The following is a 56,290-nucleotide window of genomic DNA, read 5'->3' as shown; positions in this document are numbered from 1 at the left end:
ACCCAACTCGCGCACTTCGTCTTTGAACAAGTCGCGCAACGGCTCAAGCAGCTTGAGCTTCATGTTTTCGGGCAGGCCGCCGACGTTGTGATGCGATTTGATGGCGTGGGCTTTTTTAGTTTTCGCGCCTGCGGATTCGATTACGTCAGGGTAAATCGTACCTTGCGCCAACCATTTGGCGTTGGTGAGTTTTTTCTCTTCAGCGTCAAATACTTCGATAAATTCTGCACCGATAATTTTGCGTTTTTTCTCCGGATCGGTCACGCCGGCAAGTTTCGCCAAAAACTGCTCTTCGGTATCAACGTGAATCACGCGTACGCCCAAGTTGCGGGCAAACATATCCATCACCATTTTGCCTTCATTCAAACGCAACAGACCGTGGTCAACAAACACGCAGGTCAGTTGGTCGCCGATGGCGCGGTGAATCAGCGCGGCCGCTACGGAAGAGTCCACGCCGCCGGACAAACCTAAAATCACTTCGTCGCTGCCGACTTGTTCGCGGATTTTGGCAACGGCTTCTTCGATGTAGTTCGGCATGGTCCAGCTTGGTTGTGCACCGCAAATATCCAAGACAAAGCGGTTCAATAACGCGCGGCCTTGTTTGGTATGGGTCACTTCAGGGTGGAATTGGATGCCGTAGAATTGTTTCTCAGCATTTTCCATCATGGCAATCGGGCAAGACGGCGTGTCGCCGATGACAGAGAAGCCGGTAGGCAGTTTGGAAACTTTATCGCCATGGCTCATCCAAACGTCGAGTGTATTAGGTGCATCGTCTTGAATACCGCGTGTCAGCTCGCTGTCGATGGTTTTAACTTGCGCATAACCGAATTCTCGTTGGTTGCCCGGGCTAACTTCGCCGCCCAAGTGGTGCGCCATAAATTGCATGCCGTAGCAGATGCCCAAAACCGGAATGCCCAAATCAAAAATACCGGTATCGGCTTGATAGTCGGATTCGTAAACGGAATTAGGACCGCCGGAGAGGATGATGCCTTTCGGGTTGAAGGCTTTGATTTCTTCCAAAGGCATGTCGAAAGAATGCAGTTCGCAGTAAACATGGGCTTCGCGCACGCGGCGGGCGATCAGCTGGGTAACTTGCGAGCCGAAGTCGAGAATAAGGATTTTGTCTTGGGTCATGGCGGAAACTTTACAAAATGTAAGAAAACGGTGCGGCCGGTAGGGCAAATTTCAAATTTAAACCACAATAAAAAAGGCCATCTGAAACGGCGGATTATACCATTGTTCAGACGGCCTTTATAGGGCAAAACCCAAATCTCTCATCTTTCTATTTTGTGTGTTTCTCAGGAATCATATCGCTGCGCGAGAGCAACAGCAGGCAACCCAACACGACCATGCCGATGGCCAGCAACGGCGAGAGGTAAATCCAGTAGCTCATGTGCAGATAAATGGCTGTACCGATATAAACCAACATCGGGCCGGAAACAATGGACTGTTTGTTGATGCCGTCCATAATCAACACGGCAATGCCCAAAATAATTAATGCGCCGGCAATCATTGTCGATGTCGCAGGCAAAATATCCGTAGCGCGTAAAAACCAAATCGCACCAAAGATAATCAAAAATAAAGGCAGAAAAAGTGAGGGGCGGGACATAACAACGCTCCGTAAAGGTTTCAGACGGCCTGTATTATTGGGTGTGCCGGCCATGCAGGCAAGATATAAAAATGCAATCTTGTGTGTAATTATGCAAAGGTTGGTGCAACAAAAAAGGCCGTCTGAACCGCGGCAAACCGAAATCAAATATTTCAATTTATCCTCTTACAGACAGCCTTTCAAATCATCAGGCTTTTCCGGTGCTGCCGAATCCGCCTTCACCGCGCTCGCTGGCGGCAAACTCGTCCACAACCTTAAACGCAGCTTGGACAACCGGCACAATCACCATTTGCGCGATACGCTCCATCGGCTCGATGGTAAACGCTTCTTTACCACGGTTCCACAGAGAAACCTTCAATTCGCCTTGATAATCCGAGTCAATCAAACCGACCAAGTTACCCAAAACAATACCGTGTTTATGACCCAAGCCGGAACGCGGCAACAAAACGGCTGCATACGCAGGGTTGGCCAAATGCACTGCCAAACCAGTCGGAACGAGATACACATCGCCCGGCTGCAACACAACAGCCTCATCTAAGCAGGCGCGCAAGTCCAAACCGGCAGAACCGGGCGTTGCATAAGCAGGCAGGGAATCGGCCATTTTCGGATTTAAGATTTTCAGTTCGACTTCGGTTTGCATGACAGGACTCCGTATTGTTCTATATTGGAAAGGGCTACGATTATACACAAATGCCCTTGAGGCCGTCTGAAAAAACGGAGTATGATTCAGTCAGACCTAAGGAGGAAAATCATGGATCTGCACAATATCCGCGAAGATTACAGCAAACGCGAGCTGTCGGAAGCCGAATGCCACGCCGACCCGATTGTCCAATTTGAGCAATGGCTGAACGAAGCGATTCACGCCGAAGTCAACGAACCGACCGCGGTCAACGTTGCCGCCGTGGGCGAAGACGGCAGGCCCAACAGCCGCATGGTATTGCTGAAAGAAGTCAACCCCAAAGGCTTTGTTTTCTTTACCAATTACCACAGCCGAAAAGGCCGTTCCTATACGGCTCACCCTTTTGCCGCCATGACTTTTTTCTGGCCGGAACTCGAACGCCAAGTGCGCGTTGAAGGGCGCATTGAAAAACTCGATGCCGCCGCTTCGGACGAATATTTTGAAAGCCGCCCGTATACCAGCCGTATCGGTGCATGGGCAAGTGCGCAAAGCGAAGTGATTTCCAGCAAAGCCGTATTGGTGGCCAAAGCCGCGGCCGTCGGTGTCAAACACCCCCTGCATGTTCCCCGCCCGCCGCATTGGGGCGGATACCTCGTTATTCCCGACCGCATCGAATTCTGGCAAGGCCGCCCCAGCCGCCTGCACGACCGCATCCAATACCGCTTAGTTGATGGCAACTGGATACGCGAACGCCTTTCGCCATAATTTTCGGATTTTCAAACAAAAATTTACTGGTTGAGTTACAATACAACCTTTCATCGGCAGGCCGTCTGAATTTGATTTTCAGACGGCCTTTTCCCCCAATCCAACCCCTGCCGCAACCGCCGCAGAAGAACCGCTTTTTCAAGCGAGTTAGGAAAAATCATGTCCAAACAGCCTTCCAGCAAACGCCAATGGCGCGACGGCGTATCCTCTACCGCCAAAAAACCTTCCAAACCGGCCAAATCCTTTGCCAATAAGAAACGTCCAGACGACGAACGAAAAACATCAGGCAAACCTTACGGCCAAAAAGTTTCAGACGGCCCTAAAGCTCAAAATACCGCGCCTAAACAACGTGCGGCCAAAGCCAAAAAACTGGTGGTCCGCAATCCCAACCAAAAAATCATGGAGCACGCCCGCGATTTGAAAGAACGCCGCAGCGACCTTTCACGCTTTGAACCCGAGCGCCTGCAAAAAGTCCTGGCCGCTTCCGGTGTCGGCTCACGTCGCGAAATGGAAGAATGGATCAGCAACGGCTGGGTAACAGTCAACGGCCGCGTAGCGCAACTGGGCGAAAAAGTTACGCCTGACGACCACGTTACCGTCAAAGGCAGCATCATCAAACTCAAATGGGCCGACCGCCTTCCACGCATCATCCTCTACTACAAACAAGAAGGCGAAATCGTTTCCCGCGACGACCCGCAAGGCCGCGTCAGCATTTTCGACCGCCTACCGCAAGCAGCCAGCAGCCGCTGGGTAGCCATCGGCCGTTTGGACATCAATACCAGCGGCCTTTTGATCCTAACCACTTCAGGCGAACTTGTTCAACGCTTTGCCCATCCCAGCTTTGAAGTAGAACGCGAATACGCCGTGCGCGTATTGGGCGAGTTGACCACCGAACAAATGCGCGTCCTGACCGAAGAAGGCGTCATGCTCGAAGACGGTTTGGCTAAAGTAGAACGCATCTACGAACAAGGCGGCGAAGGCGCAAACAAATGGTATAACGTCGTCATCAAAGAAGGCCGCAACCGAGAAGTACGCCGCATTTTTGAAAGCCAAGGCCTGACCGTCAGCCGCCTCGTCCGCGTAGGCTTCGGCCCTATCGGCCTGCCAAACCGCCTCAAACGCGGCCAGTTCTACGAACTCAATCCGGCAGAAGTCGCCAACATCATCAAATGGGCAGATATGCTGCTGCCTGGCGAACGTCGCCGGAAGAAAAGTTAATGTAAGATAAATCGGGGCTGAGACTTTTGCAAAATCGTCTCAGCCCGACAAAATCTTGCCTAAGTCATAAAAATAGTGGGTATTGAAAGGATTTTCCTTATCCAACACATTCATCGGACTGCCATGTCTGACAAATAATACAGGCATTTTTTCATCGTTGCCTCCTTAATATCTGATGAGGCGGATTGTACGGATAAATGATTAAGCAATAAATCTCAATTTATGAACAACATATTTTCCAAATAGGAAATTATGAAATATTCTTTGGCTTTGCTGTAAAGTTAAAAAGAGGTCGTCCGAAAATGGTTTCAGACGACCTTTGCTTATTTAATTGGTATTTTTTAGCAACTATATTATTTAGTAAAACAAAGTTGACTTACATTTATGCAATACCTAATTTCTGATTAATAACTTTTCGTACATCATCATCTTTACTCAAGACAATAGGAAACCCTGTTACATCTAACACCTTGCTAGCTATAGATACTTCTAGTTTCTCTTCCTCATTAATTTGATGATGAAATATTGATGATGGCCTACCTAATGCATTCAAATTTTTTGCCCCTTCAGCATAATGGGCATGAATTGGAGAAATAAAGGATAAAAATTCATCTCGAATCGCTCTTGATTCATCAATGGGTTCACTATTTGAAGCAAATTTCAAGCACTTTATAATGTCTTGGTATCTACTTTCAAGATTATCTTCTGATAAAGATAAAATTTTTTCACTTTCAATAACAGAAGCATTAACTTTATCTTCAATTACATTATCATCATAATAGGATTCAATAGCTCCTTTTCTTAAAATAAACAACCCTACTTCTTCAAAAATATCAAATAATACAGTAATTCTATTTTTCAATTTCTCCCATTCACCACTTAAATTATCATGGTTAAGCAAAGTAAATAAGACCGAGCGTTTTTTATTTAATACCTCATCTTGTAGCAAAGTGAAATAAGGATAATTTTTAGCAATTTCTGCAATCTCATCCCAATTTTTATCAACTAATGTACAAAATTTGTTATAAATATCATTAGTCACCTTCAAAATACCATCCATTCCTTGTTTACTTGCTAAAGTATCAGCTATATTTCTTATTTCCTCATCACTAAAATAAGAGTTAATTAAATTTAGACCATCAGCAAAACAGTCTGCATCAACTAAAACTGTTGGTATTTTACCCATCAGTCTAAATAATTTAACTGTTTCAGGCATGGCTCCTTTTCCATTAATCGGCAATATCTGTGAACCTGCTGCTTCAAGATTTAAATATAATTTATCTGAAAGTGTATTGCAGATAATGACGTCAGATGGGCCTTCAACTAAAAGTGGTGTTTTAGAAAATAAGGCTAATTTGTGTTCTTGCCCCAATCGAGCAACAAGACCTTTTACTTGTTTATTTTGTAACTCTCCTGCATCTTTAGGAATCTGAATAGGTTCTTCTTTTAAATCATTACAAAAAATAAAAGATAACAAATCATCTGTTTTAGAAATCTTGATCATTTCTGTTGAGTGTGTTGCCATCACAATTATTTTTTTATAGTCATCTTCACCAGGAATTCCTGCAACTCGTGTAATTTCTTTGAGTAGAAAGGCTTGTAATTGTGGGTGTAATGAAACTTCAGGTTCATCAATAAGTAAAACGCCAACCTCATCATCGTATAGTGCAGATAAAATTCCAACGAGATGTAATAACCCAGATGCTTCACGAGCAGATGAGTAATAAGTATTGCTAGCTCCTATTCTTGAAAAGGAGACTTTTAGATAACCAGAATCCCAGTCTATTTCAATATCTCTTTTGAATAATTTTCGCAACCTCTCTTGAACTTTAATAAGTATATCTGGGCATTTATAGAGAGTATGAAGATCTCCTGAAATTGATTCTATTTGATGGCGTTGCTCGGTTTCATACTTATCTCCAAATTTTGCTTGATCAATATCATATGAATATTGATCTGTTTTTGAACGATATTGTTCTAATGGGGCTAACCGTCCAGCAGAAATAAAACGAACTTTTTTATTCGTGAGAGCATTAAAACTTCCTTTTAACCCTTTTAATAAATGAGTTTTGCCCGAACCATTCGGACCAACAATAAATGTTAATGGTGATCTTAGCTCAATTCCTCTAGAAAAATCACCTTCATGGCTATTGATATGAGCAGTAATAGATAATGGAAATTCCATAATTTAGTTCCTTAGCAATTAACATATTAAGTAGCATAAACTTTCAAGCTCTTCGCCTTCAAATTCTCTTCCGCTTTGACTTCAATAAGCACAACATTTTGCCCATATTGCAGCACAAAATCCAATTCTACCGTGTCTTTTCCGATTTCTCAGTATAGGACTGTATTGTCTTTAGTATCGTATCAATCAGTTTTTGCAAGACACATTGTTCAGTCGGTGCACCTTGGAATTCGGTGAGAATGCGATTTCTTTTGAATAGGATCTCTGCATCCCAAAAGCTTGGTGTAGCAAGTAGCCCAATATCTAAACTGAAGAATTTGAAGGTATTATCTTAATAGTTGAATAGGTGTAAGATTTGGCTTTTGCTGCATAGCTCGATGTGCACCAAACCGCTGTCTTCTGGATGAGGTCGGTTTGCACGGTTTGGCAAGTGTCGTTTTGCACGCCGTTTTCCGCCTATTTTTTGAGCATTTCAAGACCTCGGTCGTCTGAAATTTGACGCCACTCTGTCCAAGTGTTATTAATAATTCCTATTCACAAACAAACAGGAATAAATATGAAAAAAGTTGGTAACAAAGTGGTCGTTGTGGGCTTGGGCGCGGTCGGTGTCAGCTACGCCTATTCCATGCTCAACCAAGCCTTGTGCGACGACATGGTTTTAATCGACATCAACCGCACGCGCGCGGAAGGCGAAGCGCGCGACTTCCGCCACGGAATGCCTTATGCCGCCTCGCCTGCGCGCATTTACGTCGGCGATTACGATGATTGCTCGGATGCAGACATCGTGTGTATTTGTGCGGGCGCGGCGCAGGCTCCCGGCGAAACCCGTTTGGACTTAATCGACAAAAACCTGCGCATCTTCCACGACATCGTTTCGAAAGTCATGGCTTCGGGCTTTGACGGCATCTTCTTGGTTGCCTCCAATCCTGTGGACGTACTGTCTTATGCCGTTCTGCGCTTTTCAGGGCTGCCCAAAGAGCGCGTTATCGGCTCAGGCACCATCCTTGACTCCGCCCGTTTCCGCGTTTGTCTGGGCAACGAATTCGACGTCGCGCCTTGGAGCGTCGATGCCATGATGATCGGCGAACACGGCGACAGCATCATTGCGCTTTGGAGTACCGCCAACATCGCTGGTATGTCGGTTCAGAAGATGTTGGAACAATCAGAAGACGGGCAGGCGCGTATGGACAAAATCTATAACACCGTGCGCAATGCCGCCTACGAAGTCATCGCCGCCAAAGGTTCGACCAGCCACGGCATCGGTATGGGCTTGAGCCGTATCTCCAACGCCATCCTGCACAATCAAGGCGTCGTGTTGCCCGTTTCCACCCTGCTTGAAGGCGAGTTCGGACAAAACGGTGTGTATATCGGCGTACCGACCGTCGTCAACCGCCAAGGCGCGGTCCGCATCATCGACCTGCAACTTTCCGACGATGAAACCGAACGCTTTGCCCGCTCGGCGGAGCTGTTGAAAAGCTATCAACGCAAAGTCGATGAAATGGTCGGATAAACAGAATCGCCTCTAAGTAAAACGTCGTCTGAAAACTGGAAATCTGGTTTTCAGACGACGTTTGCTATGTATGGGGAAGTTAATTCGTCAATATTCTAAATTCAAATAAAAAATACCTATATCTAAGTTACTTTATTTTCGATACACAATTTACCGGTTGTCGTCATTCCCGCCCCCGCCTACGCGAGGACAGGCTACGGTGGGAATCCATTTTTGAAATTCGGAAACTGTTTTTCAAATAAAGGTTTCTCAAGTTTTACGATGGATTCCTGCCTGCGCAGGAATGACGGTACTAATCCGCCTATAACAAACGTCTCTGAAAACCAAACTTCCAGTTTTCAGACGACGTTTTCTGCTCATAAACCTAAGCGTTATTTCTCTGCTTTCAACACCCGCTGACGGCGCGTTTCGCTCAATACCATGCCTGCGCTGACGGAAACGTTCATGCTTTCTACCGTGCCAAACATCGGAATCGATACCAGCATATCGCAATGTTCGCGCGTCAGGCGGCGCATGCCTTCGCCTTCGTTGCCCATTACCCAGGCCACGCTGCCGGGCAAGTCGCAGTGGTAAAGGTCGGAGTCGCCGCCCATGTCCGTGCCGACAATCCAAATGCCGTATTCTTTCAGCTCACGCAAAGTACGGGCAAGATTGGTTACGGTAATATACGGCACAGTTTCCGCTGCGCCACAGGCAACTTTGCTGACAGTCGCATTCAGACCGGCACTTTTGTCTTTGGGCGCAATCACGGCATGCACCCCCATCGCATCGGCAGTACGCAGGCACGCGCCGAGGTTGTGCGGATCGGTAATGCCGTCCAATACCAGCAAAAACGGAGGTTCGCTCAGGTTTTCCAACACATCTTCCAAGTGAACATGGTTTTTGGAAGCATCGATAAACCCTACTACGCCCTGATGGCGCGCCCCTTTGCTGATGGCATTCAGGCGGTCGGCATCGGCAAAATGTACGCGCACGTTTTCAGAGGCCGCTTTATCCAATACATCGCGGGTGCGCGCATCAGATTTGCCCTCTTGGATATAGAGTTCGGTAATCGATTTCGGGTTTTGCCACAAACGGGCATTGACGGCGTGAAAGCCATAGATGAGTCGTTGGTTTGCCATGTTTTTGCTTTATCAAAAAATTCAGACGGCCATTATAACAAGTAAGGCCGTCTGAAAATTTTTTATTTCATCAAATAACCGAGTATGCCCGAAGTACCGACCCCGATTAATACCGTCACCAACATCGAAAACCGGCTGGCCGCCAATACCGTCAAAGCAATGGCAATCAACTCATGCAGTTTATCCGATACAAAATAAGGCGCAATCACAGAAATCAACACACAGCCCGGCGCGGCCTCCATAACCACTTGCGCGCGACGGCTCAACGTACGGTTGCGCAATGCAAAAAAGCCAATTAATCGGGTTGAATAGGTAACGGCCAACATGCTTAAAAACAGCAGAAACGATTGCAGCGACAACAAATCCTTCATTTCTGCTCTCCCCACAAATACGCCGCCAACAATCCCGACAACGTTCCGGCCGGAACATACCATGCACCATCTACGGTCAAATAGGTTACGCACGCCACAATCAGGCTGACAAACCAAGGGCGTGAAGCCGCAAAGCTCTTCCACATCCCGCGCAGCAACACCAAAAACACCGCAGGGAAAGCCATACCAAAGCCCCATGCCGCCACATCGCCAAACATCGGACCGACTGCCGCGCCAAATGCCGCAAAACCAATCCAAGTTACATACAAAATAAAACACACGCCGGCATAAAACGGCATATTGAACGCTGGCAAACCTGCCGCCTTACGCTTTTGAATTTCAGCAAACGCCATTGCCCAGCTTTCGTCGCACATAAAAAACAGCGCGGGCATCGCCTTTTTCAGCGGCATATCCCTCATATACGGCGCAATTGCTGCACCCATCAGGATATGGCGCGAATTGATCATAAACGTAACCGTTGCAATCAGCAGAATCGGCAAGGGATTTGCCCACAAATTGACTGCGGCAAATTCAGAGCCTCCGGCAAAGTTCATACCCGTCATCAACAACATTTCCAGCCAACTCATGCCTTTCTGCCCGCCCTGCATACCCAAAATCAGCGCCCACGGCAACAAGCCGATCAGCATGGGGGAGCATTCTTTGATACCGCGCAGAAATTCCGAGCGAGGAGAAGCAGTGTGATTCATTTTGATTGAAACGGTTTATTAAAAAGAAGCGACGTATTATAAAGCAGGCCGTCTGAACAAGGGTATAATACGGAAAAATTAGATTTATTTACGGAAACCGATATGACCCACACCGTCCATCTGCAGTTTGAAGAAATTGACAATACCGTGTTGCAACGCCTGTGCGGCGCGCTCGACAGCAATCTCGAAGCCTTAGGCAAAGCCCTTGATATCCAAATCAGCCGCCGCTTCGAACATTTCACCTTCATGGGCGAACTGGCACACGCCGGCCGCCGTGCCTTGCTGTCGCTTGCCGAAGCCGCAGAAAAAGGCGACTTGGACGACAACGCCATCAGCCTTGCGGCCGTTGAAGCAAAAACCGCAGATGAAAAACACGAAGAAAAACACCACGACCAACAATACTATTTCCGCGCCAAACGCGGCAGCATCGGCGGCCGTACCCCGCGCCAAAACGGCTATATCCGCGCCTTGCTCAACCACGATGTCGTGTTCGGCTTAGGCCCTGCCGGTACGGGTAAGACCTACCTTGCCGTTGCCGCCGCAGTCGATGCAATGGAAAAGCACCAAATCGAACGCATCGTTTTGGTGCGTCCTGCAGTCGAAGCAGGCGAAAAATTAGGCTTCCTGCCGGGCGATTTGGCACAAAAAGTCGATCCCTACCTGCGACCGCTTTACGATGCACTTTATGATTTGATGGGTTTCGACCGCGTAACCAAACTGATGGAAAAAGGTTTGATTGAAATTGCGCCGCTGGCCTATATGCGCGGCCGCACCTTAAATGGCGCGTATGTCATTTTGGACGAAGCGCAAAACACCACGCCCGAACAAATGAAAATGTTCCTGACCCGTATCGGCTTTGGTGCCAAAGCAGTCATTACCGGCGACATCAGCCAAATCGACCTGCCGCTCAACATCAAATCCGGCTTGAAAGATGCACGCGAAAAACTGCGCGATGTAGAAGGCCTGTATTTCCACACCTTCACCAGCGAAGACGTCGTCCGCCATCCTTTGGTGCAGAAAATCGTCGAAGCCTATGAAGCAGCAGAAGAACAAGCTGAAAAGAAAAACGGCGAATAATCTTTTCAAACACTCAAGGCCGTCTGAAAATCAAATTTCAGACGGCCTTTCTACATCATTCTCCCCATAATACTGCTATAATCCGAAAATCAAGTAAAACAACGACTTCAAAAGGAAAAATATGACCCTCAAGCCACCCGTCCGAATCGCCGTTACCGGCGCGGCAGGCCAAATCGCCTACGCCGCCCTCTTCCGTATCGCCGGCGGCATCATGCTCGGACGCGACCAACCCGTTATCCTGCAGCTGCTCGACCTGCCGCAGGCACAACAGGCATTACGCGGCGTGATTATGGAAATGCAGGATTGCGCCTTCCCACTCCTTGCCGACATCTTCGCCACAGACGACCCCGAAGTCGCCTTCAAAGATGCCGACATCGTCCTCTTGATTGGTGCGCGCCCGCGTACCCAAGGTATGGAACGCGCCGATTTGCTGCACGCCAATGGTGAAATTTTCAAAGTACAAGGCGCGGCGTTGAACAAAGTTGCCAATCGCAACGTTAAAGTCCTCGTCGTCGGCAATCCGGCCAATACCAACGCCTACATCGCCATGAAATCCGCACCCGACATCCCGCCGGAAAATTTCACCGCCCTGATGCGTCTTGACCACCACCGTGCCGTCAGTCAAATTGCCGAAAAAATCGACCGCCCGATTACTTCCATCGAGCAAATGTGCGTCTGGGGCAACCACAGCCCGACCATGTACGCCGACTACCGCTACGCCACCAGCAACGGCGAGTCCGTCCAAGACATGATTACCGAACCCGACTGGAACACCGAGGTCTTCATGCCGAAAATCGCCGGACGCGGTGCTGCAATTATCGCTGCTCGCGGTTCATCATCTGCGGCCTCCGCCGCCAATGCCGCCATCTATCACCTGCGCGACTGGTTGCTCGGCAGCAGCGGCAAATGGATAACCATGGGCGTTCCATCCGACGGCTCTTACGGCATTCCCGAAGGTTTGATTTTCGGCTTCCCCGTCATTTGTGACGAAGGCAGCTACCGCATCGTCCAAGGCTTAGATTTGTCGGACGAATTCAGCCAAAAACGTATTGCCGCTACGCTGACCGAATTGGAAGAAGAGCGTTCAGTCATCCAGGATCTACTCTAAAACAAAGGCCGTCTGAAACCAAATTTCAGACGGCCTTTACCGTGCAGCCTTATTCCGCTACATCAATGCACAAATATTTCAGTTCCAAATACTCATCCGCACCATATTTGCTGCCTTCACGTCCCAAACCGCTGCGTTTCACGCCGCCAAACGGTGCTACTTCATTACTGATTAAGCCCGTATTGATGCCGACCATGCCGTATTCCAAGGCTTCGCCGACGCGCCATTGGCGGGCAGTGTCGGAGGTGAAAAGGTAAGCTGCCAAACCGTATTCCGTATTGTTCGCAGCCTCGATGACTTCGGCTTCGGTTTCAAAACGGAACACCGGACACAAAGGCCCGAAGGTTTCCTCGCGAGCTACCGCCATTTGCGCCGTAACGCCGCTTAAAACAGTCGGCTCAAAAAACGTTCCGCCCAACGCACTGCGTTTGCCGCCGGTCAGACAACTTGCGCCTTTAGCCAATGCGTCGGCGATGTGCTGCTCAACTTTCTCCACTGCTTTTTCCTCAATCAACGGTCCTTGGTTTACTCCATCCTCCAAGCCGTTGCCCAATTTGAGCGACGCCACTTTTTCACTTAATTTGCGGCAAAATTCGTCGTAAATGCCGGATTGGGCGTAAACGCGGTTGGTGCAGACGCAGGTCTGACCGCTGTTGCGGAACTTACTGGCGAGCGCGCCTTCAACGGCTTTGTCCAAATCGGCATCATCAAACACAATAAACGGCGCGTTGCCGCCCAGCTCCAAACTGAGTTTTTTAATGTCCGCCGCGCTGTCGGCAAAAATTTTTGCACCGACTTCGGTCGAACCGGTAAAACTGATTTTGCGCACGGTCGGGTTCGTGGCAAATTCATGGCTGATTTCCGAAGCGCGACCGCTAACGACGGGAAGCAAATCCTGCGGCACGCCAGCTTCGTAAGCCAGTAGCGCCAGCGCATACGCGCTCAGAGGAGTGAGCGATGCGGGTTTGACAATCATCGCGCAGCCCACCGCCAAAGCAGGCGCAGCCTTGCGCGCAATCATCGCAGATGGGAAGTTCCACGGCGTAATCGCGGCGGTAACGCCGACAGGCTGTTTCAACACGACCAGTTTTTGCGACGCCTTCACGCTTGTCAGCACATCGCCGTCAATCCGCCGCGCCTCTTCGGCAAACCAGCGCACAAACGAAGCCGCATAATCCATCTCGCCGCGAGCTTCGGTCAGGCTTTTGCCCTGTTCCATCGTCATGATGTGCGCCAGCTCTTCTTTGTTTTCTTTAATCAAAAAATACCAACGCCACAAAACATCGGCACGCTCCAACGCAGTTTTTGCCGCCCATAGTTTTTGTGCGGCCTCCGCCTTTTGAATCAGCAACTTGAGGTCGTCTGAATGGGTCGTGCGGACAAACGCCAAAGTCTCGCCCGTCGCCGGATTGCCAACTTTGAGGCCGTCTGAAATCGGGGAAAAGGAAATATCGGGGTGGTTGAGCAGTTGGGAAAAGGTTTTCATGGGAAACGACCTTTCTAAAACCGAGGATATATGTTCATTATCATATTCACACCATGAAAGCGCAACTGAATTGCAAAATAAGCCGACAGCAAATGCCGTCTGAATATCTTACAGCCGGTCTTTGGTTTAGCGACATCATATTCATCTTAATAACGAATGAAATACGATTATTAATACTCTACCTCAAAAGGATAAGACACATGTATTACAACAATTTGCTATAATACAAAACTCATTTCAACCCTTATCCAATATTCCATTTTCAGACGGCCTTTGTCTGTTTATAAGGCCGTCTGAAATGTTTTCCGTCCATCCTCTTCTGCCGAGCCATGATTCCATCTGATTTCATTGACGAGCTTTTGTCCAAAGTCGATATTGTCGATATTATCGACGAGCAGGTTCCGCTGAAGAAAGGCGGGGCGAACTATATGGCCTGTTGTCCGTTTCACAAGGAAAAGACACCGTCGTTTTCGGTCAGCCCGACCAAGCAATTTTACCATTGCTTCAGTTGCGGGGCGCATGGTTCGGCAATTGGTTTTGTGATGGAACATCAGGGACTGTCGTTTCCAGAGGCGGTACAGTTTTTGGCTGATCGCGTCGGCATGACGGTGCCTAAAGTTCGCGGGCAGGAAGACAACCCCGAAATCCGTGCCGAACGTAAGAAAAAACAGCAAACTTTGGAAGAAACAACGGCAGCGGCAGCGGATTTTTATGCGCAACAGTTGAAATTCAATCCGGCAGCGAAGGCTTATTTAGACAAACGCGGCTTGAGTGCGGAAGTCATCGCACATTATGGTTTGGGCTATGCGTCTGACGGTTGGCAACCTTTGGCACAAGTGTTCCAACCCTATCCGAATACTGCGTTGGTGGATACGGGCATGGTCATTGATAACGAAGGCAAACATTACGACCGCTTTCGCCATCGGATTATGTTCCCTATCCGTAATCCTCGCGGTCAGGTTATCGGCTTTGGCGGCCGCGTATTGGACGACTCCAAACCCAAATACCTGAACTCGCCGGATACTCCTTTGTTTGACAAAGGGAAAAACCTTTACGGACTATATGAAGGGCGTGCTGCCGTAAAAGAGGCCGGACGGATTTTGGTGGTCGAAGGCTACATGGACGTGGTCGCATTGGCTCAGTTCGGCGTCGGCTACGGCGTAGCGGCTTTAGGTACGGCAACCACGGCGGAACACGTCAAAATCCTGATGCGTCAGGCAGACAGTATTTATTTTTGTTTTGATGGCGACAGTGCGGGACGTAAAGCGGCTTGGCGCGCGCTGGAAAATGCATTGCCGCAATTAAAAGATGATAAATCGCTGCATTTTTTATTCTTACCCGAAGAACACGACCCAGACAGCTACATCCGCGCCTATGGCAAAACGCAATTTGAGGATGCCTTGTTAAACCAAAGCAAGCCCCTATCGGAATACTTTTGGGAACATCTTTCAGACGGCCTCAACCTCAATACGCAAGAAGGCAAAGCAGAATTGGTCAAAACCAGTTCTCCGCTTTTGACTCAGATTACCGCGCCGGCATTGGGCTATCTTCTGAAACAAAAACTCAGCGAGCTGGTGGGCATTGACCCAGACAACCTTGCCCAGTTACTCGGACAAGAAGCGCCAAAGCGGCACGTCAAACAAAAAAGTTACAAACTGCCGCCTATTTCTGTCAAACAACCAACCATGCTGACACTGGTTCAAAGACAGATACGCAGCCTCTTGATAAATCCGGCTTGGGCTTCATATATAGACCTGCCCGATTATCTGGCTTTAAGCGGCGACTTTGCCTGCCTTGCCAATTTGGCCGAAACCATCAAGCATCATGATACGACTCCTGCAACTGCACAAGTGCTTGAATATATGCGCGGTTCGCCCTATGAGGAAACCGTCAATCAAATCTTTTTATCGACCCTTCACTCTGAAGAAATGGAAGGGGATAACGAAGAAGATTGCGAAAGTTTCCAAATCGGCATGAAAAAGTTGTTAAATGAATTAAAATACAGTCAAATCGAAACTTTAAAGCAAAAAAGTATTCAAACCGGTTTGACCGAAAATGAAAAAAGACTATTGCTGTCGCTTTTGACGGCAAAGCAAAACTAACCCCTCAGGCCGTCTGAACAATCTAAATACACGCTGCGAAACATGACACGCAGAACACTCCATCTGTAATATTTTCAGACGGCCTCAGAGTATTAAAGTGAAATCTGATTTCACAACAAAAAGCTCTGCTCCGCCTTCAGGTACGGCCACATCACCGTAAACCGTCGGCATCCTATCAACCTAGAGAGCAATCCATGTCTAAAAATCAAAACTACGAAGAATACCAAGACCAAGACGACAACCGTCCCTTGAGTATCGAAGAGCAGCGCGCGCGTCTGCGCCAACTCATTATCATGGGTAAAGAACGCGGCTACATCACTTATTCCGAAATTAACGACGCCCTGCCCGACGATATGTCCGATGCCGAGCAAATCGACAACATCGTCAGCATGATTTCCGGCTTGGGTATCCAAGTAACCGAGCAAGCCCCCGATGCTGAAGACATCCTCTTGAGCGACAACGCCGCCGCCATGACCGACGACGATGCCGTTGAAGAAGCCGAAGCAGCACTCTCTAGCGCAGATTCAGAATTCGGCCGTACAACCGACCCTGTGCGTATGTATATGCGTGAAATGGGGCAAGTCGATCTGTTGACGCGCGAAGACGAAATCATCATCGCCAAAAAAATCGAAAATGCACTGAAAAACATGGTACAGGCAATCTCCGCCTGCCCAGGCTCGATTGCTGAAATTCTGGCTTTGATCGAGCAAGTCCGCAACGATGAAATCCGTGTGGATGAAGTCGTTGAAGCCATCATCGACCCTAACGAAGTCTTATTGAACGAATTGGGCTTGGGTCATTTGGAAAATGCCAAACCAGATGACGAAGAAGGCGAAACCGTTAGCGATGATGAAGATAGCGACGAGGAAGATGAAGACGACTCCGGCAGCGACTCCGATGCCATGTCTGCCGCCCATTTGGCCGAACTGAAACAAAAAGTTTTAGAACACTTCGCCTTTATCGAGAGCGAATACGGCAAAATGATCAAACAGTTGGAAAAACACGGCAGTCAGCACTCCAACTACCTGAAACACCGCGATGCCATTGCCAACAAACTGTTGGAAGTCCGTTTTGCCACACGTCAAATCGAAAACCTGAGCAGCAGCCTGCGCAGCCGCGTTGAAAACATCCGCAAACTCGAACGCGAAATCCGCGATATCTGTATCGACCGCGTCCGCATGGAACGCGACTACTTCATCAAAAACTTCCTGCCCGCCATTACTGATTTGAAATGGGTAGAAGAAGAAGTAGCCAAAGGCCGTGTATGGGCAAACGCGTTGGATCGTTTCCGCCACGCCATCCTCGAAAAACAAACCGAGCTGGCAAATATGGAAGCAGAAACCCGCATTTCCATTGAAGAGTTGAAAGAAATCAACAAAAACATGGTATTGAGTGAGAAAGAAACCTCAGCCGCCAAACAGGAAATGATTCAGGCCAACTTGCGTTTGGTTATTTCCATTGCTAAAAAATACACCAACCGCGGCTTGCAATTCCTTGATTTGATTCAAGAAGGCAACATCGGCCTGATGAAAGCGGTAGACAAATTCGAATACCGCCGCGGCTACAAGTTCTCAACTTACGCCACATGGTGGATCCGTCAAGCGATTACCCGTTCCATCGCCGACCAAGCGCGTACCATCCGTATTCCGGTTCACATGATTGAAACCATCAACAAAATGAACCGTATCTCGCGCCAATACCTGCAAGAAACCGGTGAAGAGCCTGATTCCGCCAAACTGGCCGAGCTGATGGAAATGCCGGAAGACAAAATCCGCAAAATCATGAAAATCGCCAAAGAGCCGATTTCCATGGAAACACCGATTGGCGATGACGATGATTCGCACTTGGGCGACTTCATCGAGGATGCCAACAACGTTGCGCCGGCAGAGGCTGCGATGTACACCAGCCTGCACGAAGTAACCAAAGAAATCCTCGAAAGCCTGACGCCGCGCGAAGCCAAAGTTTTGCGTATGCGTTTCGGTATCGATATGAATACCGACCACACTTTGGAAGAAGTCGGCAAACAATTTGACGTAACCCGTGAACGTATCCGTCAAATCGAAGCCAAAGCCCTGCGCAAGCTGCGCCACCCAACCCGCAGCGACCGCCTCCGCAGCTTCCTCGACAGCGAAGAAAACAAATCGTAAAAGCAAACCGCAGGTTGAAAGACCTGCGGTTTTTTATTGAAATACGAAAAGGCCGTCTGAAAAACCAAATCTCAAAAGATTCAATGGTTTCAGACGGCCTTAAATTTATTTTGATAATTTATTCAGCCTCAGTGGTTTTCTTTTTCGGACGACGACGGCGACGTTTGGGTTTTCCATCAGTTGATCCACTTTGTTTCTGACGTTTGTGATCATTGGCCGCAGTCATTTGCTGACGGGTTTCCTCATCGGCATGTTGGAAAGTTGTCCACCAAGAAGCCATCTCTTTATCAACCTCGCCAACCTCGCTACGCAAAATCAGGAAATCATAAGCGGCTCGGAAACGGGCTTGTGATAGCAGGCGATACGGGCGTGCACCGCGCATATTGTCGAATTGTGGCTGAAATTGCCAGATTTCACGCATGGTTGCAGAAAATCGTTGTGGCACGCCCCAACCCTTCTCTACCGTATCACGCATAGTGTTCATCGCATCCATCAATGCAGGGACAGGTTTTTGTCCATGGTTCAGATTTCGTTGCCACATAGCATTTAGTGTCGGCCACAATACCGCCGCCAATACGAAACCAACGGAAACGGACTTATCCGCACGGATACGTTCGTCGGTATTTTTCAATGCCAACATAATCATACGTTTATCGGCCGCTTCAGCAGTTTTCAAGGCATCTAAAAGCGGATGGATGCCTTCGGGAATGCCCAACTCGTTCAACCGTTTCAAACAGGCACGGGAATAACCGGAAAACAGGATTTTCAGAATTTCGTCAAAAAGACGGGCCACAGGCTCATTTTTCAGACGGCCTGCATATTCGGCAATCGGCAAAGCCGTTTGCTCTTCCACTTCAAAGCCCAACTTGCCCGATAAACGTACAGCGCGAAGAATACGGACAGGATCTTCCTGATAGCGTTCGGCAGGATCGCCTATCATCACCAATTTTTTATCGGCAACATCAGCCACGCCCTGATGGAAGTCCCAAATCTCCTCTTTAATCGGGTCGTAATACAGCGCATTGCAAGTAAAGTCGCGCCGCATGGCATCTTCTTCAATACTGCCGTAAGTATTGTCCTTCATAATACGGCCTTGCGCATTTTGCTGAACCTTATCGCCACCGCGGAACGTCGTGACTTCAATGGTTTCAGGTCCGATCATCACATGAACAATTTGGAAGCGGCGGCCGATGATGCGGCTGCGGCGGAATACTTTGCGGATTTGCTCCGGCGTAGCATCGGTTGCAATATCAAAGTCTTTAGGCTCGACCCCGAGCAACAAATCCCGAACGGCACCACCCACAACATAAGCCTGAAAACCGGCTTCATGCAGGCGTTTGGCAATTTTCTCCGCGGCAAAGCTCAACATATCCGCGCGGATACCGTGTTGCTCAAGCGGGATAATTTCCTTTTCAGGCAACGATTTGACGTGTTTTTTAGGCAACACTTTATGCAGCCATTTTTTTAACATAAGCAGCTCTTTTCACAATAAAAAAGGCCGTCTGAAACTTGTCTGGCTTAAGCCTTTGCACAATATTCTGTCGCAGAAGGGGCAAAACATTGAGCAAAGGCTTCAGACGGCCTAAAAAAGACGTGCCATTATACCTTATGGAAGTTCGATTAATTAGCGTATTGACAAAAAATATCGGCTATAATGACGGTCTGACAACGATTCAGGCAGAACATCATGTACCACTACAAATCCGAAGCTACCCAATTCCTCGACAAACTCATGGAAGACAATCCCGAAATGGAAGCGCAACGCCTCGAAAACCGCCATTTGCTGTGGGATGTTACCCTCAATCCGACAGAACAGGCCGAATTTGAAGCAGCCAAAGTCAACAAAAAACCTTACACCTACTATCAAGACTAATCCCGTATCGGCATGACGACCAACACGCACAATACCGATCCGGCATTACAACATTACCTCAACAGCATCGGTCAAACCGAACATCCCGTTTTGACCGCATTGCGCGAGCGTACCCAATCACATCGTCTGGGAAAGATGGCCATCGCCCAAGAGCAGGCAGCCATGTTGGTGTGGCTGGCCAAATTATTGAATGCCAAAAAATATTTGGAAGTTGGCATCTTTACCGGTTACAGCAGCACCGCCATGGCGCTTGCCCTCCCCGAAGACGGCGAAATCACGGCTTGCGACATCAATGTAACCTTTACCGATATTGCCCGCGAAACATGGCAGGCAGCAGGCATAGCGCATAAAATCTCGCTTCATCTGCAACCGGCTTTGCTGACTTTGGACGATTTGATTGCGCAAGGCGAATCGGAAAGCTACGACTTGGCACTTATCGATGCCGACAAACCACCTACGCCGAAATATTTCGAACGCTGTTTGCAACTGGTACGGAGTGGCGGCGTGATTGCCATCGACAATATCTTGCTGGGTGGGCGCGTCATGAATGAAGCAGCCGAAAATGATCCGCCCAGCTTGGATATCCTGCGCCATTTCAACCAAAATCTGCCGCACGATACACGCATTATTCCCATCACCCTGCCTGTCGGTGACGGTTTGACATTGCTACTAAAAAAATAAAACGACACAATCCGATGAAAACATTATCACATTCCCTGTTTCTTTTGCCGCTTACTCTATTGGCCGCATCATGCGCCGTTTCCCATCCTCCCCAATCTGCCGACAATCCCAACTTTGTCCTGCCGGATATTCCACGTGAACCTTTGCATGAAAAAAATATTCCCTATCCGCGTTTAGACGAACAAACCCAGATTGACCACTTGGGCATACAAATTGCCCGACTGGAACGCACGGTTGAAGAATTAAATCAACGCTTGCACACATTGGAACAACAACGAAACATCAAACGTACGACTACTTCGGTTTCCAACCCCAAAGCCCAGCGATTGGACGACCGCAAGCTGAAAATGAACTATTTGGCAAATGGCGGCGGCGTGCCGTCTGAAACAGACTCAGCCGCACAAAACGAATTGCGCCTTTATAATCAGGCGCAAAAATACTATCAGCGTAACAACTTCTCTGCCGCAGTAGCCATTTTGAAAGAAGCAGACGGCGGCAACGGCAGCGAAATTGCCCGCCGCAACATGTACCTGCTTCTGCAAAGCCAACAACGTCTGGGCAACTGCGAATCTGTTATTGAAATCGGCAACCGCTACGCCAACCGATTCCGCAACAGCCCGCAAGCTCCTGATGCCATGTACAGCATCGGCCAGTGCCAATACAAACTGCAACAAAAAGACATTGCCCGCAGCACATGGCGCAAACTGATACAAAGCTTCCCCAACAGCGAAGCGGCAAAGCGCGCTTCTATCAGCCTTAAACAAAGATAAACGTTCAGACGACCTTGTCATCCCCAAGGCCGTCTGAATATTTTTTACCCTTAATCCATTCAAGCAAAAGGAACTCCTCATGATCCAAGTCGGCATTATTATGGGCAGCAACAGCGATTGGCCAGTGATGCAGCAGGCAGCACAATTTCTCAAAGAATTCGGCGTTGAATACGAAGCGCGTGTCGTCTCTGCACACCGTACACCTGATTTGATGTTTGAATACGCCGAAACCGCACGCGAACGCGGCATCAAAGCCATCATTGCCGGCGCAGGCGGCGCGGCGCATTTGCCAGGCATGGTCGCCGCCAAAACTACGGTTCCCGTTTTGGGTGTTCCCGTTCCCAGTAAATATCTGCGCGGCGAAGACTCCCTGCTTTCGATTGTGCAAATGCCCAAAGGCGTTCCTGTTGCCACATTTGCCATTGGCGAAGCCGGCGCGGCCAATGCAGCGCTGTTTGCCATTTCACTTTTGGCCAACGAAAATCCTGAATTGGCTGAAAAACTGGCCGCTTTCCGTGCTAAACAAGAACAAACCGTTTTGGCCATGGAATTGCCTGAAGCATAACTAATAAAGGCCGTCTGAAAGTTGTAAATGGAAACTTTGATTTCGTTTTACGATTGTTCAGACGGCCTTAGCCTTTTATCAAATTGAATTAATGCCATGAAAACCCTAGCATTCGTCCTACTCTCCACCCTGCTTTGCGCCTGCCAAAGTCCAAGCACTTCTGCTCAATCAACTGCCACCCCATCTCAACAACAAGCCCAAGATACAACCGGCAATCTGATTATCTTCTATAATGCCCAAACCGGTTCCGCCCCATTGCTAAAAGCAGTGAAAACCTCCGGCGCAACTTTGGTTTACGAATATAAAAACCTGCACGGCATTGCTATCCGTCCATCTTCCAAGACCAATATTGAAGATGCCATTGCCTATTTCAAAAAGGTAAACGGCGTTTTGTCTGTTGAACAAGACCGACTGCTTAAACTTCAATAAACAAACTATTTTTTGACCAAATAAAAAAGGCCGTCTGAAACGCATCACTACGATTTCAGACGGCCTTTATCTCTTCAATAAATTAAATCATGCCACTGCCTTGCGCTTTAGGCTTGGCTTGACCAAATTCCAATTTGCTCAGTGCAGACAGATAAGCCTTGGCAGTCGCCACCAACACGTCGGTATCTGCGCCTTGACCGTTGACCACACGATCTCCACGTTGCAGGCGGACTGAAGTTTCACCTTGGCTTTCTGTACCTTGCGTCACCGCGTTGACAGAGTAAATCTGCAAGGTCGCACCACTTTGAGCCACGCTTTCAATGGCTTTAAAGATCGCGTCAACAGGGCCGGAGCCGGTAGCGGTAGCGTGTTTTTCTTCGCCGCGAATACTGAACACGATATTGGCACGAGGCTCTTCGCCGGTTTCAGTGCTGATTTTTTGAGAGATGAATTTGTAGCTTTCAGCATTCAGGCTGCCCATTTCATCAGACACCAAAGCATGCAAGTCTTCATCAAAGATTTCGCGTTTCTTATCTGCCAGCTCTTTGAAGCGTGCGAATGCCGCATTCAACGCCTCTTCGCTTTCCAACTCGATGCCCAAATCAGCCAGCTTGGTTTTGAAAGCATTACGGCCGGACAATTTGCCCAAAGTCAGGCGGTTGGTTGACCAGCCGACTGATTCGGCAGTCATGATTTCATAGGTTTCAGGGTGTTTCAACACGCCGTCTTGGTGGATGCCTGATTCGTGCGCAAAGGCGTTTGCGCCGACTACTGCTTTGTTTGGCTGAATCGGATAGCCGGTGATAGTAGATACCAGTTTGGAAACCGGCACGATTTGCGTGGTATCGATGCCGGTTTCCAAGCCAAACAAATCATGACGCACTTTCAACGCCATCACGATTTCTTCAAGGCTGGCATTGCCTGCGCGTTCTCCCAAACCGTTGATGGTACATTCCACCTGACGCACACCTGCCTGAACAGCAGCTAATGAGTTAGCAACCGCCATACCCAAGTCATTATGGCAGTGGGTCGACCAAACTACTTTGTCGCCATTGGGAACGCTTTTGATGATGTTGCTGATACGCTCGTACCATACGGAAGGGATGGAGTACCCGACAGTATCGGGAATGTTGATAGTAGTCGCCCCAGCTTCGATAACCGCCGTAAAGATTTTGGCAAGGAAGTCCAAATCCGAACGCACTGCGTCTTCGGCAGAAAATTCCACATCGTCAGTGTATCCTTTGGCAATTTTCACCGCCTTGACCGCCGCATCGATGACCTGCTGCGGCTTCATTTTCAGTTTGTGCTCCATGTGGATCGGGCTGGTAGCGATAAAAGTGTGAATACGTTTCTTCGGAGCTGGGGAAACAGCTTCGCCTGCTTTGCGCACATCGTTTTCAACGGCACGCGCCAATGAGCAAACTGTAGATTTGGTAATGATTTTGGCAATCGCATTAACCGATTCAAAATCGCCCGGACTGGCTGCTGCAAAACCTGCCTCAATCACATCGACACCCATCTTTTCCAACTGGCGGGCAATACGGATTTTCTCCTCTTTGGTCATGGATGCACCGGGCGACTGCTCGCCATCGCGCATGGTAGTGTCAAAAATAATTACACGATTGGTCTGTGTCATTTCTGTTCTCTCCAGAGATTCGTTTTTTTGTAAAAAAGCATTCAAATCAAGCGGTCTGCCTTGCGCTTCCGCCAAAGCGGTCAGTTTTTGCAACTGAGCTAAAGGCAGGGAACCGCGTGTGCGCCATTTGTAGATAGCCGCTGTAGTCGCAGCATTTTCCGGGTCGTGCTGTTTCAGGGCTTCGGCCAGCGCGTTTACGCCGCCAAAATAGGCAACCAAACGGTCAATGTCTAATTGCATGATGTTCCTTGTCCAAATCTGATTAAGATTATTGTGTTCTGGTTGTGCATTATACTCATTTTAGACAAAACGACAATCTATTTTTATCAAAATATTGGTATAAATTTTAAAACCTGAGAAATTTTTATACATTTTGTCTAATTTAGACTATTAAAAGCTCCTCTCAAACCGAACATATCCTAAATATAGTAAACTAATCCCCTATTTCCCCGATTTGAAACACATTATGCCCCACACTATCCCTACCAACCGCTCCGACATCGAATGGCGCAACGAAAGCACACAAAAGCCGCCCAAGCAGGCGGTTTACATCCAAGAAGCAGGTGCAGCAGAAATTTTAAAAAATGCCCACGAGCAAACTGCAACTGTTTGGACTGGCGATTTTCACAATGCCAAGCAAGTCTTGGTCGCAATGAAAAAACGTATCCGCAGGCCGTCTGAAAAAAAGAAAGACGCGCCTGCCGATATTCAGACGGCCTTTCACGCCCACCGTATGAAACAGGCCCAACAAAGCCGTTTGTTCAATATGCTTGCCGTTGAAATCCAACCGAATTTTCAACTGGACAATGCACGCGCACCCGACATCTACGCCACTCTGTGTGATGTTTACGACACACTAAACGACAAACCGTTTCTATTACCGCTGAATCAATTACTGGGCTTTATCGGTGCGCACGAATGGCACAAAAAAGGCATAGACATTCCGCAGCTTGACGGAAAAATCCATGTTCCTTTCGGCGTATTCTCTCCATTGCGTGGCGAATATTTGGATTTAATCGCCCAAGCACCACTCGCTCCCAATATTCAGACGGCCTTTGACATCGGCACCGGCTCAGGTGTTATTGCCGCAATTTTGACCAAACGAGGCATACCCAACATTATTGCCACAGACACCAACCCCAAAGCAATTGCCTGCGCCACAGCAAACCTCAAACGCCTAGGCTTGAATAAAGCTGTCAATATCCAATCGATTGATTTATTTCCAAAAAGTTGCGCCGACCTTATCGTCTGCAATCCGCCTTGGTTACCGGCAAAACCTACCTCCGCTATTGAGACCGCCCTTTACGACCCCAATCATGCCATGCTGACTGCGTTCCTCAACGGCGTACGCAAGCACTTAAATCCAAACGGCGAAGCCTGGTTGATTATTTCAGATCTAGCAGAACACTTGCATTTGCACGATAAAGACTTTCTAAACCAATGCTTTCAGACGGCCTCGCTCAATGTAGTTGATATTTTGAAAACCAAACCGCAACACAAAAAAGCAATAGATGAAACCGATCCTTTGGCGTTTGCCAGAAACAAGGAAACTACTTATCTATACCGTTTGAAAACGATATAAAATCAAGGCCGTCTGAACATTCAGACGGCCTTAAAGCATTTCCATAAAAGAAAACGGCATATCCGTAAAGATATGCCGTTGATGGGAGCAGGGACTGCTATATTTGACAGTGGTTTGTGTTTTAGTCCTCTTGCGCCGCTGTTTGCAGGTAGTTTGGCAAACCAACTTTACCAATCAATTCCTGCTGAGTTTCAAGCCAGTCAATGTGTTCTTCGTTGATGTCTTTTTGTTTTTCCAACAAATCACGGCTGACGTAGTCTTGTTGCTCTTCTGCAAGAGCGATGGCTGCAACCAGAGCATCATGTTTTTCATACTCTTTTTTCAGATCGCAGGCAATGATCTCTTCGGTAGATTCACCGATCAACAGTTTACCCAACTCTTGCAGATTAGGCAGGCCTTCCAAGAACAAAATACGCTCGATCAAATCGTCTGCGGATTTCATTTCGCGGATGGATTGTTTGAAGAAATGTTCGCCCAATTCTTCAAAGCCCCAGTTTTTCAAAATGCGGGCATGCAGGAAGTATTGGTTGATGGTAACCAAAAGCAAGCCCAAGTTTTTATTCAATTCGCGGATAACTAAGCGATCACCTTTCATTTTCAGCTCCTTATACGTTATACGCTAGATTACAGTTGGCTTTGGTAGTAGTTGCCTTCGCCGACCAATTCGATCAGACGCAGTTGTTGTTCCAACCAGTGAGCGTGATCTTCTTCAGTGTCTTTCAGTTGAGCAACCATCAAATCGCGGGTAACATAGTCTTGAGCTTCTTCGCACAATTTGATGCCTTTTTTCAACGCATCGCGTACTTCGTATTCAGTGTTCAAGTCTGCTTTCAGGCAGGAAATTACGTCGGTACCGATGTTCAGTTCGGCACGGGTCATTTTAGGAGTACCGCCCAACATCAGGATACGACGGATGAAGTCTTCAGCGTGAGTGGTTTCTTCTTCCATCTCGTGGTTCAAACGTTCGAACAGTTTGGTGTAACCCCATTCAGAGTACATGCGAGAGTGGATAAAATATTGGTCGCGAGCAGCCAACTCACCAGACAATAATTCGTTCATGTAATCAATAACTGCTTGGTTGCCTTGCATAATTCTTTCTCTTTCTTTTAAAAGTTGACGATCACGAAATGAAGATTCGTGTGTTGTTATGGAATGACGTAATTGTATGCACAAGTAGCACTTTTGACAAATTTTCTATTTAAAATACAAACAATTATCAAAAAATTTAACCCGCCTAAAAGGTCGTCTGAAAAATTAATCCACTGTTTTTAATAACATTTTTTTGACATTAGTATTAAGAATCCATTGCATCATTCAAAAACATTTACATTCGTTAACCATAAATAAAAGCAAATAATCCAACAAAATCAATCAAATTTAATTATGAATTATTCTCAACTGCTTTTGCCTCATTTTTTTGAATCTTCTACTCCGTCAACACTTAGGAATCGTGCTATAATTACCAGTTATCTTTTTTTTAAGCACCTAGCTGAAACACATAAATCATCATGAAACAAATCCGCAATATTGCCATCATCGCCCACGTCGACCATGGCAAAACCACATTAGTTGACCAATTGCTGCGTCAGTCCGGTACATTCCGTTCCAACCAGCAAGTAGAAGAGCGCGTAATGGACAGCAACGATCTTGAAAAAGAGCGCGGCATTACCATTCTCGCTAAAAATACCGCTATCGAATACGAAGGCTACCACATCAACATCGTAGATACCCCGGGACACGCCGATTTTGGTGGCGAAGTGGAACGTGTATTGGGCATGGTTGACTGCGTCGTACTGTTGGTTGACGCACAAGAAGGCCCTATGCCGCAAACCCGTTTCGTGACCAAAAAAGCCTTGGCTTTGGGTCTGAAACCTATCGTTGTTATCAACAAAATCGATAAACCGTCTGCCCGTCCAAGCTGGGTTATCGACCAAACATTCGAATTGTTCGACAACTTGGGCGCAACCGACGAACAATTGGACTTCCCTATCGTCTATGCTTCCGGCCTGTCCGGCTTTGCCAAATTGGATGAAAACGACGAGAGCAGCGATATGCGCCCTCTGTTCGAGACCATTTTGAAACACACGCCTCCTCCAAGCGGTAACGCAGACGCAACGCTGCAACTGCAAATTTCCCAACTGGACTACGACAACTACACCGGCCGCCTCGGTATCGGCCGCATCCTGAACGGCCGCATCAAACCCGGTCAAGTCGTTGCCGTTATGAACCATGAAGAACAAGTTGCCCAGGGCCGTATCAACCAACTTTTGGGTTTCCAAGGCTTGGAACGCGTACCTTTGGAAGAAGCCGAAGCCGGCGACATCGTGATTATTTCCGGTATTGAAGACATCGGTATCGGCGTAACCATTACCGACAAAGACAATCCTAAAGGCTTACCTATGTTGAGCGTGGACGAGCCGACCCTGACCATGGACTTTATGGTCAACACTTCTCCTTTGGCCGGTACTGAAGGCAAATTCGTGACTTCTCGCCAAATCCGCGACCGTCTGCAAAAAGAATTGCTGACCAACGTTGCCCTACGTGTTGAAGATACTGCCGACGCTGATGTATTCCGCGTTTCCGGCCGTGGCGAATTGCACCTGACCATTTTGTTGGAAAACATGCGCCGCGAAGGCTTTGAATTGGCAGTCGGCAAACCGCGCGTGGTATTCCGTGAAATCAATGGTCAAAAATGCGAGCCTTACGAAAATCTGACTGTGGACGTACCGGATGAAAACCAAGGCGCCGTTATGGAAGAACTTGGCCGTCGCCGTGGCGAATTGACCAATATGGAAAGCGACGGCAATGGCCGTACCCGTCTGGAGTACCACATTCCTGCCCGCGGCCTGATCGGTTTCCAAGGCGAATTCCTGACCTTGACCCGCGGTACCGGCTTGATGAGCCACGTTTTTGACGACTACGCACCGGTTAAACCCGATATGCCCGGCCGTCACAACGGCGTACTGGTTTCTCAAGAGCAAGGTGAAGCCGTTGCTTACGCCCTGTGGAACTTGGAAGACCGCGGCCGTATGTTCATTTCTCCAAACGACAAAGTCTACGAAGGTATGATTATCGGTATTCACAGCCGCGACAACGACTTGGTGGTAAACCCTCTGAAAGGTAAAAAACTGACCAATGTCCGTGCCAGCGGTACAGATGAAGCCGTGCGCCTAACTACGCCTATCAAATTGACTTTGGAAGGCGCAGTTGAGTTCATCGACGATGACGAACTGGTTGAAATTACACCACAATCCATCCGCCTGCGTAAACGCTACCTGAGCGAATTGGAACGTCGCCGTCATTTCAAAAAACTGGACTAATTCTGTTTGATTGATACGTTTTAAAATTAAGGCCGTCTGAAAAGTGTTTTAGAAATCTTAGATTTCATTTTTACACTTTCAGACGGCCTTTTATCATCTGTTCAAATAAAGTAAATCGGCATTTCTTCCGCTTGTACTGCTGCTTCATCAGCGCGCTCATTCTTACGATATTGCCCCGGCGATATCCCATATTGCTTTTTAAATGCTTTGCCAAAATGCGTTTCCGATTGAAAACCGACCGAGAGTGCAACCGATAAAACCGAATCCGCCGTCTGTTTCAACAATAATGCCCCCTGCTGCAAGCGGATACTGTTTACAAAGGCATGAGGGCTTGTTCCTGTCTGCTGCTTAAATACCCGCATCAACTGGGCGCGAGATAAGTTGGCTATCGCGGTCATTTTCTCGATATTCCATTCCTCTTCCGGCTTATCCACTACTGCCTGAAGTAGATTCCGCAGGCGTTTGTCCTGCCAACCATTCAACAAACCGCTTAATTGCGCTTCCCCATTTTTCTCCAGACTGGCTCGAAGTAGAAATACCAACAATACCGAAGCCAATGCGTTCACAACCGCTACCGAGCCGGACAAAGCCTGACCGCGCTCATATTGCAACAATGCCACCAAATACTGCAAAGAAGGATGGTTGATATTCAGCAAAACCGTATCAGGCAGCCCCGCCATAATATCTGCCTGCGCTTCATATTCAAACCGCGCGCAGAAAAGATGCAAGGCCGCATCGCCTCCTGCATGACTCTGCTTGACTTTAAATGCGCCTCTTTCACTCGTCAGCACGCTGACACCGAGATTTTCACAATTGCTATCACTGCTCAAAGTGTGCCCTACGCTGCGCGGGAAAAAAATGATATCCCCCGCACTCAGCAGCCTTGCCTCTTGCTCCCCATCAATTCGGATATAACCCGAACCGGCAGTTACGATATGCACCAAACCATGCGCACGCTTTGGTTCATGCCGCACATACCACTCCCCCTGAAACAGACATTGAACATCCACGCTGCCTTTTACCTGCGCCAATTCGACCAGCCTATCCACAATATCCATAGTGTTTTTTACCAATAAATGAGATGTTTTGACGAATTAAATCTTACGATTATTGCAATAATACACACACCAAACACAAACGGATAGGATTTTTTATCTTATCCACTCACATTAAGAAAGGACATATCATGTTTAAAGACTGGCCTGAACATACCGCCTTAGTAAAAAAATCATTCGGCGAATTGGGTAAAAAACATCCTAAAATGCTGCAAGCCTACGGCGCACTGGATCAAGCAGCCGCTGCCGAAGCACTGGATGCCAAAACACGCGAACTGATCGCCATTGCCGTTGCCATTACCACACGTTGCGAAAGCTGCATCAGCGTGCATGCCGCCGCAGCAGCCAAAGCAGGTGCAACCGAAAGCGAAATCGCCGGCGCATTGGCCACTGCTATCGCACTGAATGCTGGTGCCGCTTATACCTACGCTTTGCGCGCTTTGGAAGCAGTAGAAACCCAACGCTAATCGGTTTGTAAAATCAGGCCGTCTGAAAGCCTACTCCCCTTTCAGACGGCCTGATGGAATGCTAAACTGATAAAGTTATCATATTGTTTTCTGTCTAATAGGAGATTGAACCATGAAGAAACTGCTGACCGCCGTACTTTTTGCCGCCGCTATTGCCACTCCTTTGGCCGCTTCCGCAGCCTCTATGCCTAAGGTTGAAAAAAGCGCGGCACAACCTGCAAAAGCAAAAGGCGTTTGGATTGATGTCCGCTCTGCCGAAGAATTCAAAGAAGGCCATTTGCAAGGTGCACTCAATATTCCGCATGACCAAATCGTTGACCGCATCAAATCCGTCAGCCCGGATAAAAACGCACCGGTAAACCTCTACTGCCGCAGCGGCCGCCGTGCAGAAGCCGCGCTGACCGAGCTGAAAAAAGCCGGCTACACCAACGTAACCAACCATGGCGGTTATGAAGACTTGGTGAAAAAAGGGTTAAAATAAACCTAGTTGATTTTAAAAAGGCCGTCTGAAACTTTTCAGACGGCCTTTATTGCCATTACAGACAGCAACTTCCAAATCTCAAACGTTTGCTGAGACCTGTTTCGTGAATTAATTGTTTGATAACCAAAATATTGGTGTTATCGGCCATCGCCCGAATACTGTGCGCCTCCATCGGCTCAAGACGAATAACTTGTAAACCTTCAGTCTGCAAAACTTCGTCCACCGTTTTGATTTCGGCTTTACCGTTTAAAACCAAAAGCAAAATAATCGCATCCGCCTCATATGCCGGAATTTCATTATCCTTCTGCAGTGAAAGCTGAACAATCTCCTGATTGCCGTCTGAAGCAATCACGTCGCCCAATAAAGCTTTGGGGTCTAACTCATAATGTTTCATTATTATCCTTTACGCCCAAACGTTGCCGATTCGTGGACAATCGCTTAAGCAAACCAGTACAATACCGCCCATCTTACCGATAGACACAATATTGTCACATGAACATATTAATCTCAAACGACGATGGTTATCTTGCGCCCGGTTTGGCAGTTTTGGCAAGAGTGTGCGCAGAATTTGCTAATGTCAGGGTGGTTGCGCCCGAACGCGATCGAAGCGGTGTCAGCAATTCCCTAACTTTAGACCGTCCTTTACAACTGAAACAGGCGGAAAACGGGTTTTACTATGTGAATGGTACCCCGACCGACTGCATTCATGTCGGCCAGCATTCCCTCGCTGATTTCAAACCCGACTTAGTCTTGTCCGGCATTAACAACGGTGCGAACATGGGCGACGATACGCTTTATTCCGGTACGGTTGCCGCCGCGACGGAAGCCTACCTGATGGGCATTCCTGCCATTGCTTTCTCACTTGCCGATTCCAGCGGCCGTTATTGGGAAACCGCGGAAAAAGCCGCTTGGATACTGCTTTCCTACTTTCTCAAACGCCCTATTTCCGAACCCATCTTATGGAATATCAATATCCCTGCCGTCGCGCCTGAAGATATCCAAGGCATAAAAATTACACGGCTCGGCCGTCGTCATCATGAACAAAGCATTGTTCCCATGTATAATCCACGTGGCGAACAAATTTATTGGATTGGGCCGGTCGGCAATGTTTCCGACAGCGAAGAAGGTACCGACTTTGGCGAATGCGCGTCCGGCTTCATCACGATTACCCCCCTGCAAGTCGATTTGACTGCCTACGGACAAATGGAGCAAACCACTTCCTTTTGGTCAGAAATCCCTGCGCCTTAACAGTCCCTAACAGCCGAACACTTGAGAAACAAGCATATTTTTATTATGATATGCTCCGACGAGAACAATTACCCGAATACGAAAGTCATTAACATGTTGAAAAAAAGTGTATCTTATGCCGGATCGGCAGCTTTGGTTTTATTACTTGCAGCCTGTGCCAGCCAACAACCGGCTCCTGTAGTCGTCGGCACACAAAGCGGTGGTTCAACAACAAGCTCTACCGCTGACAATCCTTACGGTGCAGCGCCTTACAATACCAACACCAGCCCAGCGGCAGATGCTCCATACACTCCGCCGGTAAGTACACCTGCTCCAACATACAACAGCGGCAGCACCGGCACTTACACGCCTTCTTATGCGCCTGTTGATATTAATGCGGCGACACATACTGTTGTTCGTGGTGATACCGTTTACAACATCTCCAAACGCTACAACATTACCCAAGACAATCTGCGTGCATGGAATAACCTGGCCGACAACACCATCAGCATTGGTCAAACCCTGCGCGTAAAACCTGAAGGCTACGTTGCACCTGCAGCTTCTGCAAGCAAACCTTCTACTCCAACAACGACAACCACTGCTCCAACCCCAAGCACTCCTGCTAATACACCAACCGTGTCTACCGGCAGCAGCCGCAACGTCAGCGGCATCACATGGCAGCGTCCGACTACCGGTAACGTTATCGCCAACTTCGGCGGCAGCAACAAAGGTGTGGATATCGCCGGTACGCAAGGCCAGCCGGTTGTTGCAGCGGCAGACGGTAAAGTCGTTTACGCAGGCTCAGGCTTGCGCGGTTACGGCAACTTGGTCATCATCCAACACAACTCCTCATTCTTGAGCGCATACGGTCACAACCAACGTCTGCTGGTTAATGAAAACCAAACCGTTAAACGCGGTCAAACCATTGCGCACATGGGTAATACCGATGCATCTCGTACCCAGTTGCACTTTGAAATCCGTCAAAACGGTAAACCGGTCAATCCAGCAAATTATGTTGCCTTCTAAGCTGATTCAAGCAACCTAATTTCAATTCAATCCCTGCCTAAATGTCATTTAGGTAGGGATTGTTTGTACCGGTTTCCCATGAAATTTCATCTTCCCTTTCTTTATACCCTGCTATTGGGCGGTTGCGCCGCGTTTTTGCCATCATTGGACGAACGCACCCAAAGCAGTTATCTTGACATACCTGCAACACCGCGGCTGGACAGCGCATTAGGCATTCCTTCTGCGTCCTCCAAGACCGATGTTTCCCATATCTATCTGCTGAACGATGCCCATGAAGCCTTTGTCGCCCGTGCAGCCCTGATTGAATCCGCCGACCATACCCTCGATTTGCAATACTATATCTGGCACAACGATATCTCCGGCAAGCTTCTGTTCAACCTGATTCATCGCGCGGCCGAACGCGGCGTCCGTGTGCGTTTGCTTCTGGACGACAACAACACCAACGGCATGGATGATCTCCTGCTGGCACTCGACAATCATCCCAATATCGAAGTCCGTCTGTTTAATCCCTTTATTTTCAGAAAATGGCGTGCACTCGGCTACGTTGCCGACTTTCCGCGACTTAACCGCAGAATGCACAACAAATCTTTTACCGCCGACAACCGTGCCACCATTTTAGGCGGGCGCAATATCGGCGACGAATATTTTAAGGTTAACGACGATACCATCTTTGCCGACCTCGATATCCTCGCCACAGGCCGCGTCGTAACCGAAGTATCCCAAGACTTCGACCGCTATTGGGCAAGCCATTCCGCCTATAACGCGACCAGCATCATCAAACGGGGAAACCTACAAAAAGGATTGGCAGAGCTCAATTACACCGACAAAGATAAAAACCAAACGCTCATCCGCTACCGTCAAAGCATCGAACACTCCAACCTCTATCAAAAAATGCAGAGCAACCTTATGGAGTGGCAAAGCGTCAGCACACGCCTGATCAGCGATGACCCAGCCAAAGGCTTAGACCGCGACCGGCACAAACCGCCTATTTCCGAACGCCTGCAAGATGCTCTCAAGCAACCAGAAAAAAGCGTTTACCTTGTCTCCCCTTATTTTGTACCCACAAAATCAGGCGTTAAAGCCATAGAAAAGCTGATTCACAACGGCGTGGATGTTACCGTTCTGACCAACTCCCTCCAAGCGACCGACGTTGCCGCCGTCCATTCCGGCTACGTCAAATACCGTAAGCCTTTGCTTAAAGCTGGGGTCAAACTTTACGAACTCCAGCCCAACCACGCCGTTCCGACCTCCAAAGACCGCGGCTTGACCGGTAGCTCCGCCACCAGCTTGCATGCCAAAACATTCATCGTGGACGAAAAACGTATTTTCATCGGCTCATTCAACCTCGACCCACGCTCCGCACGCCTCAATACCGAAATGGGCGTCGTCATCGAAAGCCCCGAAATCGCAGGCCAAATGCAGCGCACACTCGTAACGACCACCCCAAGCTACGCCTATCAGGTAACGCTTGGCAATTACAACAAACTATACTGGTATGACCCAAGCGAAAAACGAACTTACGCACACGAGCCCGAAGCCAAATTCTGGAAACGGATTACTTCAAAAATCCTGTCCATCCTACCCATAGAAGGATTATTATAGAGGCCGCCTGAAAACAGAAATCATGCGGCCGGAGGAATTTACCATGTCTCGACTCATCTGCAAAACCCTATTTGTTTGTACCGCCAGCCTATTGTTGGCCTCCTGCGGCACTACCGGCAAACACAAATCCCACAAGCCGCAAACAACCGCCAGAAAAGTCCAACCTGTCCGCATTTCCCATATCGACCGCACCCAAGGTTCGCAGGAATTGATGCTTCACAGCCTAGGCCTGATCGGCACACCCTACAAATGGGGCGGCAGCACCACATCCACAGGCTTTGACTGCAGCGGCATGATCCAATTCGTCTATAAAAACGCCCTCAACGTCAATCTGCCACGCACTGCGCGCGATATGGCCGCTGCCAGCCGAAAAATTCCCGACGGCAAATTAAGAGCCGGCGATCTTGTCTTTTTCAATACCGGCGGCGCACACAAATATTCCCATGTCGGCCTCTACATCGGCAACGGCGAATTTATCCACGCCCCCAGCAGCGGTAAAACCATCAAAACCGAAAAACTTTCCACTCCGTTCTACGCCAAAAACTATTTGGGCGCACATACTTTTTTTACTGAATAAATCAAGGCCGTCTGAAAGGTATCGCAATATCATCAATACCTTTCAATCTATTGCCGATGAGTAAAGCTTGATTGCAAGATACGCCCATGCAAAATTTACCCATAACAAAGCAATAGAAAGATAACACTTAGTTTCAAAAGCTTAAATCATTTTTTCCCCGTCATTTTGCAAGTACGAAACCATCAAGGATATATCATGCACACAAAATCCGTCCAAACCCTCCTCAAAACCCTGCAAAACCAAATCTGCGCCGCGCTGGAGCAAGAAGATGGCGAAGCCAAATTTGTGCATGAAGCATGGACGGGGAAACTGGGCATCGGCGAAACCTGCGTATTGAAAAACGGCGCAGTATTCGAGCAGGCAGGTGTGAATTTATCGCATGTAAAGGGAACCCAAATGCCGGCTTCTGCTACGGCCCATCGTCCGGAATTGGCAGGCGCGGCGTTTGAAGCCATGGGCGTGTCGCTGGTCATTCATCCGAAAAATCCTTATGTCCCGACCAGCCATGCCAATGTGCGCTTTTTTATTGCCTATCCTGAAAATGCCGAGCTGGTTTGGTGGTTTGGCGGCGGCTTTGATTTGACGCCGTTTTATCCTTTTGAAGAAGATATCGTGCATTGGCACACAGTGGCGCGGGACGTATGCGCGCCATTTGGCGAATCGGTTTATCCTGAATTCAAACAATGGTGTGACGAATATTTCTATTTGAAACACCGTAATGAAACACGCGGTGTGGGCGGCCTGTTTTTTGACGATTTAAACCGCTGGGATTTCGATACCTGCTTGAATTTTATCAAGGCAGTCGGGGAAGGCTATATCGCAGCGTATCTGCCGATTGTGGCCAAACGCAAAAATACGCCTTACGGAGAACGTGAACGCGATTTCCAACTCTACCGTCGCGGACGCTATGTGGAATTTAACTTGGTTTGGGACAGAGGTACGCTGTTCGGCCTGCAAAGCGGCGGCCGTACGGAAAGCATTTTGATGTCCATGCCGCCTTTGGTACGCTTCGAGTATCAATATGCGCCGGAGGAAGGTTCTCCAGAAACCGCATTAAATCAATTTTTGGTAGCGCGAGACTGGCTGAAAGAATTCGGAAAATAATATCTGTTTGCAATACAGGCCGTCTGAAAGGCTGTTTTTAATCATAAATACTGCTTTTTCATACGGCTTTTGCTTCAATTGCTTTGAATTTGCATACCTTTGCCTATTGCGCTGTTTCATCTCTATAGAGTTTTTGAGACAATGCGCCCATATAAAAATCACCTCACAAACCACACTAAAAAGGAATAATCGGTGAAACGCATTTTCTTATTTATCGCAACCAATATCGCAGTTCTGGTTGTCATCCGTGTTATTTTGGCCATCTTGGGCATCAACAGTACCGACCAAGTCGGCAGCCTGTTGGCTTACTCCGCAGTCGTCGGCTTCAGCGGCTCGATTGTCTCCCTGCTGATGTCGAAAACCATCGCCAAACATTCGGTCGGCGCCGTCGTCATAGACCAGCCCCAAAGCGAAGAAGAAGCTTGGCTGTTGGCAACTGTTGAAGCGCAAGCCCGCCAATGGAATCTGAAAACGCCGGAAGTAGCGATTTACAACTCTCCCGAGCCTAACGCTTTCGCAACCGGCGCGACCAAAAACAGCTCGCTCGTCGCTGTCAGCACCGGCCTGCTCGACCACATGACCCGCGATGAAGTCGAAGCCGTTTTAGCGCATGAAATGGCGCACGTCGGCAACGGCGATATGGTAACGCTGACACTGATTCAAGGTATTGTGAATACTTTTGTCGTCTTCTTGGCGCGTATCGTTTCCAGCATGGTGGCGCGCAACAATGACGGCAGCACTTCGCAAGGTACATATTTCATGGTCAGCATGGTCTTGCAGGTTGTATTCGGCTTCCTTGCCAGCATTATTGTGATGTGGTTCAGCCGCCAACGCGAATACCGCGCCGATGCGGGCGCTGCAAAACTGGTGGGCGCTCCGAAAATGATTGCTGCCCTACAACGCTTAAAAGGCAACCCCAGCGACCTGCCGCAAACCATGACCGCAATGGGTATTGCCAGCGAAGCCAAAGACTCTTGGTTCAGCACCCATCCTTCTTTGGACAACCGCATCAACCGTTTGAAAAACCGCTAATCGAAAAACATCAAGGCCGTCTGAAACATCCATTTCAGACGGCCTTTTTTATTTCTTCATCAAAGCCCGTTTGATGATAATCATCCAGTCTTTCTTATCCAACAACGGCCGCTGGTTAAACACATCATATTTGCAACCGTCCAGCTTCTGCAAAATCAACTGGCCGCCGACAATAATCATGCGCAACTCAAAACCGATTCGTCCTTTGAGGGTTTTGCCCAACGGCGAGCCTGCCTTCAGCATTTGAAAGGCACGTTGGCACTCGTGCGCCATCAGTCGTTGAAAAGCAAAGTCGGCTTTGCCGGCCGCAATCTGTTCTTCGCTGACTTTGAACTTCTGCAAATCTTCCTGAGGGATGTACACGCGCCCTTTCTGCCAATCTACCGCCACGTCCTGCCAGAAATTAATTAGCTGCAAGGCAGTGCAAATGCCGTCGCTTTGCGCCATGCTCACTTCATCGGTTTGCCCGTACAAATGCAGCATAATGCGCCCCACCGGATTGGCGGACAAGCGGCAATAGGCAATCAATTCGCCAAAGTTTTCATAACGGGTTTTGACCACATCCTGACTGAACGCCGCCAGCAAATCATAAAACGGCTGCAACGGCAATTGGAACGGCTCAATCGTTTCATTGTACAAACGCTGCATCAAAGCCGTTTGCGGTTTCCCGCCTTGTGCAATGCAGTCTAACTCTGCCTTCAGTTCGTCCAGTTGGCGCAGGCGTTCGGCTGCTTCGGCATTGCCTTCGTCGGCAATATCGTCCGCCGTCCGTGCAAAAGCGTAAACAGCGTGAACCGGCTTGCGCAAACGGCGCGGCAGCACAATGGAGCCGACAGGGAAGTTTTCGTAATGATTGACTGACATGGGAAATCCGAAAATTTAAAATAAAGTGTTTTTGCTGACAGGCTGTCTGAAATTCAGACGGCCTTACGTTTGGCTGCAAAGAAATCCTGCAATACGCTTTGGCATTCTTCTGCCAATATGCCGCCCAAAATTGCGGTATGCTTGTTCAGACGTTTGTCGGCAAATAAATCGACCACGCTGCCTGCCGCGCCGGTTTTAGCTTCGGCCGCACCATAAATCACGCGCCCGACCCGCGCCTGTATCAAGGCAGATGCGCACATGGAGCAAGGCTCTAATGTGATGTATACGTCGCAATCTTCCAAACGGTAGTTTTGCAAAGCCTTACCTGCGGCGGCAAGCGCGTTGATTTCGGCATGGTGGCTGACATTGTGGTCGCCAATGCAGGTATTGTGTGCCGCTGCGATTGCCTTGCCTTGATATACGATGACCGCGCCAACGGGGACTTCGCCCAATGCCGCCGATTGTCTGGCCTGTTCTATCGCCAGCCGCATAAAGGCTTCCATATCGCTTTGAGAAGGGAAAACGGCAACAGGCGGATGGTTTTTCAAAGCCTCGCCCAGTTCCGTCTTTCTCTCCTCGGAAATATGCCGGACATCCACACCTAAAACCAGCGCATCCAGTTGCCATAAGGTGCTTTTGGTTACGGTCAAACCCGACGCTTTCAGCAATAGAAATGCGCGGACTGCGCCGATTTCCTGTAAATCTTCCAGTGTACGAATACCCAATTCTTTTAGTGTGGACAATGTTTTAGGGGCAAGTGGTGGCGTGGTCAGCATGGATTATTCCTGAAAATGCTGACGCGCCAAGGCCAAGGCCGTCTGAACATAATCGCTGTCTGCGTAAGGATCTAACGTGTGCGCCAAAGGAATTTTTCGCAACCAGGTCAACTGGCGTTTGGCAAGCTGGCGCGTGGCGACAATGCCTTTTTCGACAAAGGTGTCATAATCGGTTTCGCCTTCGAGATAATCCCAAGCCTGACGGTAGCCCACGCAGCGCATAGACGGCATATCGGCATGCAGTTGCGGATAATCGCGACGTAAAGCGTGCATTTCATCGAGGAAACCGTGTTCCAGCATATTTAAAAAGCGTTTTTCGATTTGTCGGTGTAACAAATGACGGTCTTCGGGAATCAGGGCAACCGTGCATAAATCCAATAAAGGCGCGGCCTGCTTCTGCTCTGTGAAATGTTCGCTCAAAGGCTTGCAGGTCAGAAGATAGACTTCCAAAGCGCGTTCAATACGCTGGCTGTCATTGGCTTTCAGACGGCCTGCCGTCATCGGGTCAACTTCCTGCAAACGGCGATACAGGCCTGCCAGACCGCGTTCATTCTTTTCCGCCTGAAGTTGTGCGCGCACCGCCGCATCCGCACTGGGCAAATCGTTCAAACCTTCCGTCAGCGCGTGGAAATACATCATCGTGCCGCCGACAATCAACGGATAGCGTCCACGCGCATGGATTTCGTTCACCAAGCGCACGCAATCACCGACAAAATCCGCCGCGCTGTAACTTTCCAGCGGCGAGATAATATCAATCAAATGATGCGGTACGGCGGCAAGCTCTTCGGCAGTCGGCTTGGCCGTACCGATGTCCATGCCGCGATACACCAGCGCGGAATCCAAACTGATGATTTCCACCGGCAACGATTGGGCAATATTTAAGGCCAGTGCGGTTTTACCGCCGGCGGTCGGGCCGAGTACGGCGAAGGCTTTGGGCGCGTTCATAAGAAAACGGAAAAATTAAAAATGCGATTATAGCAAACCCGGGCAAACCATATTTCAGGCCGTCTGAAACATTTGCTCTACATTATCAAAAGCGTTACACTTGCTGCGCCGTTTCAGACGGCCTTTTATATTGATTTCAAACCTGCTGCTGCCGTCATTGCGCCGGCAGTCAAGCCGTCAGCGACACTGCGTCGCTGTAAACACGAAAGAACACACTATGACCGTATCTCCCGTAGCCTTGCGCCGTCAAACCGAGCGCAAGCCGCATCCGACTGCGCGTTATTGGAAAAAATGCGATGTCGAGGCTTTGTTTGGACTGCCTTTCCTCGACCTCGTTTTCCAAGCCGCCGAAATCCACCGCCAAAACTTCAACCCGCGCGAAATCCAACTTTCCACCCTGCTCTCCATCAAAACCGGCGGCTGTCCCGAAGACTGCGCCTACTGCCCGCAATCGGCACACCACAACACCAATCTGGGCAAAGAGCAGATGATGGACGTGGACGAAATCGTCGAAAAAGCCAAAATTGCCCAATCGCGCGGCGCCAGCCGTTTCTGTATGGGCGCAGCATGGCGCGGCCCCAAACCCAAAGACGTGGCTGTCGTTTCCGAAATCATCAGCGCGGTGAAAGGCTTGGGCATGGAAGTGTGCGGCACCTTCGGCATGCTCGAAGACGGCATGGCTGAAGACTTCAAAAAAGCCGGTTTGGACTACTACAACCACAACCTCGACACCGACCCCGAGCGTTACAACGACATCATTCACACGCGAAAACACGAAGACCGCATGGATACTTTGGGCAAAGTCCGCAATGCTGGTTTAAAAGTCTGCTGCGGCGGCATCGTCGGCATGAACGAAACCCGCGCCGAACGTGCAGGCCTGATTGCCAGCCTTGCCAACCTCGACCCTCAGCCCGAAAGCGTGCCGATCAACCAGTTGGTTAAAGTAGAAGGAACGCCGCTGGCCGATGCCGAAGATTTGGACTGGACGGAATTTGTCCGCACCATCGCTGTGGCGCGGATTACTATGCCCGAGAGCTACGTCCGCCTGTCCGCAGGCCGCAGCAATATGCCGGAATCCATGCAGGCCATGTGTTTCATGGCTGGCGCAAACTCGATTTTCTACGGCGACAAGCTGCTGACCACGGGCAATCCGGACGAAGACGGCGACCGCCTGCTGATGGAAAAATTGAATTTGTATCCACTGCGCTTTGAATTGGAAGAGGAATACAAAGCCGCGCAGGAAACGCCCAAAATCAAAGTAGACTATTAACCGCCATCATAAAAGGCCGTCTGAAACTTTTTCAGACGGCCTTTTATCATGATTCAACATTAAAACTTTCAATCTTCCGTATCCACTCTTCCTTTTCCGCCTCGCTCAAAAACGAAGCGCGGAACGAATTGGCGCACAAGGTTTTGATTTCTTCCGCACTCAAATCTAAAGCCTCGGCAAGCGCTTCAAAATTGCGGTTCATATAGCCGCCGAAATACGCCGGATCATCGGAATTGACGGTTACCAACACGCCGCGTTGCAACATACGGCGCAAATTGTGTTTTGCCATTTCAGGGAACACTTTTAATTTCAAATTGCTCAACGGGCAAACGGTCAACGGCATTTGCTCTGCAATCAAACGCGCCATCAATGCCTCATCTTCTTCCGCCCGTACGCCATGATCGATACGGCGGACATGCAGCAAGTCCAAAGCCTCGTAAACATATTCCGGTGGGCCTTCTTCTCCGGCATGCGCCACCGTCAACAAACCCTCCGCCCGCGCCTGCGCAAACACGCGCTCAAACTTGGACGGCGGATGCCCCAGTTCGCTCGAATCCAAGCCTACGCCGATGATGTGTTCTTTATAAGGCAAAGCCTGATTTAAGGTTTCAAATGCGCTTTCTTCCGACAAATGACGCAAAAAACACATAATCAAACACGTACTTATGCCCCATTGCTGCCCGGCTTCACGGCAGGCGCGAACAATGCCGTTCATCACGGTTTCAAACGCCACGCCACGCGCAGTATGGATTTGCGGATCGAAAAATATTTCCGTATGCACGACATTGTCTTCGCGGCAACGCTCAAGATACGCGTGGGTCAAATCGTAAAAATCCGCCTCGTGCAACAATACGCCGGCACCGGCATAATAAATATCCAAAAACGACTGCAAATTGTGAAAATCATAAGCCTGCCGTACCGCATCGACATTCTCATAAGGAATCGCTATGTGGTTGCGCTTGGCGATTTCAAACATCAACTCCGGCTCGAACGTCCCTTCGATATGGACGTGCAGCTCGGCTTTGGGCAGGGCTTGGATAAATTGTTTGATATTCATATTTTCTCTGATTTTCGGTTTATATTTAATATTGAAGGCCGTCTGAAACTTTCAGACGGCCTTTGACCATTTATCTGTTAAAAACCATTTTCCATCATGATTTCGCCGGGGATGCGGTTGCGGTGCATGGCGTAGCCCAAATCCATTAGGGCTTGGAAAGTGTCTTTGACCATTGCCGGATTGCCGCAAACCATAAAGCGCGTATCAGCCTTGGTAAACTTGAAGCCGACTTTTTCTTCCAGGCCGCCATTCTTCAGCAATTCGGGAATCCGTTTGCCGCTCAATGCACCTTCTGTTTCCTCACGCGTGGTAACCGGAACAAAAGTGAATTTATGGAAATATTCCTCAATCAGCGGATGCTCTTTCAAATCGGCAAGGCGTTGGTTGAAAATCAACTCGTCGGCGTAAGAGACGGAATGCGCCAAAACCAAACGGTCGAAACGCTGCCAGATTTCAGGCTGCTCGATAATGGAGAGGAAAGGCGCAATGCCGGAACCCGTGCAGAGCATGACCAAATCTTTTCCGTCGGGGAAACGCTCGGGCAAGAGGAAACCGGTAGCCGTTTTATCCAGCAAAATAGTGTCGCCCTCTTTCATCGCGGCAAAACGCGCCGACATCGGGCCGCCTTCGATTAACACCGCGAAATACTCAAGCGTATCGGCGTATTCGGCAGATACGACAGAATACGCGCGCCAAATAAAGCCCTCGCCGTCACGGAAGCCGAGACGGGAAAACTGCCCTGCCGAAAAACGATAGGACTCGGGACGGCTGATGGCAAAAGTCATCAGCTTAGGCGTATGGTGTTTGATCCACAAGACTTTTTCTTCGGTAAACTTGGCTTCTGGAGAAGCTGCCATAATAGGTTTCCTTGATATTCGGTATCAGTTTCAAATAGGGCTTATTATAAAGATTCAAAAGGCCGTCTGAAATATTTATTTTCAGACGGCCTTTAAGATTATTCACGGCGCAAACGGATACTGATGCCTTTTTGTTCTAAAATCAAATCGTTACCGTCAAAACGATAGTTCCACACGCTTTGTTTGCGCAAAAACGCATCTTCCAGCTTCATGTTTTCACACAGCATCATGCTTACCGCAATATGGCCAAAATCAATTTTGTCCGAACCAATCGTATTGGCTTGAAACATCATACCGTTACACCCCATCTTGCCATACGCCTTAGGCATCTCGCTCAAATCCAGATAGGCATCAGTACCGGCCAAATCTTTTTCGGTGAATTTATTGAAAGCGACAACACGCCATTTGGCGGCTAAAGTAGGTTGCGCAGTTTGTTGAGTTTGCACCTGCGCTTTAGAGGCTTGTTCAGGCTGAGATACTGAAGGAGATGTACAAGCTGCCAAAACCACCATACCCATCAATGCACCGAATAATGTTTTCATATCTATTCCTTGGTTATTGCTAAAGGCCGTCTGAAAAACGATTCACCTTCAGACGGCCTTTGAGCCTTATTTACAAAGTCGTATCCAATGCTTTGGAAATATCGTTCCAAATATCGTCAACGTCTTCAATACCGACAGAGAAACGCAGCAAGCCGACTTTGATGCCCATTTCCATTTTCACATCATGCGGCACGCCGCTGTGGGATTGGGAATAGCAATGGTTGACCAGACTTTCCACGCCGCCGAGGCTGGAGGCCATTTTGACCAGTTTCATGTTTTTAATCACGCCATTGGCTGCTTCACGCGTGTCGTTTTTGAGATAAACCGTCACCACGCCGCCGATGCCTTTGGGCATTTGTGCTTGGGCGAGTTCGTAATGTTCGTGCGACGGCAGGCCGGGATAGAACACTTTTTCAATGGCAGGATGGGCTTCCAAACGGCGCGCGATTTCGAGTGCGTTTTGGCAATGGGCGTTCATGCGCAGAGCCAGCGTTTTGATACCACGCAACACCAGCCAGCAATCCATCGGGCCTGCAATCGCGCCGGTATGCACCATCATGTCATGCAAAGGCTGCGCCAGCTCTTTGGTTTTGGCAACGACTACGCCCATCAATACGTCGGAATGGCCGCACAAATATTTGGTAGCGGAATGGAACACAAAATCACAACCCATATCCAACGGCTGTTGCAGATACGGCGTGGCAAAGGTGTTGTCGATGCCGACCAGCGCACCGGCTGCTTTGGCTTTCGCTGCGAGGACTTTAATGTCTACCAAGCGCAAAAGCGGATTGGACGGCGTTTCCAGCCAAACCAATTTGACATTGTGCGCTTTGAGCAGCTCGTCCAGATTATCCGGATTGCCCAAATCGGCAAAAACAACGTTCACACCCCATTTTTGATAAACATCAACCAATAAATCATAAGCACCGCCGTAAATATCGGCGACGGCAACAATGGTATCGCCCGGGCACAGGAAAGTACGCCACACGGCATCAATCCCCGCCATACCGCTGGAAAAGGCAAAGCCGGCCGCACCGTGCTCCAAATCGGCAACGGTATCTTCCAATACCTGACGGGTTGGGTTGCTCAGGCGCGAGTAGCGGTAAGGCACATTTTCGCCAATCTCGTGCAACGCGAACATACTGTTTTGATAAATCGGCGGCATCAGCGCACGGTTGTGTTCGTCGCAATCGTAGCTGGAATGAATGGCTTTCGTGGCGAATTTCATTTGGTCCCTGCCTATGTAGATGTGAATAATCGAAGATTTTATCACTATCTGAAAAATAGAAACAATCAATGCAGGCGGATAAAGCAAGTGATATAATCTCGCATTTGCAAATCGGCCGACACGAGCCGATTCCCTCCACACGCATCTCAACAATCCTATCATGAAGGACATACCACGCATGAACGCCATTGCAGACGTGCAATCCAGCCGCGATTTACGCAACCTGCCGATTAATCAGGTCGGCATCAAAGACCTGCGCTTTCCAATCTCCCTCAAAAGCAAAGAAGGCGAACAATCCACCGTCGCCCGCCTGACCATGACGGTTTTCCTGCCTGCCGACCAAAAAGGCACGCATATGTCGCGCTTTGTCGCCCTGATGGAAAAACAAACCGATGCTTTGGATTTCGATACGCTGCACAAGCTGACCGCCGATATGGTTGCCCTGTTGGATTCGCATTCCGGCAAAATCAGCGTTTCCTTCCCGTTTTTCCGCAAGAAAAGTGCGCCTGTTTCCGGCATCCAATCGCTGCTTGACTATGATGTCACCCTGACCGGCGAAATCAAAAACGGTACATACAGCCACAATCTGAAAGTAATGGTTCCGGTTACTTCATTGTGTCCGTGTTCCAAAGAAATTTCCCAATACGGCGCGCACAACCAACGTTCGCATGTAACCGTCAGCCTGATAGCAAACGCGGATGTAGGCATTGAAGAAATTATCGATTACGTCGAAGCGCAAGCAAGCTGCCAGCTCTACGGTTTGCTCAAACGCCCTGACGAGAAGTATGTAACGGAAAAAGCATACGAAAATCCGAAGTTTGTCGAAGATATGGTTCGCGATGTAGCCACTGCGCTGATTGCCGACAAACGCATTGAATCGTTTGTTGTTGAAAGCGAAAACTTCGAATCGATACACAACCATTCCGCTTACGCTTATATCGCTTATCCTTAAAAGCCGAGCCGAATAGAAACAAAGGCCGTCTGAAAGTTTCAGACGGCCTTTGCATAGATTGAACGATAACATGAGACTATCGGTCATATATGGGCAACCCTATTTCGATATAATTCAAAAGCATTAGATTTCTCTCGCAATATTTAACATAAATTAAGCCGCTTGTTTTGTCCATCATTTATAATGACGGTTCCTCAACGGCATCTTCGTAGATACTATGAAAAAATTCCTTTATTTCCTCATTGCATTTTTAGGCTTGAGCAGCTTCGCATTCGCAGTAGATGCCAATGATTTGCTGCCTCCAGAGCAAGCCTTTGTGCCTCAAGTCAATGTAACCGATCAAGGCATCAGCGTGCAGTTCAAAATCGCTGACGGCTACTATATGTACCAGTCTAAAATCGTTGCAGCGACCAATCCTGATAAAGTCTTGGGCGAACCCAAATTCAGCAAAGGCGAAGAAAAAGAAGACGAATTCTTCGGCAAACAAACGGTTTACCACCATACTGCACAGGTTGACCTGCCTTACAAACAAGCCGCGCCGCAATACAAACTGACGCTGACTTATCAAGGCTGTGCCGAAGTGGGTGTGTGTTATCCGCCTGTGGACACCGAGTTTGACGTAAAAGGCAACGGGGTTTACCAGCCGCAAAGCGACGAGCCGGTTTCTGCCAAAGACCGCTTTTTGCAACCGTCCGCCTCTTCAGACGGCCAAATGCCCACGCAACCCAGTACAAACAATCCCGACAGCAGCCGCTTCAAGCTCTCTTGGGATACTTTAAACGCCAACCTGTTGGCGTTTTTTGTCGCAGGTTTAGGCTTAAGCTTTACAGCCTGTATGTATCCGCTCCTGCCGATTGTTTCCAGCATTGTCGTAGGCGATAAAAAAGCCGGCAAAGGCCGCGCGTTCACCTTGTCGATGGTGTATGTACAAGGTTTGGCATTAACCTATACCTTGGTTGGCGTGATTGCCGGTTTGACAGGCGCGCTGTTGACCGTATGGCTACAACAGCCTTGGGTCGTACTTGCCGCCGCTGCGTTGATGGTGGTACTGGCGATGTCCATGTTCGGCCTCTTCAATATCCAGCTGCCAAACTCAGTCCAATCCTATTTCCAAAACCAAAGCAATAAACTCTCCGGCGGCAAAATCATTTCCGTCTTCATCATGGGTATTTTGTCCGCCCTGATTGTCGGCCCTTGCGTTGCGCCTCCGCTGGCATTTGCCTTGGGCTATATCGGCCAGACCGGCGATGCCGTATTGGGCGGCCTTGCACTTTATGTATTAGCACTCGGCACCGGCGTGCCGCTCATCATCATCGGCACATTCGGCGGCCATATCCTGCCTAAAGCAGGCGACTGGATGAACGGCATCAAATACGCATTCGGCTTCATCTTACTGGCCGTTGCCGTATATCTTGCCACACCGCATCTGCCTTATTTCGCAGTAGTCGGCCTCTACACCTTGCTGATGATTGTTCCCGCCCTTATGCTTTTGGCGAAATCCGGCAAACAAAAAGGCCGTCTGAAAACAGTTGCCGCCGTATTGGGCTTTTTACTGCTGATTGGTGGCTCATGGTTTGGCTGGCAAAGCTTTAATAAACAAACCACCGCCCTGCACCACTTCTTAACGCTGGTTCCGCCATCCGAAGCCGGACAAGAAACCGACCACGGCAAGATGTTTACCGATGTCGGCGAACTCAAAGCCGCTATGGACGCCGCTTTGAAAGCTGATCCAAGCAAGCCCGTGCTGATTGATTTCTACGCCGACTGGTGCGTATCCTGCAAAGAAATGGCCGCCTACACACTCAACCAACCACAGGTACACGAAGCAGTCGATATGCAGCGCTTTTTCCAAATCGACGTGACCGCCAACACTCCCGACCATCAGGCCTTACTGAAAGAATACGGCCTCTTCGGCCCTCCGGGCGTATTTGTTGTCCGCGCCGACGGCAGTCATAGCGAAGCCTTATTAGGATTTGTCAAACCCGATGCCTTCATCGAATGGTATCGCAAAAACGAGAAATAGCCGTCTATAAAAAGGCCGTCTGAAAACAGTTTTTCAGACGGCCTTTTTTATGTTCGACAATTAAAATTCATCTTGATGCCAACGCGTAGAACGCAAAATGCTGGAATCCACATCTTGAATATTGCGATGACCGGTAAACGCCATGGAAATATCCATTTCTTTATACAGGATTTCCAGCGCACGAGTTACGCCTTCTTCACCATACGCACCCAAACCATACAGAAACGCCCGGCCAATCATCGTACCTTTTGCACCCAAAGCCCAAGCCTTCAAAATATCCTGACCGCTGCGGATACCGCTGTCCATCCAAACCTCGATGTCACTGCCCACCGCGCTGACCACATCAGGCAAAGCCTTAATGGCAGACACAGTATCGTCAAGCTGACGGCCGCCATGATTGGAAACGACCAATGCGTCCGCGCCGCTTTTCACTGCTTTTTCCGCGTCTTCAGGTTCCATAATGCCTTTAATAATCAGCTTGCCACCCCACAAATCTTTAATGCGCGCCACATCGTCCCAGCTCAGGCGCGGGTCGAATTGTTCGGAAGTCCATGAAGACAGCGAAGACAAATCGCCCACATTTTTCGCATGACCGACGATATTGCGGAAGGTGCGGCGTTCCGTATTCAGCATTTTCATGCACCATTCCGGTTTGGTCGCCAAATTGATCAAATTGGCAATGGTCGGTTTCGGCGGCGCAGACAGGCCGTTTTTAATGTCTTTATGGCGCTGACCCAAAATCTGCAAATCGGCAGTCAATACCAAAGCCGAACAATTAGCATCCTTCGCACGCTTAATCAGATTCTCCATAAACTCGCGGTCGCGCATCACATAAAGCTGAAACCAAAACGGCGAGCTGGTGTTTTCAGCCACATCTTCAATCGAACAAATGGACATGGTTGACAGCGTAAACGGGATACCGAATTTTTCAGCCGCACGTGCCGCCAAGATTTCGCCGTCAGCGTGTGCCATGCCCGTGAAACCGGTCGGCGCAATCGCCACCGGCATTTTCACATCCTGACCGATCATTTTAGTCTCAAGGCTGCGTCCTTCCATATCAACCAATACTTTTTGACGAAAACGGATGTCTTTAAAATCCGAAGTATTTTCACGATAAGTGGTTTCCGTCCAAGAGCCTGAGTCAATATAGTCATAAAACATACGCGGCATTTTACGTTTGGCAACAAGGCGCAAGTCTTCGATACAGGTTATTTTGCTTAAATCAGATTTCATGGTCGATTGCCTCTGTTAAGGTAAAGATGGATGATTCAAGGCCGTCTGAACATTTCAAACACCTCATTATTTTACTCCATCAAAACAACTAAATTTTAAGAATAATTTTGATAATCTATATCACTATCAATATTAAATCAAAACATTTTAACCCTGATATTTGTAGGGTTGATAGCCTTTTTTCAGACGGCCTTAAATCCAAATTACAGAAAAATAAAGAAAATATTTTCCGATTTAAAAATCAGCCAATGCCACCATTTAAACAAACAATCAAACTGAGCCGCCACATACTTGACTGAAACACTCAGATATTAGACAATCCCCTCACTAATAAAAACGCCCCACACAGGCAACCACACCATGAGACTGACTACCAAAGGGCGATTTGCAGTAACCGCCATGATAGATTTGGCGATGAACGCGCAAACCGGCGCTGTCAAACTCAGTGCCATCAGCGAACGACAAAGCATATCGCTTTCCTACCTCGAACAATTATTCAGCAAACTGCGCCGTGCCGGATTGGTTGAAAGCCTACGCGGCCCCGGCGGAGGCTACATCCTTGCCGCTCCCGCCGAGCAAATCAATATTGCACAAATCATCTCCGCAGCCGAAGACCGACTGGATGCCACGCAGTGCGGCAGCAAAGCAAACTGCAACCACGGCGCCCCCTGCCTGACCCACGACCTTTGGGAAAACTTAAACAAAACCATCAATGATTACCTCAGCGGCGTTACGCTGCAAAGCATCATTGAACAAAAAAACTGCAGCGACAGCAGTCATGTCGTTACCTTTACACACATTCATTAAACCGACTTGCGGCAAAGACCGCAGGCAGATGACCAAACGAAAGAGCAAACCATGACCGTCAAAACCCCCGTTTATCTCGACTACGCCGCCACCACCCCCGTTGACAAACGCGTTGCCGAAAAAATGATTCCCTATCTGACCGAAACCTTCGGTAACCCCGCTTCCAACAGCCACGCATTCGGCTGGACAGCGGAAGAAGCCGTCGAAAAAGCCCGCGCCGACATCGCCGCCCTGATTAACGCCGATCCCAAAGAAATCGTCTTCACCAGCGGCGCGACCGAATCCAATAACCTCGCCATCAAAGGCGCGGCTCACTTCTACAAATCCAAAGGCAACCACCTCATCACCGTAAAAACCGAGCACAAAGCCGTGCTCGACACCATGCGCGAACTCGAACGCCAAGGTTTCGAAGTAACCTATCTCGGCGTGCAGGAAAACGGTTTGATTGATTTGGAAGAACTCAAAGCCGCCATCCGCGACGACACCATTTTGATTTCCGTAATGTGGGTGAACAACGAAATCGGCGTGGTGCAAGACATTCCCGCCATCGGCGCAATCTGCCGCGAACGCAAAATCATCTTCCACGTCGATGCCGCCCAAGCCTGCGGCAAAGTGCCCGTTGACGTAGAAGCCGCCAAAATCGACCTGCTGTCCATGTCCGGCCACAAAGTGTACGGCCCAAAAGGCATCGGCGCACTGTACGTCCGCCGCAAACCCCGCGTCCGCCTCGAAGCCCAAATGCACGGCGGCGGCCACGAACGCGGCTTCCGCAGCGGCACCCTGCCGACCCACCAAATCGTCGGCATGGGCGAAGCTTTCCGCATTGCCAAAGAAGAACTCGAGCAAGACATGGCGCACTACCGCAAACTGCGCGATATCTTCCTCAAAGGTATTGAAGGCATCGAAGAAGTCTACATCAACGGCGACCTTGAACACCGTGCTCCAAACAACCTGAACGTCAGCTTCAACTTCGTCGAAGGTGAAAGCCTGATTATGGCAGTGAAAGAACTCGCCGTATCCAGCGGCTCCGCCTGCACCTCCGCCTCGCTCGAACCCAGCTACGTCCTGCGCGCGCTCGGCCGTAACGACGAACTGGCGCACTCATCCCTACGCATCACCTTCGGCCGCATGACCACCGAAGAAGAAGTCCAATTCGCAGCAGAACTGATTAAATCCAAAATCGGCAAACTGCGCGAACTGTCTCCGCTGTGGGAAATGTTTAAAGAGGGTATCGATTTGAACTCGATTGAATGGGCGGCGCATTAATCAAGAGAAAAGGTCGTCTGAAAAATTCAAAAGACCTTTACCTTTTCAGACGACCTCATCAAGAAAAATACTAAAAATGACGATAATAAAAAATAAAATACGCCACTTACTTTCTTGTCTGATTCTATGCTCGGCCCCGCTGGTTTCAGCACAGACACAAGCCGATTGGTCAACTATATTCAAATCATTTGAAAACGGCTGCCAATTCGATAAGCGTTTGGAAAACCTGTTGGAACCATTTAGTGATGTAAGCGATAACTGGAGCGATAAAGACTCTAAATATCAAAACCTGCGTTTGAATCACCCCAATAGAGTCCAGCTGCCAAAGGCTTACCGTGATCTTGCGCACCCGCCGATGACTTTGCACCGCGCGGAATTTAGTGAAGATGGAGAACTGTTCATTCTTGATCAAACCCGTTTGAAACTCAGCGGTACTTACTATGGCTTGCCTGTGGTTCATATCAGCCAGACATTCCAATTAGAAACCGCAGGTTACAGCTACACCCGTTTGTTGTTGGATGTACCTTTGGAACAGGCACGCAAGGTGTTAAAAGGAAAATATCGTCCTGTTCGAAAATACAGTTTGATTTTAGAAGAATACGAAACCCTGCAAGCAAAACTAAAACCGATTAATATTAACGGAAAACCCCAAACAATTTTAGAATGTGCCTTTATAAATGGCTGATAAAACAACTGTAATAGGCAATCAACTTAGACATTAAAAAGGATGTCTGAAACCTTAAAAAAACCTTTTCAGACGACCTAAAAACTACAATCTTCAAATTAAGGATACAAGCCCATGGACGAACAAGAGCTCGACCTCGATAATCTCGACAACCTGCTCGAAGATTTTGACGGCGTTACCGTGGAAGGCGGCATTGATTCGGAAAACGACGACGGCTGCGAAGGCGGCGCGTGCAAAATCTAAACTTCAGGCCGTCTGAATATTCGTAAACAAACCATTTACACCACTAAAAACACAAAGGAAACCACATCATGGCATACAGCGATAAAGTAATCGACCACTACGAAAACCCCCGCAACGTTGGTACTTTCGACAAAAACGACGAATCTGTCGGTACCGGCATGGTCGGCGCACCGGCCTGCGGTGACGTAATGCGTCTGCAAATCAAAGTAAACGATGAGGGTATTATCGAAGATGCAAAATTCAAAACTTACGGTTGCGGTTCTGCCATCGCATCTTCCAGCCTGATTACCGAGTGGGTTAAAGGCAAAAGCTTGGATGACGCGCTGGCAATTAAAAACAGCGAAATTGCCGAAGAGTTGGAATTGCCACCCGTGAAAATCCACTGTTCTATCTTGGCTGAAGATGCGGTAAAAGCAGCCGTTGCCGACTATCGCAAACGTCAGGAAAACAAATAACCGGATTCAGCGAACCTTTGTCGGCAGGTGCTCCCAAGATTCCTGGCAAGTCTTCGAGAAAAGCAAATCTGGTGGTTTATTCCTCTCTTCTTTTGTGGGGCAAAACCAAGTATACAGAAACTTAATCGTTTTGAAGTTGTACCAAGTTTGGGACCACCTACCAATCTATCCCCTCTCCCTGCGGGAGAGGGTTAGGGAGAGGGCAATAAGCTGCTGCTTATATTCAGTCGTTACACCTGCAAAATCAAAGAAGACGATATGCCCTTTACCGATAAAGAAGTCCAATCCCTACTTGCTGTCAAAGGCATAGGTAAAACCATATTACAGCGTTTGCAGCAAATGGGGTTGGATGATGTTGCCAAGCTGGCGGCGATTTGGACGATATTTTGGAACAGGGCGCACAATTGACCGGCTCGACCTGTTGGAAAAACAGTCTGCAGGCAAAAGCTGCCATTGCCGCTGCAACAGAGTGGGCAAAACAGCGTTTTCAGACGGCCTGAGAGTCAAGAGGCCGTCTGAAATAAAAAAGCAGGCAAAACAGAAAATGATTGCGAAATGAGGAAAAAAGCATGATTACTATCACAGAAAACGCAGCCAAACACATCAACAACTACCTGACCAAACGCGGCAAAGGGTTGGGTGTGCGCTTGGGTGTGAAAACCAGTGGCTGCTCAGGCATGGCATACAACCTGGAATTTGTCGATGAAGTGAACGAGGATGACCTGATTTTTGAAGAACACGGCGCGCGCGTTTATATCGACCCGAAAAGCTTGGTTTATCTTGACGGCACGCAAGTTGATTACACCAAAGAAGGTTTGCAGGAAGGTTTCAAATTTGAAAACCCAAACGTTAAAGAGTCCTGCGGCTGTGGCGAGAGTTTCCACGTTTAAAATATAAAAAATGGCGGGAAAGTATCAAAACCATCCCGCCATTTTTTGGCTTCTTGCCTATTATAGCTACCCTTGCCTTTTCTTTTTCGTTCTACTTTGTGTCGGAACAAATTAGATTTGACTAAAGCTTTTAAGGCATTGTCTCGTATCTTGCCTTTATTGTGTTGCACCTTACCGGTCATATTGTTTTCCTTTTGTATAAACAGTTTCTGGATTATATCGTAAAATAATCTTCTTCTTTAGATTTTTTCCTTTAATATCATGTCTCAATACTTCAACCTCTTCCAGCTTGAGCCATCTTTCAATATTGATACCGAAGCACTCGAACAGACCTATCGGGCTTTAGCTGCCCGTTTTCATCCCGATAAATTTGCTTCCGCCTCAGCTTTTGAGCAAAAACAAGCCGTCATGATGTCTTCTACAATTAATGATGCCTACCGCACATTAAAAAGCCCTATTGATCGGGCTGCTTATCTCTTGAAAAGCCAAAATATCGATGCTGATGCACCTGAACACACTTCGTTTTCACCAGAATTCCTCATGCAGCAGATGGAATGGCGAGAAACATTAATGGATGCACAAATGGAACAAAACCATGATGCCATCCGAGCGCTGGATCAAGAAATCCAAGAAGTACAAAGCGACCTATATCAAGATTTGCAACAAGCATTTGAACAACAGGATTATGAATCGGCCGCACAATGGGTACGACATGGCCGCTTTCTTAATAAACTTCGCAATGAAATTGCTTCAATCTTATAAAGTACATATACTGTTACGTTTACCCAAGTTTTATAGCAAATAATTTTATATGCAAAACAAAAACCGTATCAGATAAATCTGATACGGTTTTCTTATGTTAACTACCTATTAGCGTTTCTTACCGGTAACAGTAGCAACAGCCAAGTTTTCGTTACGTTTCAGAGAAACGCTTTCAACACCTTCTGGCAATTTGATGTCTGACAAGTGCAGAATGTCACCGGCAACTACTGATGCACAATCCAGTTCCAAGAAAGCAGGAATGTTTGCAGGCAAAGCAACTACTTCAACAGAAGTGTTCAACAGAGATACGCGGCCACCTTGCAGTTTAACAGCTTGAGAGTTTTCAGCGTTAACAATGTGCAGAGGAACGCGGATACGTACAGGTTGATCAGCTTTTACAGCTTGGAAGTCGATGTGTTGAACTTCACGACGGAATGGGTGCATTTGGAAGTCACGCACGATAACGTCTTTAGTTTCACCGTTCAAAGACAGTTTAATCAAAGCAGTATGGAAAGATTCTTTTTCCAATGCGTAGAATACAGTTTTGTGGTCTACAGCGATAGCAACAGGCTCTTGACCTTCACCGTACAGGATGCCAGGGATTTGGCCTTCGCGACGCAGGCGGCGGCTCGCACCAGTGCCTTGGGCTTCGCGAACAGAGGCTTGAATTTCGTAAGTCATGTTTAATACTCCAATTTAGATAAAATCGTCGTCATCGGCCGCGACCAGCTTAAGACGACATCGGGTTATGGCAGCAACATGCCGCCAGTCATCACATCTTCATTGAAAAGATATGAGACGGATTCTTCATTGCTGATACGGCGTACCGTTTCAGCCAGCAAACCGGCAATGGTAACTTGACGGATACGTTCACATTTTTTAGCTGCTTCAGACAACGGAATCGTATCTGTCACAACTACTTGGTCAATTTCGGAAGAAGCAATTCGATTAACTGCTTCGCCGGAGAATACTGCATGGCTGGCGTATGCCAGTACACGATCTGCACCGCGCTCTTTCAGGGCGACGGCTGCTTTACACAAAGTATTTGCCGTATCGATCATATCATCTACGATCAAGCAAGTACGGCCTTGAATATCGCCAATAATGTTCATCACTTCAGCCACGTTGGCTTTAGGACGACGTTTGTCGATAATGGCCAAATCAGCATTTAAAGATTTAGCAACAGCACGTGCGCGTACAACGCCACCAATGTCAGGGCTGACAACAGTCAGATTGTCGATACGTTGTTGTTTAATATCGTTCAATAAAATCGGGGTAGCATAAATATTATCTACCGGAATATCGAAGAAACCTTGAATTTGATCGGCATGCAAGTCAACAGTCAATACGCGGTCAATACCGGCTGAGTACAACATATTTGCCACTAATTTTGCAGAAATCGGCACACGGACAGAGCGGGGACGGCGATCCTGACGCGCATAACCAAAGTAAGGAATCGCGGCAGTAATACGACCGGCAGAAGCACGTTTGAGTGCATCGGCCATAGTCAAAATTTCCATCAGGTTGTCATTGGTTGGCGCGCAGGTAGGTTGCAAAATAAACACATCGCGACCACGCACATTTTCCAACAATTCAATGGCTACTTCGCCATCAGAGAATTTGGAAACGGTGGCTTCACCGAGTGAAATATCCAAATGTTTGACAACACGTTGCGCCAATTCCGGATTTGCATTACCGGTAAACACCATTAAACTGTCATAAGCGGCCATATCTTCACCTGATTCTAAATTCGATTTACGCTCAGAAAACATTACGCTTCCCTTTGCCCTATGTCTAAGACACTAATTTATGCGATTATACTCGTAAAGACGGGTAAAAAAAAAGTTTTTCAGCGTTATTTTGCTCTTAGCGTAAAAAAGCGTGTAAGAAAACTTACACGCTTTTATTTGGCTGGGGAGGAAGGATTCGAACCTTCGCATGCTGGAATCAAAATCCAGTGTCTTAACCGCTTGACGACTCCCC

At 48.4% G+C, this 56,290-nt stretch carries 56 protein-coding genes, 1 tRNA gene and 3 pseudogenes (1 of these 60 only partly in view); 33 read left to right on the top strand and 27 right to left on the bottom strand.

Going from position 1 to position 56,290, the window contains the following annotated elements; translation table 11 throughout:
- The 3 genes from guaA to dut form a co-directional block, all read right to left on the bottom strand.
- Positions 1-1,134, bottom strand: partial view of a glutamine-hydrolyzing GMP synthase gene (gene guaA / locus ACTHSQ_RS01490; RefSeq protein WP_440371008.1) — the 5' portion only. The gene continues 432 nt to the left of window position 1, outside the view; the window shows 1,134 of its 1,566 coding nt (coding positions 1-1,134); the start codon lies at positions 1,132-1,134; its stop codon lies off the left edge, out of view.
- Positions 1,135-1,282: 148 nt separating this feature from the next.
- Positions 1,283-1,609: a hypothetical protein gene (locus tag ACTHSQ_RS01485; RefSeq protein WP_167480313.1), complete on the bottom strand. Its 327-nt coding sequence runs from the start codon at positions 1,607-1,609 to the stop codon at positions 1,283-1,285.
- Between the two features lie 187 nt (positions 1,610-1,796).
- Positions 1,797-2,249 carry a dUTP diphosphatase gene (gene dut / locus ACTHSQ_RS01480; RefSeq protein ID WP_003680707.1) on the bottom strand — a complete coding sequence of 151 codons (453 nt, stop codon included), beginning with the start codon at positions 2,247-2,249 and terminating at the stop codon, positions 1,797-1,799.
- 111 nt (positions 2,250-2,360) lie between these two features.
- Between dut and pdxH the strand changes: the two genes are divergently transcribed.
- Both pdxH and ACTHSQ_RS01470 read left to right on the top strand, forming a co-directional pair.
- A complete protein-coding gene (gene pdxH / locus ACTHSQ_RS01475; protein WP_003686383.1) occupies positions 2,361-2,993 on the top strand; it encodes a pyridoxamine 5'-phosphate oxidase in 633 nt (210 codons plus the stop codon).
- Between the two features lie 159 nt (positions 2,994-3,152).
- The gene (locus ACTHSQ_RS01470; protein WP_003686367.1) at positions 3,153-4,211 is read left to right on the top strand and encodes a pseudouridine synthase; all 1,059 of its coding nucleotides are present in this window, start codon (positions 3,153-3,155) and stop codon (positions 4,209-4,211) included.
- 81 nt (positions 4,212-4,292) lie between these two features.
- On the opposite strand, the pseudogene ACTHSQ_RS01465 reads toward ACTHSQ_RS01470, so the two are convergent.
- Positions 4,293-4,358, bottom strand: a pseudogene (locus ACTHSQ_RS01465) (dioxygenase); the annotation flags it as partial.
- A gap of 235 nt (positions 4,359-4,593) precedes the next feature.
- Positions 4,594-6,396: an ATP-dependent nuclease gene (locus ACTHSQ_RS01460; protein ID WP_070747869.1), complete on the bottom strand. Its 1,803-nt coding sequence runs from the start codon at positions 6,394-6,396 to the stop codon at positions 4,594-4,596.
- Positions 6,397-6,952: 556 nt separating this feature from the next.
- On the opposite strand from ACTHSQ_RS01460, the gene ACTHSQ_RS01455 reads away from it, so the two are divergent.
- Complete coding sequence (locus ACTHSQ_RS01455; protein ID WP_049351069.1) at positions 6,953-7,906, top strand: L-lactate dehydrogenase; 954 nt, start codon at positions 6,953-6,955, stop codon at positions 7,904-7,906.
- A 371-nt stretch (positions 7,907-8,277) separates the two neighbouring features.
- Here the strand turns inward: ACTHSQ_RS01455 and rlmB are convergent, their stop codons facing one another.
- From rlmB to ACTHSQ_RS01440, 3 genes are all read right to left on the bottom strand, one after another.
- Positions 8,278-9,027, bottom strand: a complete 750-nt coding sequence (gene rlmB / locus ACTHSQ_RS01450; protein WP_070747872.1) for a 23S rRNA (guanosine(2251)-2'-O)-methyltransferase RlmB — start codon at positions 9,025-9,027, stop codon at positions 8,278-8,280.
- 62 nt (positions 9,028-9,089) lie between these two features.
- Positions 9,090-9,398 (bottom strand): AzlD family protein, encoded by a 309-nt coding sequence (locus ACTHSQ_RS01445; RefSeq protein WP_003686428.1) that lies wholly within the window; start codon positions 9,396-9,398, stop codon positions 9,090-9,092.
- Positions 9,395-10,105, bottom strand: coding sequence for an AzlC family ABC transporter permease (locus ACTHSQ_RS01440; RefSeq protein ID WP_003686491.1), 711 nt, complete (start codon positions 10,103-10,105; stop codon positions 9,395-9,397). The genes ACTHSQ_RS01445 and ACTHSQ_RS01440 overlap by 4 nt, the downstream gene beginning before the upstream one ends.
- Positions 10,106-10,207: 102 nt before the next feature.
- Between ACTHSQ_RS01440 and ACTHSQ_RS01435 the strand changes: the two genes are divergently transcribed.
- Entirely contained in the window at positions 10,208-11,182 is a 975-nt protein-coding gene (locus tag ACTHSQ_RS01435) for a PhoH family protein (protein WP_440371007.1), read from the top strand.
- A gap of 121 nt (positions 11,183-11,303) precedes the next feature.
- Positions 11,304-12,290, top strand: a complete 987-nt coding sequence (locus tag ACTHSQ_RS01430; RefSeq protein ID WP_440371006.1) for a malate dehydrogenase — start codon at positions 11,304-11,306, stop codon at positions 12,288-12,290.
- 49 nt (positions 12,291-12,339) lie between these two features.
- Here ACTHSQ_RS01430 and ACTHSQ_RS01425 read toward each other — a convergent pair whose 3' ends face one another.
- Positions 12,340-13,776, bottom strand: coding sequence for an NAD-dependent succinate-semialdehyde dehydrogenase (locus ACTHSQ_RS01425; RefSeq protein ID WP_440371005.1), 1,437 nt, complete (start codon positions 13,774-13,776; stop codon positions 12,340-12,342).
- Between the two features lie 329 nt (positions 13,777-14,105).
- Between ACTHSQ_RS01425 and dnaG the strand changes: the two genes are divergently transcribed.
- Together dnaG and rpoD are read left to right on the top strand one after the other, a co-directional pair.
- A complete protein-coding gene (gene dnaG, locus ACTHSQ_RS01420) occupies positions 14,106-15,878 on the top strand; it encodes a DNA primase (protein WP_440371004.1) in 1,773 nt (590 codons plus the stop codon).
- 194 nt (positions 15,879-16,072) lie between these two features.
- Entirely contained in the window at positions 16,073-18,025 is a 1,953-nt protein-coding gene (gene rpoD / locus ACTHSQ_RS01415; RefSeq protein WP_440371003.1) for an RNA polymerase sigma factor RpoD, read from the top strand.
- A gap of 118 nt (positions 18,026-18,143) precedes the next feature.
- On the opposite strand, the gene ACTHSQ_RS01410 is transcribed toward rpoD, so the two are convergent.
- Positions 18,144-19,496 carry a polynucleotide adenylyltransferase PcnB gene (locus ACTHSQ_RS01410; protein WP_440371002.1) on the bottom strand — a complete coding sequence of 451 codons (1,353 nt, stop codon included), beginning with the start codon at positions 19,494-19,496 and terminating at the stop codon, positions 18,144-18,146.
- A gap of 216 nt (positions 19,497-19,712) precedes the next feature.
- Here ACTHSQ_RS01410 and ACTHSQ_RS01405 point away from each other — a divergent pair, with 216 nt between their 5' ends.
- The 5 genes from ACTHSQ_RS01405 to ACTHSQ_RS01385 all read left to right on the top strand — a co-directional run bounded on the left by ACTHSQ_RS01405 (position 19,713) and on the right by ACTHSQ_RS01385 (position 22,343).
- Positions 19,713-19,898 carry a DUF3460 family protein gene (locus ACTHSQ_RS01405; protein ID WP_003680728.1) on the top strand — a complete coding sequence of 62 codons (186 nt, stop codon included), beginning with the start codon at positions 19,713-19,715 and terminating at the stop codon, positions 19,896-19,898.
- A 12-nt stretch (positions 19,899-19,910) separates the two neighbouring features.
- Positions 19,911-20,579: a class I SAM-dependent methyltransferase gene (locus tag ACTHSQ_RS01400; RefSeq protein WP_440371001.1), complete on the top strand. Its 669-nt coding sequence runs from the start codon at positions 19,911-19,913 to the stop codon at positions 20,577-20,579.
- A 14-nt stretch (positions 20,580-20,593) separates the two neighbouring features.
- The gene (locus ACTHSQ_RS01395; protein WP_003686295.1) at positions 20,594-21,349 is read left to right on the top strand and encodes a tetratricopeptide repeat protein; all 756 of its coding nucleotides are present in this window, start codon (positions 20,594-20,596) and stop codon (positions 21,347-21,349) included.
- A gap of 79 nt (positions 21,350-21,428) precedes the next feature.
- Positions 21,429-21,914: a 5-(carboxyamino)imidazole ribonucleotide mutase gene (purE, locus tag ACTHSQ_RS01390; RefSeq protein WP_003686478.1), complete on the top strand. Its 486-nt coding sequence runs from the start codon at positions 21,429-21,431 to the stop codon at positions 21,912-21,914.
- A gap of 96 nt (positions 21,915-22,010) precedes the next feature.
- Complete coding sequence (locus ACTHSQ_RS01385; RefSeq protein ID WP_003686503.1) at positions 22,011-22,343, top strand: hypothetical protein; 333 nt, start codon at positions 22,011-22,013, stop codon at positions 22,341-22,343.
- An 82-nt stretch (positions 22,344-22,425) separates the two neighbouring features.
- Here the strand turns inward: ACTHSQ_RS01385 and ACTHSQ_RS01380 are convergent, their stop codons facing one another.
- Entirely contained in the window at positions 22,426-24,219 is a 1,794-nt protein-coding gene (locus ACTHSQ_RS01380) for a 2-isopropylmalate synthase (RefSeq protein WP_440371000.1), read from the bottom strand.
- Between the two features lie 226 nt (positions 24,220-24,445).
- Here ACTHSQ_RS01380 and ACTHSQ_RS01375 point away from each other — a divergent pair, with 226 nt between their 5' ends.
- The gene (locus ACTHSQ_RS01375; RefSeq protein WP_440370999.1) at positions 24,446-25,561 is read left to right on the top strand and encodes a methyltransferase; all 1,116 of its coding nucleotides are present in this window, start codon (positions 24,446-24,448) and stop codon (positions 25,559-25,561) included.
- A gap of 121 nt (positions 25,562-25,682) precedes the next feature.
- On the opposite strand, the gene bfr (ACTHSQ_RS01370) is transcribed toward ACTHSQ_RS01375, so the two are convergent.
- Both bfr (ACTHSQ_RS01370) and bfr (ACTHSQ_RS01365) read right to left on the bottom strand, forming a co-directional pair.
- Positions 25,683-26,156: a bacterioferritin gene (gene bfr, locus ACTHSQ_RS01370; protein WP_003686403.1), complete on the bottom strand. Its 474-nt coding sequence runs from the start codon at positions 26,154-26,156 to the stop codon at positions 25,683-25,685.
- A gap of 29 nt (positions 26,157-26,185) precedes the next feature.
- Positions 26,186-26,650, bottom strand: a complete 465-nt coding sequence (bfr, locus tag ACTHSQ_RS01365; protein WP_003686357.1) for a bacterioferritin — start codon at positions 26,648-26,650, stop codon at positions 26,186-26,188.
- Between the two features lie 419 nt (positions 26,651-27,069).
- On the opposite strand from bfr (ACTHSQ_RS01365), the gene typA reads away from it, so the two are divergent.
- Positions 27,070-28,881 carry a translational GTPase TypA gene (gene typA / locus ACTHSQ_RS01360; protein ID WP_070747910.1) on the top strand — a complete coding sequence of 604 codons (1,812 nt, stop codon included), beginning with the start codon at positions 27,070-27,072 and terminating at the stop codon, positions 28,879-28,881.
- 101 nt (positions 28,882-28,982) lie between these two features.
- On the opposite strand, the gene ACTHSQ_RS01355 is transcribed toward typA, so the two are convergent.
- The gene (locus ACTHSQ_RS01355; RefSeq protein ID WP_440370998.1) at positions 28,983-29,939 is read right to left on the bottom strand and encodes a cupin domain-containing protein; all 957 of its coding nucleotides are present in this window, start codon (positions 29,937-29,939) and stop codon (positions 28,983-28,985) included.
- A 128-nt stretch (positions 29,940-30,067) separates the two neighbouring features.
- Here ACTHSQ_RS01355 and ACTHSQ_RS01350 point away from each other — a divergent pair, with 128 nt between their 5' ends.
- Together ACTHSQ_RS01350 and ACTHSQ_RS01345 are read left to right on the top strand one after the other, a co-directional pair.
- Complete coding sequence (locus tag ACTHSQ_RS01350; RefSeq protein WP_049329420.1) at positions 30,068-30,403, top strand: carboxymuconolactone decarboxylase family protein; 336 nt, start codon at positions 30,068-30,070, stop codon at positions 30,401-30,403.
- 112 nt (positions 30,404-30,515) lie between these two features.
- Positions 30,516-30,884 carry a rhodanese-like domain-containing protein gene (locus tag ACTHSQ_RS01345; protein ID WP_003686323.1) on the top strand — a complete coding sequence of 123 codons (369 nt, stop codon included), beginning with the start codon at positions 30,516-30,518 and terminating at the stop codon, positions 30,882-30,884.
- Between the two features lie 55 nt (positions 30,885-30,939).
- Here the strand turns inward: ACTHSQ_RS01345 and ACTHSQ_RS01340 are convergent, their stop codons facing one another.
- On the bottom strand, positions 30,940-31,278 hold the full coding sequence (locus ACTHSQ_RS01340) for a hypothetical protein (RefSeq protein ID WP_070633635.1): 339 nt from the start codon (positions 31,276-31,278) through the stop codon (positions 30,940-30,942).
- A gap of 98 nt (positions 31,279-31,376) precedes the next feature.
- Between ACTHSQ_RS01340 and surE the strand changes: the two genes are divergently transcribed.
- The 6 genes from surE (at position 31,377) to htpX (ending at position 37,452) form a co-directional block, all read left to right on the top strand.
- Positions 31,377-32,132, top strand: a complete 756-nt coding sequence (gene surE, locus ACTHSQ_RS01335) for a 5'/3'-nucleotidase SurE (protein WP_315112983.1) — start codon at positions 31,377-31,379, stop codon at positions 32,130-32,132.
- Between the two features lie 93 nt (positions 32,133-32,225).
- Entirely contained in the window at positions 32,226-33,137 is a 912-nt protein-coding gene (locus ACTHSQ_RS01330) for a peptidoglycan DD-metalloendopeptidase family protein (RefSeq protein ID WP_049335267.1), read from the top strand.
- A gap of 78 nt (positions 33,138-33,215) precedes the next feature.
- Entirely contained in the window at positions 33,216-34,739 is a 1,524-nt protein-coding gene (locus tag ACTHSQ_RS01325; protein ID WP_440370997.1) for a phospholipase D family protein, read from the top strand.
- Between the two features lie 43 nt (positions 34,740-34,782).
- Positions 34,783-35,316 (top strand): C40 family peptidase, encoded by a 534-nt coding sequence (locus tag ACTHSQ_RS01320; protein WP_250590047.1) that lies wholly within the window; start codon positions 34,783-34,785, stop codon positions 35,314-35,316.
- A gap of 195 nt (positions 35,317-35,511) precedes the next feature.
- Positions 35,512-36,420, top strand: a complete 909-nt coding sequence (gene hemF, locus ACTHSQ_RS01315) for an oxygen-dependent coproporphyrinogen oxidase (RefSeq protein WP_308887467.1) — start codon at positions 35,512-35,514, stop codon at positions 36,418-36,420.
- A 192-nt stretch (positions 36,421-36,612) separates the two neighbouring features.
- Positions 36,613-37,452: a protease HtpX gene (gene htpX, locus ACTHSQ_RS01310; protein WP_440370996.1), complete on the top strand. Its 840-nt coding sequence runs from the start codon at positions 36,613-36,615 to the stop codon at positions 37,450-37,452.
- A gap of 48 nt (positions 37,453-37,500) precedes the next feature.
- Here htpX and hpnC read toward each other — a convergent pair whose 3' ends face one another.
- Genes hpnC through miaA form a run of 3 tightly spaced genes read right to left on the bottom strand, consistent with a single transcriptional unit; the run spans position 37,501 to position 40,037 of the window.
- Positions 37,501-38,316, bottom strand: coding sequence for a squalene synthase HpnC (gene hpnC / locus ACTHSQ_RS01305; protein ID WP_440370995.1), 816 nt, complete (start codon positions 38,314-38,316; stop codon positions 37,501-37,503).
- A gap of 53 nt (positions 38,317-38,369) precedes the next feature.
- Positions 38,370-39,092: a tRNA adenosine(34) deaminase TadA gene (gene tadA / locus ACTHSQ_RS01300; RefSeq protein WP_440370994.1), complete on the bottom strand. Its 723-nt coding sequence runs from the start codon at positions 39,090-39,092 to the stop codon at positions 38,370-38,372.
- A gap of 3 nt (positions 39,093-39,095) precedes the next feature.
- Positions 39,096-40,037, bottom strand: a complete 942-nt coding sequence (gene miaA / locus ACTHSQ_RS01295; RefSeq protein WP_440370993.1) for a tRNA (adenosine(37)-N6)-dimethylallyltransferase MiaA — start codon at positions 40,035-40,037, stop codon at positions 39,096-39,098.
- 217 nt (positions 40,038-40,254) lie between these two features.
- Between miaA and bioB the strand changes: the two genes are divergently transcribed.
- Positions 40,255-41,307 (top strand): biotin synthase BioB, encoded by a 1,053-nt coding sequence (gene bioB, locus ACTHSQ_RS01290; RefSeq protein ID WP_070461800.1) that lies wholly within the window; start codon positions 40,255-40,257, stop codon positions 41,305-41,307.
- Between the two features lie 46 nt (positions 41,308-41,353).
- Here the strand turns inward: bioB and ACTHSQ_RS01285 are convergent, their stop codons facing one another.
- The 4 genes from ACTHSQ_RS01285 to ACTHSQ_RS01270 form a co-directional block, all read right to left on the bottom strand.
- Positions 41,354-42,364 (bottom strand): adenosine deaminase, encoded by a 1,011-nt coding sequence (locus ACTHSQ_RS01285; protein WP_440370992.1) that lies wholly within the window; start codon positions 42,362-42,364, stop codon positions 41,354-41,356.
- A gap of 77 nt (positions 42,365-42,441) precedes the next feature.
- Positions 42,442-43,221 carry a ferredoxin--NADP reductase gene (locus tag ACTHSQ_RS01280; RefSeq protein ID WP_070608885.1) on the bottom strand — a complete coding sequence of 260 codons (780 nt, stop codon included), beginning with the start codon at positions 43,219-43,221 and terminating at the stop codon, positions 42,442-42,444.
- A gap of 98 nt (positions 43,222-43,319) precedes the next feature.
- On the bottom strand, positions 43,320-43,763 hold the full coding sequence (locus ACTHSQ_RS01275) for an META domain-containing protein (protein WP_440370991.1): 444 nt from the start codon (positions 43,761-43,763) through the stop codon (positions 43,320-43,322).
- 70 nt (positions 43,764-43,833) lie between these two features.
- On the bottom strand, positions 43,834-44,991 hold the full coding sequence (locus ACTHSQ_RS01270; protein ID WP_440370990.1) for a trans-sulfuration enzyme family protein: 1,158 nt from the start codon (positions 44,989-44,991) through the stop codon (positions 43,834-43,836).
- A gap of 178 nt (positions 44,992-45,169) precedes the next feature.
- Here ACTHSQ_RS01270 and folE2 point away from each other — a divergent pair, with 178 nt between their 5' ends.
- Both folE2 and dsbD read left to right on the top strand, forming a co-directional pair.
- Positions 45,170-45,943: a GTP cyclohydrolase FolE2 gene (gene folE2 / locus ACTHSQ_RS01265; protein ID WP_070461792.1), complete on the top strand. Its 774-nt coding sequence runs from the start codon at positions 45,170-45,172 to the stop codon at positions 45,941-45,943.
- 217 nt (positions 45,944-46,160) lie between these two features.
- Positions 46,161-47,966, top strand: coding sequence for a protein-disulfide reductase DsbD (dsbD, locus tag ACTHSQ_RS01260; RefSeq protein WP_440370989.1), 1,806 nt, complete (start codon positions 46,161-46,163; stop codon positions 47,964-47,966).
- Between the two features lie 60 nt (positions 47,967-48,026).
- Here the strand turns inward: dsbD and ACTHSQ_RS01255 are convergent, their stop codons facing one another.
- Positions 48,027-49,199 (bottom strand): alpha-hydroxy acid oxidase, encoded by a 1,173-nt coding sequence (locus ACTHSQ_RS01255; protein WP_440370988.1) that lies wholly within the window; start codon positions 49,197-49,199, stop codon positions 48,027-48,029.
- A gap of 360 nt (positions 49,200-49,559) precedes the next feature.
- On the opposite strand from ACTHSQ_RS01255, the gene iscR reads away from it, so the two are divergent.
- The 7 genes and pseudogenes from iscR (at position 49,560) to iscA (ending at position 53,545) form a co-directional block, all read left to right on the top strand.
- Positions 49,560-50,006 (top strand): Fe-S cluster assembly transcriptional regulator IscR, encoded by a 447-nt coding sequence (gene iscR / locus ACTHSQ_RS01250; RefSeq protein ID WP_003680774.1) that lies wholly within the window; start codon positions 49,560-49,562, stop codon positions 50,004-50,006.
- A 51-nt stretch (positions 50,007-50,057) separates the two neighbouring features.
- The gene (locus ACTHSQ_RS01245) at positions 50,058-51,272 is read left to right on the top strand and encodes an IscS subfamily cysteine desulfurase (RefSeq protein WP_440370987.1); all 1,215 of its coding nucleotides are present in this window, start codon (positions 50,058-50,060) and stop codon (positions 51,270-51,272) included.
- 76 nt (positions 51,273-51,348) lie between these two features.
- A complete protein-coding gene (locus ACTHSQ_RS01240; RefSeq protein WP_440370986.1) occupies positions 51,349-51,957 on the top strand; it encodes a hypothetical protein in 609 nt (202 codons plus the stop codon).
- A gap of 114 nt (positions 51,958-52,071) precedes the next feature.
- Positions 52,072-52,200: a hypothetical protein gene (locus tag ACTHSQ_RS01235; RefSeq protein WP_440370985.1), complete on the top strand. Its 129-nt coding sequence runs from the start codon at positions 52,072-52,074 to the stop codon at positions 52,198-52,200.
- Between the two features lie 68 nt (positions 52,201-52,268).
- Entirely contained in the window at positions 52,269-52,655 is a 387-nt protein-coding gene (gene iscU, locus ACTHSQ_RS01230; RefSeq protein ID WP_003674559.1) for a Fe-S cluster assembly scaffold IscU, read from the top strand.
- A gap of 258 nt (positions 52,656-52,913) precedes the next feature.
- Positions 52,914-53,155, top strand: a pseudogene (locus ACTHSQ_RS01225) (recombinase RecA).
- A 69-nt stretch (positions 53,156-53,224) separates the two neighbouring features.
- Entirely contained in the window at positions 53,225-53,545 is a 321-nt protein-coding gene (iscA, locus tag ACTHSQ_RS01220) for an iron-sulfur cluster assembly protein IscA (protein WP_440370984.1), read from the top strand.
- On the opposite strand, the pseudogene ACTHSQ_RS01215 reads toward iscA, so the two are convergent.
- Positions 53,505-53,727: pseudogene (locus tag ACTHSQ_RS01215) on the bottom strand (alternative ribosome-rescue factor A). The gene iscA and the pseudogene ACTHSQ_RS01215 sit on opposite strands and share 41 nt — an antisense overlap.
- A 79-nt stretch (positions 53,728-53,806) precedes the next feature.
- Between ACTHSQ_RS01215 and hscB the strand changes: the two are divergent.
- The gene (hscB, locus tag ACTHSQ_RS01210; RefSeq protein WP_440370983.1) at positions 53,807-54,307 is read left to right on the top strand and encodes a Fe-S protein assembly co-chaperone HscB; all 501 of its coding nucleotides are present in this window, start codon (positions 53,807-53,809) and stop codon (positions 54,305-54,307) included.
- A gap of 108 nt (positions 54,308-54,415) precedes the next feature.
- On the opposite strand, the gene ACTHSQ_RS01205 is transcribed toward hscB, so the two are convergent.
- From ACTHSQ_RS01205 to ACTHSQ_RS01195, 3 genes are all read right to left on the bottom strand, one after another.
- On the bottom strand, positions 54,416-54,988 hold the full coding sequence (locus tag ACTHSQ_RS01205; protein WP_004519902.1) for a 50S ribosomal protein L25/general stress protein Ctc: 573 nt from the start codon (positions 54,986-54,988) through the stop codon (positions 54,416-54,418).
- A gap of 65 nt (positions 54,989-55,053) precedes the next feature.
- A complete protein-coding gene (locus ACTHSQ_RS01200; protein ID WP_101755247.1) occupies positions 55,054-56,037 on the bottom strand; it encodes a ribose-phosphate pyrophosphokinase in 984 nt (327 codons plus the stop codon).
- A 178-nt stretch (positions 56,038-56,215) separates the two neighbouring features.
- Positions 56,216-56,290, bottom strand: a tRNA-Gln gene (locus ACTHSQ_RS01195).

Origin of the sequence: Neisseria sp. P0009.S008, from assembly GCF_051958615.1 — a bacterium.
Taxonomy (GTDB): Bacteria; Pseudomonadota; Gammaproteobacteria; order Burkholderiales; family Neisseriaceae; genus Neisseria; species Neisseria subflava.
Note: the sequence above shows the minus strand (reverse complement) of the source record. Positions and strands in the feature narration are given on the sequence as shown.

What these genes read in the sequence shown, in the direction of transcription:
- ACTHSQ_RS01425 (WP_440371005.1), bottom strand. Translation starts at nt 13,776, where the DNA reads ATGAAAACCTTTTCCCAACTGCTCAACCACCCCGATATTTCCTTTTCC.
- ACTHSQ_RS01255 (WP_440370988.1), bottom strand. Translation starts at nt 49,199, where the DNA reads ATGAAATCTGATTTAAGCAAAATAACCTGTATCGAAGACTTGCGCCTT.
- iscR (WP_003680774.1), top strand. Translation starts at nt 49,560, where the DNA reads ATGAGACTGACTACCAAAGGGCGATTTGCAGTAACCGCCATGATAGAT.
- dsbD (WP_440370989.1), top strand. Translation starts at nt 46,161, where the DNA reads ATGAAAAAATTCCTTTATTTCCTCATTGCATTTTTAGGCTTGAGCAGC.
- ACTHSQ_RS01285 (WP_440370992.1), bottom strand. Translation starts at nt 42,364, where the DNA reads ATGAATATCAAACAATTTATCCAAGCCCTGCCCAAAGCCGAGCTGCAC.
- ACTHSQ_RS01330 (WP_049335267.1), top strand. Translation starts at nt 32,226, where the DNA reads ATGTTGAAAAAAAGTGTATCTTATGCCGGATCGGCAGCTTTGGTTTTA.
- ACTHSQ_RS01430 (WP_440371006.1), top strand. Translation starts at nt 11,304, where the DNA reads ATGACCCTCAAGCCACCCGTCCGAATCGCCGTTACCGGCGCGGCAGGC.
- rpoD (WP_440371003.1), top strand. Translation starts at nt 16,073, where the DNA reads ATGTCTAAAAATCAAAACTACGAAGAATACCAAGACCAAGACGACAAC.
- bioB (WP_070461800.1), top strand. Translation starts at nt 40,255, where the DNA reads ATGACCGTATCTCCCGTAGCCTTGCGCCGTCAAACCGAGCGCAAGCCG.
- purE (WP_003686478.1), top strand. Translation starts at nt 21,429, where the DNA reads ATGATCCAAGTCGGCATTATTATGGGCAGCAACAGCGATTGGCCAGTG.
- ACTHSQ_RS01485 (WP_167480313.1), bottom strand. Translation starts at nt 1,609, where the DNA reads ATGTCCCGCCCCTCACTTTTTCTGCCTTTATTTTTGATTATCTTTGGT.
- ACTHSQ_RS01440 (WP_003686491.1), bottom strand. Translation starts at nt 10,105, where the DNA reads ATGAATCACACTGCTTCTCCTCGCTCGGAATTTCTGCGCGGTATCAAA.
- ACTHSQ_RS01460 (WP_070747869.1), bottom strand. Translation starts at nt 6,396, where the DNA reads ATGGAATTTCCATTATCTATTACTGCTCATATCAATAGCCATGAAGGT.
- ACTHSQ_RS01445 (WP_003686428.1), bottom strand. Translation starts at nt 9,398, where the DNA reads ATGAAGGATTTGTTGTCGCTGCAATCGTTTCTGCTGTTTTTAAGCATG.
- ACTHSQ_RS01205 (WP_004519902.1), bottom strand. Translation starts at nt 54,988, where the DNA reads ATGACTTACGAAATTCAAGCCTCTGTTCGCGAAGCCCAAGGCACTGGT.
- ACTHSQ_RS01375 (WP_440370999.1), top strand. Translation starts at nt 24,446, where the DNA reads ATGCCCCACACTATCCCTACCAACCGCTCCGACATCGAATGGCGCAAC.
- surE (WP_315112983.1), top strand. Translation starts at nt 31,377, where the DNA reads ATGAACATATTAATCTCAAACGACGATGGTTATCTTGCGCCCGGTTTG.
- ACTHSQ_RS01325 (WP_440370997.1), top strand. Translation starts at nt 33,216, where the DNA reads ATGAAATTTCATCTTCCCTTTCTTTATACCCTGCTATTGGGCGGTTGC.
- ACTHSQ_RS01270 (WP_440370990.1), bottom strand. Translation starts at nt 44,991, where the DNA reads ATGAAATTCGCCACGAAAGCCATTCATTCCAGCTACGATTGCGACGAA.
- ACTHSQ_RS01355 (WP_440370998.1), bottom strand. Translation starts at nt 29,939, where the DNA reads ATGGATATTGTGGATAGGCTGGTCGAATTGGCGCAGGTAAAAGGCAGC.
- hemF (WP_308887467.1), top strand. Translation starts at nt 35,512, where the DNA reads ATGCACACAAAATCCGTCCAAACCCTCCTCAAAACCCTGCAAAACCAA.
- ACTHSQ_RS01320 (WP_250590047.1), top strand. Translation starts at nt 34,783, where the DNA reads ATGTCTCGACTCATCTGCAAAACCCTATTTGTTTGTACCGCCAGCCTA.
- ACTHSQ_RS01345 (WP_003686323.1), top strand. Translation starts at nt 30,516, where the DNA reads ATGAAGAAACTGCTGACCGCCGTACTTTTTGCCGCCGCTATTGCCACT.
- pdxH (WP_003686383.1), top strand. Translation starts at nt 2,361, where the DNA reads ATGGATCTGCACAATATCCGCGAAGATTACAGCAAACGCGAGCTGTCG.
- hpnC (WP_440370995.1), bottom strand. Translation starts at nt 38,316, where the DNA reads ATGTCAGTCAATCATTACGAAAACTTCCCTGTCGGCTCCATTGTGCTG.
- bfr (WP_003686357.1), bottom strand. Translation starts at nt 26,650, where the DNA reads ATGCAAGGCAACCAAGCAGTTATTGATTACATGAACGAATTATTGTCT.
- ACTHSQ_RS01405 (WP_003680728.1), top strand. Translation starts at nt 19,713, where the DNA reads ATGTACCACTACAAATCCGAAGCTACCCAATTCCTCGACAAACTCATG.
- ACTHSQ_RS01455 (WP_049351069.1), top strand. Translation starts at nt 6,953, where the DNA reads ATGAAAAAAGTTGGTAACAAAGTGGTCGTTGTGGGCTTGGGCGCGGTC.
- ACTHSQ_RS01235 (WP_440370985.1), top strand. Translation starts at nt 52,072, where the DNA reads ATGGACGAACAAGAGCTCGACCTCGATAATCTCGACAACCTGCTCGAA.
- ACTHSQ_RS01280 (WP_070608885.1), bottom strand. Translation starts at nt 43,221, where the DNA reads ATGGCAGCTTCTCCAGAAGCCAAGTTTACCGAAGAAAAAGTCTTGTGG.
- iscA (WP_440370984.1), top strand. Translation starts at nt 53,225, where the DNA reads ATGATTACTATCACAGAAAACGCAGCCAAACACATCAACAACTACCTG.
- miaA (WP_440370993.1), bottom strand. Translation starts at nt 40,037, where the DNA reads ATGAACGCGCCCAAAGCCTTCGCCGTACTCGGCCCGACCGCCGGCGGT.
- ACTHSQ_RS01200 (WP_101755247.1), bottom strand. Translation starts at nt 56,037, where the DNA reads ATGGCCGCTTATGACAGTTTAATGGTGTTTACCGGTAATGCAAATCCG.
- ACTHSQ_RS01410 (WP_440371002.1), bottom strand. Translation starts at nt 19,496, where the DNA reads ATGTTAAAAAAATGGCTGCATAAAGTGTTGCCTAAAAAACACGTCAAA.
- typA (WP_070747910.1), top strand. Translation starts at nt 27,070, where the DNA reads ATGAAACAAATCCGCAATATTGCCATCATCGCCCACGTCGACCATGGC.
- ACTHSQ_RS01380 (WP_440371000.1), bottom strand. Translation starts at nt 24,219, where the DNA reads ATGCAATTAGACATTGACCGTTTGGTTGCCTATTTTGGCGGCGTAAAC.
- ACTHSQ_RS01385 (WP_003686503.1), top strand. Translation starts at nt 22,011, where the DNA reads ATGAAAACCCTAGCATTCGTCCTACTCTCCACCCTGCTTTGCGCCTGC.
- ACTHSQ_RS01470 (WP_003686367.1), top strand. Translation starts at nt 3,153, where the DNA reads ATGTCCAAACAGCCTTCCAGCAAACGCCAATGGCGCGACGGCGTATCC.
- ACTHSQ_RS01240 (WP_440370986.1), top strand. Translation starts at nt 51,349, where the DNA reads ATGACGATAATAAAAAATAAAATACGCCACTTACTTTCTTGTCTGATT.
- tadA (WP_440370994.1), bottom strand. Translation starts at nt 39,092, where the DNA reads ATGCTGACCACGCCACCACTTGCCCCTAAAACATTGTCCACACTAAAA.
- dut (WP_003680707.1), bottom strand. Translation starts at nt 2,249, where the DNA reads ATGCAAACCGAAGTCGAACTGAAAATCTTAAATCCGAAAATGGCCGAT.
- hscB (WP_440370983.1), top strand. Translation starts at nt 53,807, where the DNA reads ATGTCTCAATACTTCAACCTCTTCCAGCTTGAGCCATCTTTCAATATT.
- ACTHSQ_RS01245 (WP_440370987.1), top strand. Translation starts at nt 50,058, where the DNA reads ATGACCGTCAAAACCCCCGTTTATCTCGACTACGCCGCCACCACCCCC.
- ACTHSQ_RS01400 (WP_440371001.1), top strand. Translation starts at nt 19,911, where the DNA reads ATGACGACCAACACGCACAATACCGATCCGGCATTACAACATTACCTC.
- iscU (WP_003674559.1), top strand. Translation starts at nt 52,269, where the DNA reads ATGGCATACAGCGATAAAGTAATCGACCACTACGAAAACCCCCGCAAC.
- ACTHSQ_RS01435 (WP_440371007.1), top strand. Translation starts at nt 10,208, where the DNA reads ATGACCCACACCGTCCATCTGCAGTTTGAAGAAATTGACAATACCGTG.
- dnaG (WP_440371004.1), top strand. Translation starts at nt 14,106, where the DNA reads ATGATTCCATCTGATTTCATTGACGAGCTTTTGTCCAAAGTCGATATT.
- ACTHSQ_RS01340 (WP_070633635.1), bottom strand. Translation starts at nt 31,278, where the DNA reads ATGAAACATTATGAGTTAGACCCCAAAGCTTTATTGGGCGACGTGATT.
- bfr (WP_003686403.1), bottom strand. Translation starts at nt 26,156, where the DNA reads ATGAAAGGTGATCGCTTAGTTATCCGCGAATTGAATAAAAACTTGGGC.
- folE2 (WP_070461792.1), top strand. Translation starts at nt 45,170, where the DNA reads ATGAACGCCATTGCAGACGTGCAATCCAGCCGCGATTTACGCAACCTG.
- ACTHSQ_RS01275 (WP_440370991.1), bottom strand. Translation starts at nt 43,763, where the DNA reads ATGAAAACATTATTCGGTGCATTGATGGGTATGGTGGTTTTGGCAGCT.
- ACTHSQ_RS01350 (WP_049329420.1), top strand. Translation starts at nt 30,068, where the DNA reads ATGTTTAAAGACTGGCCTGAACATACCGCCTTAGTAAAAAAATCATTC.
- rlmB (WP_070747872.1), bottom strand. Translation starts at nt 9,027, where the DNA reads ATGGCAAACCAACGACTCATCTATGGCTTTCACGCCGTCAATGCCCGT.
- ACTHSQ_RS01395 (WP_003686295.1), top strand. Translation starts at nt 20,594, where the DNA reads ATGAAAACATTATCACATTCCCTGTTTCTTTTGCCGCTTACTCTATTG.